54 protein-coding genes (1 of these 54 cut by a window edge) are annotated in these 56215 nt (G+C 61.1%); 37 read left to right on the top strand and 17 right to left on the bottom strand.

The genetic code is table 11. From position 1 onward, the window contains the following. The 7 genes from J3L12_RS11910 to J3L12_RS11880 form a co-directional block, all read left to right on the top strand. Window positions 1-562: the 3' end of an argininosuccinate synthase gene (locus J3L12_RS11910; RefSeq protein WP_208015283.1), read on the top strand. The gene continues 632 nt to the left of window position 1, outside the view; only the last 562 of its 1194 coding nucleotides appear in the window; the start codon falls outside the window, past its left edge; it ends in the stop codon at window positions 560-562. Window positions 563-758: 196 nt separating this feature from the next. Next, on the top strand, window positions 759-1265 hold the full coding sequence (locus J3L12_RS11905; protein WP_208015282.1) for a GNAT family N-acetyltransferase: 507 nt from the start codon (window positions 759-761) through the stop codon (window positions 1263-1265). Window positions 1266-1440: 175 nt separating this feature from the next. Then, the gene (gene argH / locus J3L12_RS11900) at window positions 1441-2835 is read left to right on the top strand and encodes an argininosuccinate lyase (RefSeq protein ID WP_208015281.1); all 1395 of its coding nucleotides are present in this window, start codon (window positions 1441-1443) and stop codon (window positions 2833-2835) included. Window positions 2836-2891: 56 nt separating this feature from the next. Further along, entirely contained in the window at window positions 2892-3434 is a 543-nt protein-coding gene (locus J3L12_RS11895) for an N-acetyltransferase (RefSeq protein ID WP_208015280.1), read from the top strand. 193 nt (window positions 3435-3627) lie between these two features. Beyond that, the gene (gene carA, locus J3L12_RS11890) at window positions 3628-4794 is read left to right on the top strand and encodes a glutamine-hydrolyzing carbamoyl-phosphate synthase small subunit (protein ID WP_208015279.1); all 1167 of its coding nucleotides are present in this window, start codon (window positions 3628-3630) and stop codon (window positions 4792-4794) included. A gap of 218 nt (window positions 4795-5012) precedes the next feature. Next, window positions 5013-5261, top strand: a complete 249-nt coding sequence (locus tag J3L12_RS11885; protein ID WP_243455184.1) for a nucleotidyltransferase domain-containing protein — start codon at window positions 5013-5015, stop codon at window positions 5259-5261. A gap of 13 nt (window positions 5262-5274) precedes the next feature. Beyond that, a complete protein-coding gene (locus J3L12_RS11880; protein WP_243455183.1) occupies window positions 5275-5601 on the top strand; it encodes a DUF86 domain-containing protein in 327 nt (108 codons plus the stop codon). A 126-nt stretch (window positions 5602-5727) separates the two neighbouring features. Here J3L12_RS11880 and J3L12_RS11875 read toward each other — a convergent pair whose 3' ends face one another. Next, window positions 5728-6348 carry a hypothetical protein gene (locus J3L12_RS11875; RefSeq protein ID WP_208015276.1) on the bottom strand — a complete coding sequence of 207 codons (621 nt, stop codon included), beginning with the start codon at window positions 6346-6348 and terminating at the stop codon, window positions 5728-5730. A gap of 238 nt (window positions 6349-6586) precedes the next feature. Between J3L12_RS11875 and J3L12_RS11870 the strand changes: the two genes are divergently transcribed. Next, complete coding sequence (locus J3L12_RS11870; RefSeq protein ID WP_208015275.1) at window positions 6587-7429, top strand: alpha/beta hydrolase-fold protein; 843 nt, start codon at window positions 6587-6589, stop codon at window positions 7427-7429. Between the two features lie 283 nt (window positions 7430-7712). Next, window positions 7713-7874: a hypothetical protein gene (locus J3L12_RS16770; protein WP_243455182.1), complete on the top strand. Its 162-nt coding sequence runs from the start codon at window positions 7713-7715 to the stop codon at window positions 7872-7874. Window positions 7875-8106: 232 nt separating this feature from the next. Here J3L12_RS16770 and J3L12_RS11860 read toward each other — a convergent pair whose 3' ends face one another. From J3L12_RS11860 to J3L12_RS11850, 3 genes are all read right to left on the bottom strand, one after another. Further along, entirely contained in the window at window positions 8107-9267 is a 1161-nt protein-coding gene (locus J3L12_RS11860; protein WP_208015274.1) for a PatB family C-S lyase, read from the bottom strand. A 38-nt stretch (window positions 9268-9305) separates the two neighbouring features. After that, entirely contained in the window at window positions 9306-10427 is a 1122-nt protein-coding gene (locus J3L12_RS11855; RefSeq protein WP_208015273.1) for a GGDEF domain-containing protein, read from the bottom strand. A 204-nt stretch (window positions 10428-10631) separates the two neighbouring features. Beyond that, window positions 10632-11657: an FAD-dependent oxidoreductase gene (locus tag J3L12_RS11850; RefSeq protein WP_208015272.1), complete on the bottom strand. Its 1026-nt coding sequence runs from the start codon at window positions 11655-11657 to the stop codon at window positions 10632-10634. 57 nt (window positions 11658-11714) lie between these two features. Between J3L12_RS11850 and J3L12_RS11845 the strand changes: the two genes are divergently transcribed. The 5 genes from J3L12_RS11845 (at window position 11715) to J3L12_RS11825 (ending at window position 16408) form a co-directional block, all read left to right on the top strand. After that, window positions 11715-12377, top strand: a complete 663-nt coding sequence (locus J3L12_RS11845; protein ID WP_347708890.1) for a ribonuclease HII — start codon at window positions 11715-11717, stop codon at window positions 12375-12377. 51 nt (window positions 12378-12428) lie between these two features. Then, complete coding sequence (locus tag J3L12_RS11840; RefSeq protein WP_208015271.1) at window positions 12429-12926, top strand: DUF4384 domain-containing protein; 498 nt, start codon at window positions 12429-12431, stop codon at window positions 12924-12926. A gap of 243 nt (window positions 12927-13169) precedes the next feature. Continuing rightward, on the top strand, window positions 13170-14252 hold the full coding sequence (locus J3L12_RS11835; protein WP_208015270.1) for a TRAP transporter substrate-binding protein: 1083 nt from the start codon (window positions 13170-13172) through the stop codon (window positions 14250-14252). 173 nt (window positions 14253-14425) lie between these two features. Beyond that, complete coding sequence (locus tag J3L12_RS11830) at window positions 14426-14983, top strand: TRAP transporter small permease subunit (protein WP_208015269.1); 558 nt, start codon at window positions 14426-14428, stop codon at window positions 14981-14983. After that, window positions 14984-16408, top strand: coding sequence for a TRAP transporter large permease subunit (locus tag J3L12_RS11825; RefSeq protein WP_208015268.1), 1425 nt, complete (start codon window positions 14984-14986; stop codon window positions 16406-16408). On the opposite strand, the gene J3L12_RS11820 is transcribed toward J3L12_RS11825, so the two are convergent. Together J3L12_RS11820 and nagZ are read right to left on the bottom strand one after the other, a co-directional pair. Then, window positions 16405-17367 (bottom strand): quinone oxidoreductase, encoded by a 963-nt coding sequence (locus J3L12_RS11820; RefSeq protein WP_208015267.1) that lies wholly within the window; start codon window positions 17365-17367, stop codon window positions 16405-16407. The genes J3L12_RS11825 and J3L12_RS11820 overlap by 4 nt on opposite strands. A 237-nt stretch (window positions 17368-17604) precedes the next feature. Then, complete coding sequence (nagZ, locus tag J3L12_RS11815) at window positions 17605-19122, bottom strand: beta-N-acetylhexosaminidase (RefSeq protein WP_208015266.1); 1518 nt, start codon at window positions 19120-19122, stop codon at window positions 17605-17607. Between the two features lie 200 nt (window positions 19123-19322). On the opposite strand from nagZ, the gene J3L12_RS11810 reads away from it, so the two are divergent. From J3L12_RS11810 to J3L12_RS11790, 5 genes are all read left to right on the top strand, one after another. Then, window positions 19323-20876, top strand: a complete 1554-nt coding sequence (locus tag J3L12_RS11810; RefSeq protein WP_208015265.1) for a DUF4127 family protein — start codon at window positions 19323-19325, stop codon at window positions 20874-20876. A 55-nt stretch (window positions 20877-20931) separates the two neighbouring features. Next, window positions 20932-22029: an N-acetylglucosamine-6-phosphate deacetylase gene (gene nagA, locus J3L12_RS11805; protein ID WP_208015264.1), complete on the top strand. Its 1098-nt coding sequence runs from the start codon at window positions 20932-20934 to the stop codon at window positions 22027-22029. Next, window positions 22026-23069 (top strand): SIS domain-containing protein, encoded by a 1044-nt coding sequence (locus J3L12_RS11800; protein ID WP_208015263.1) that lies wholly within the window; start codon window positions 22026-22028, stop codon window positions 23067-23069. Before nagA ends, J3L12_RS11800 begins: the two co-directional genes overlap by 4 nt. Before the next feature lie 91 nt (window positions 23070-23160). Further along, complete coding sequence (locus tag J3L12_RS11795) at window positions 23161-24033, top strand: 3-hydroxybutyryl-CoA dehydrogenase (protein WP_208015262.1); 873 nt, start codon at window positions 23161-23163, stop codon at window positions 24031-24033. Next, entirely contained in the window at window positions 24030-24641 is a 612-nt protein-coding gene (locus J3L12_RS11790; protein ID WP_208015261.1) for a VOC family protein, read from the top strand. The genes J3L12_RS11795 and J3L12_RS11790 overlap by 4 nt, the downstream gene beginning before the upstream one ends. Before the next feature lie 113 nt (window positions 24642-24754). Here the strand turns inward: J3L12_RS11790 and J3L12_RS11785 are convergent, their stop codons facing one another. Next, window positions 24755-25687, bottom strand: coding sequence for a DUF4032 domain-containing protein (locus J3L12_RS11785; protein ID WP_208015260.1), 933 nt, complete (start codon window positions 25685-25687; stop codon window positions 24755-24757). Window positions 25688-26168: 481 nt separating this feature from the next. Between J3L12_RS11785 and J3L12_RS11780 the strand changes: the two genes are divergently transcribed. The 6 genes from J3L12_RS11780 (at window position 26169) to pruA (ending at window position 34148) form a co-directional block, all read left to right on the top strand. Then, entirely contained in the window at window positions 26169-28757 is a 2589-nt protein-coding gene (locus tag J3L12_RS11780; protein ID WP_208015259.1) for an HD domain-containing phosphohydrolase, read from the top strand. Window positions 28758-28958: 201 nt separating this feature from the next. Beyond that, on the top strand, window positions 28959-30134 hold the full coding sequence (gene metK / locus J3L12_RS11775; RefSeq protein ID WP_208015258.1) for a methionine adenosyltransferase: 1176 nt from the start codon (window positions 28959-28961) through the stop codon (window positions 30132-30134). Window positions 30135-30574: 440 nt separating this feature from the next. Continuing rightward, window positions 30575-31234 (top strand): GntR family transcriptional regulator, encoded by a 660-nt coding sequence (locus J3L12_RS11770; protein ID WP_208015257.1) that lies wholly within the window; start codon window positions 30575-30577, stop codon window positions 31232-31234. A 10-nt stretch (window positions 31235-31244) separates the two neighbouring features. Continuing rightward, window positions 31245-32168: a proline dehydrogenase gene (locus tag J3L12_RS11765; RefSeq protein WP_208015256.1), complete on the top strand. Its 924-nt coding sequence runs from the start codon at window positions 31245-31247 to the stop codon at window positions 32166-32168. Window positions 32169-32170: 2 nt separating this feature from the next. Further along, a complete protein-coding gene (locus tag J3L12_RS11760; protein ID WP_208015255.1) occupies window positions 32171-32572 on the top strand; it encodes an ACT domain-containing protein in 402 nt (133 codons plus the stop codon). 28 nt (window positions 32573-32600) lie between these two features. Further along, a complete protein-coding gene (gene pruA / locus J3L12_RS11755; RefSeq protein WP_208015254.1) occupies window positions 32601-34148 on the top strand; it encodes an L-glutamate gamma-semialdehyde dehydrogenase in 1548 nt (515 codons plus the stop codon). A 373-nt stretch (window positions 34149-34521) separates the two neighbouring features. On the opposite strand, the gene J3L12_RS11750 is transcribed toward pruA, so the two are convergent. Then, on the bottom strand, window positions 34522-34752 hold the full coding sequence (locus J3L12_RS11750) for a hypothetical protein (RefSeq protein ID WP_208015253.1): 231 nt from the start codon (window positions 34750-34752) through the stop codon (window positions 34522-34524). Window positions 34753-34967: 215 nt separating this feature from the next. After that, window positions 34968-35429, bottom strand: coding sequence for an HD domain-containing protein (locus tag J3L12_RS11745; protein ID WP_208015252.1), 462 nt, complete (start codon window positions 35427-35429; stop codon window positions 34968-34970). 96 nt (window positions 35430-35525) lie between these two features. Here J3L12_RS11745 and J3L12_RS11740 point away from each other — a divergent pair, with 96 nt between their 5' ends. Next, entirely contained in the window at window positions 35526-36176 is a 651-nt protein-coding gene (locus J3L12_RS11740) for an aquaporin (RefSeq protein ID WP_208015251.1), read from the top strand. Window positions 36177-36218: 42 nt separating this feature from the next. On the opposite strand, the gene J3L12_RS11735 is transcribed toward J3L12_RS11740, so the two are convergent. Further along, window positions 36219-36884, bottom strand: coding sequence for a uracil-DNA glycosylase (locus J3L12_RS11735; protein ID WP_208015250.1), 666 nt, complete (start codon window positions 36882-36884; stop codon window positions 36219-36221). A gap of 190 nt (window positions 36885-37074) precedes the next feature. Between J3L12_RS11735 and J3L12_RS11730 the strand changes: the two genes are divergently transcribed. The 3 genes from J3L12_RS11730 to J3L12_RS11720 all read left to right on the top strand — a co-directional run bounded on the left by J3L12_RS11730 (window position 37075) and on the right by J3L12_RS11720 (window position 40290). Beyond that, window positions 37075-38550 carry a nitronate monooxygenase gene (locus tag J3L12_RS11730; RefSeq protein ID WP_347708889.1) on the top strand — a complete coding sequence of 492 codons (1476 nt, stop codon included), beginning with the start codon at window positions 37075-37077 and terminating at the stop codon, window positions 38548-38550. A gap of 267 nt (window positions 38551-38817) precedes the next feature. Then, window positions 38818-39759, top strand: coding sequence for a VWA domain-containing protein (locus J3L12_RS11725; protein WP_208015249.1), 942 nt, complete (start codon window positions 38818-38820; stop codon window positions 39757-39759). Between the two features lie 159 nt (window positions 39760-39918). Next, window positions 39919-40290: a lysozyme inhibitor LprI family protein gene (locus tag J3L12_RS11720; RefSeq protein ID WP_208015248.1), complete on the top strand. Its 372-nt coding sequence runs from the start codon at window positions 39919-39921 to the stop codon at window positions 40288-40290. Here J3L12_RS11720 and J3L12_RS11715 read toward each other — a convergent pair. Continuing rightward, on the bottom strand, window positions 40274-40834 hold the full coding sequence (locus J3L12_RS11715) for a hypothetical protein (RefSeq protein ID WP_208015247.1): 561 nt from the start codon (window positions 40832-40834) through the stop codon (window positions 40274-40276). The two genes, J3L12_RS11720 and J3L12_RS11715, sit on opposite strands and share 17 nt — an antisense overlap. 191 nt (window positions 40835-41025) lie before the next feature. Here J3L12_RS11715 and J3L12_RS11710 point away from each other — a divergent pair, with 191 nt between their 5' ends. Then, window positions 41026-42228 (top strand): Mur ligase family protein, encoded by a 1203-nt coding sequence (locus tag J3L12_RS11710; RefSeq protein WP_208015246.1) that lies wholly within the window; start codon window positions 41026-41028, stop codon window positions 42226-42228. A 63-nt stretch (window positions 42229-42291) separates the two neighbouring features. Here the strand turns inward: J3L12_RS11710 and J3L12_RS11705 are convergent, their stop codons facing one another. The 3 genes from J3L12_RS11705 to J3L12_RS11695 form a co-directional block, all read right to left on the bottom strand. Continuing rightward, window positions 42292-43206, bottom strand: a complete 915-nt coding sequence (locus J3L12_RS11705; protein WP_208015245.1) for a hypothetical protein — start codon at window positions 43204-43206, stop codon at window positions 42292-42294. A 3-nt stretch (window positions 43207-43209) separates the two neighbouring features. Then, the gene (locus J3L12_RS11700; protein WP_208015244.1) at window positions 43210-45474 is read right to left on the bottom strand and encodes a helix-hairpin-helix domain-containing protein; all 2265 of its coding nucleotides are present in this window, start codon (window positions 45472-45474) and stop codon (window positions 43210-43212) included. 269 nt (window positions 45475-45743) lie between these two features. Beyond that, complete coding sequence (locus J3L12_RS11695; protein ID WP_208015243.1) at window positions 45744-47099, bottom strand: aspartate aminotransferase family protein; 1356 nt, start codon at window positions 47097-47099, stop codon at window positions 45744-45746. Between the two features lie 178 nt (window positions 47100-47277). On the opposite strand from J3L12_RS11695, the gene J3L12_RS11690 reads away from it, so the two are divergent. After that, the gene (locus J3L12_RS11690; RefSeq protein WP_208015242.1) at window positions 47278-48636 is read left to right on the top strand and encodes an MATE family efflux transporter; all 1359 of its coding nucleotides are present in this window, start codon (window positions 47278-47280) and stop codon (window positions 48634-48636) included. 208 nt (window positions 48637-48844) lie between these two features. After that, on the top strand, window positions 48845-49624 hold the full coding sequence (locus J3L12_RS11685) for a PaaX family transcriptional regulator C-terminal domain-containing protein (RefSeq protein WP_208015241.1): 780 nt from the start codon (window positions 48845-48847) through the stop codon (window positions 49622-49624). 352 nt (window positions 49625-49976) lie between these two features. On the opposite strand, the gene J3L12_RS11680 is transcribed toward J3L12_RS11685, so the two are convergent. The 3 genes from J3L12_RS11680 to J3L12_RS11670 form a co-directional block, all read right to left on the bottom strand. Further along, window positions 49977-50579: a CoA pyrophosphatase gene (locus J3L12_RS11680; RefSeq protein ID WP_208015240.1), complete on the bottom strand. Its 603-nt coding sequence runs from the start codon at window positions 50577-50579 to the stop codon at window positions 49977-49979. A gap of 146 nt (window positions 50580-50725) precedes the next feature. Then, entirely contained in the window at window positions 50726-51334 is a 609-nt protein-coding gene (locus J3L12_RS11675) for a MazG family protein (protein ID WP_208015239.1), read from the bottom strand. A gap of 32 nt (window positions 51335-51366) precedes the next feature. Continuing rightward, a complete protein-coding gene (locus J3L12_RS11670) occupies window positions 51367-51843 on the bottom strand; it encodes a hypothetical protein (protein ID WP_208015238.1) in 477 nt (158 codons plus the stop codon). A 143-nt stretch (window positions 51844-51986) separates the two neighbouring features. Between J3L12_RS11670 and J3L12_RS11665 the strand changes: the two genes are divergently transcribed. The 5 genes from J3L12_RS11665 to J3L12_RS11645 form a co-directional block, all read left to right on the top strand. Then, window positions 51987-52604 carry an SCO family protein gene (locus tag J3L12_RS11665; protein WP_208015237.1) on the top strand — a complete coding sequence of 206 codons (618 nt, stop codon included), beginning with the start codon at window positions 51987-51989 and terminating at the stop codon, window positions 52602-52604. Between the two features lie 445 nt (window positions 52605-53049). Then, on the top strand, window positions 53050-53457 hold the full coding sequence (gene rpsL / locus J3L12_RS11660; RefSeq protein ID WP_186814672.1) for a 30S ribosomal protein S12: 408 nt from the start codon (window positions 53050-53052) through the stop codon (window positions 53455-53457). A gap of 7 nt (window positions 53458-53464) precedes the next feature. Beyond that, window positions 53465-53935, top strand: coding sequence for a 30S ribosomal protein S7 (rpsG, locus tag J3L12_RS11655; protein WP_208015236.1), 471 nt, complete (start codon window positions 53465-53467; stop codon window positions 53933-53935). A gap of 2 nt (window positions 53936-53937) precedes the next feature. Beyond that, on the top strand, window positions 53938-56031 hold the full coding sequence (gene fusA / locus J3L12_RS11650; RefSeq protein WP_208015235.1) for an elongation factor G: 2094 nt from the start codon (window positions 53938-53940) through the stop codon (window positions 56029-56031). 58 nt (window positions 56032-56089) lie between these two features. Then, window positions 56090-56215, top strand: a 126-nt coding sequence (locus J3L12_RS11645) for a GTP-binding protein (RefSeq protein ID WP_240631362.1), incomplete at its 3' end; no start/stop codon positions are given.

Below are 56215 nucleotides of genomic sequence, written 5' to 3'. Positions count from 1 at the left end.
TGAGCCCGAGCTGGTGGAGATTCAGGTAGAGGGCGGCGATGTGGTCGGTGTGAATGGCGAGCGCCTTTCACCGGCCAGCCTGCTGGCCCGCCTCAACGAGATTGGGGGTCGGCACGGCATCGGACGGGTAGACCTGGTGGAAAACCGCTTTGTGGGCATGAAGTCGCGGGGCGTCTACGAGACCCCCGGCGGCACCCTGATCTACCACGCCCGGCGGGCTGTGGAGAGCCTGACCCTCGACCGCGAGGTCATGCACCAGCGCGACCAGTTGGGCGTCAAGTACGCAGAGCTGGTGTACAACGGCTTCTGGTTTGCCCCGGAGCGCGAGGCCCTGCAAGCCTACATGGATCACGTAGCCAAAACCGTCACCGGTACGGTGCGCTTCAAGCTCTACAAGGGCAATATCATCCTGGCCGGGCGCCGCTCGCCCCTCTCGCTTTACGACAAGAGCCTGGTCTCCTTCGACGAGAAGGGCGGCTACAACCAGGCCGACGCCGAGGGCTTCATCAAGCTCAACTCGCTGCGGCTGCGGGTGCGGGCCAAGGCCCAGCCAAAGGACTAAGTTGCGCCCGCATAAGGTTTAGAGATGAATCCAGGCCACGCTAGAAAATCATGCTCCGGGCGCAATGCCCGAATGATTTTCGATCATGCCATTATCCAAAACATAGGCGGGAGGTACTTAGTCGAGGGTCAGATGTCGAGGCTCGAGGGACAGCCGTTATTTAGACCGGGGTCTTGTGGCCTGGGTGAGGTTTGCGATGCAGACTGAATCAACCCAGGTGCAGATTCGCCGGGCTACCCCTGCCGATGCGGAGGCCATTGCCCGGATGGTGCGCCAGGCCTGGGCCGACCGGGTGGCCCCGGACTCCTCGGGCCACCAGGAGACGGTGGAGCGCGTGCAGGCTGACCTCGAGCGCGGCTACGCCTGGGTTGCGCTGGACAGAGGCGAGGTGGTGGGCACGGTGCGCCTGGTGCGCCACCCCGACCCCAGGGAGCGCGGGGTCTGGGAGGTCAGGAAACTGGGGGTGCTGCCCGAGTACCGCAAGCAGGGGGTGGCCCACCGGCTGATGGAAGCAGTAGCCCGCCAGGCCTTCGAGGTGCGGGCCCGGGAGCTGCGCCTGGCCGTGCGGCACGACCAGCCCAAGCTGCTCAAGTGGTACACCCAGTTCGGCTTTAGCTACGAACCCAGCCTGCGCTACAGCACGCCCAACCCCAATACCCCACCGCCCTTCGTGATGGTGCGGAAGCTCGAGGTGCTCTCATGAGTTGCTGTAGCATCCTGTCCCAAGGTCGCAGGTCGCAGGTCTCAGGTCGCAGGCTAAACTTACAGAAGAGCCTGGTGTCGGGTTGCTGGTGCCTCGAGAGTCGCGCTACTGGCTTGATTTACCCTACAAGCTATCGACCATTGACAATCGACTATCGACATATGGGGAGGACTTTTTGAGCCAGGAAACGCAAAAAACCTGGGGAGGCCGCTTCAGCGAGGCCCCCAGCCGGATTGCCCAGGAGTTCAATGCTTCCTGGACGTTTGACCAGCGCCTTGCTCTGGTAGACATCGAAGGCTCACTGGCCCATGCGGCCATGCTGGCCCGGCAGGGCATTATCGCTGCCGAGGACGAAGCCCGGCTTCGTCAGGGATTGCTCTCGGTGCGGCAGGAAATTCTGGAAGGCACCTTTCAGTGGCGTGAAGAACTGGAAGACGTGCACATGAACGTGGAGGCGCGCCTTACGGAGCTGGTAGGCCCGGTGGGGGGCAAGCTGCACACCGCCCGCAGCCGCAACGACCAGGTAGCCACCGACCTGCGCTTGTGGGTGCGGGGCGAGCTCACTGGTTTACTGGACGATCTCAAAGCCCTGCGCCGGGTGCTGGTGCAGGAGGCCGGGAAGTACATAGAGCCCCCGCTCATCCTGCCCGGCTATACCCACCTGCAGCGGGCCATGCCGGTGCTCCTCTCGCACTGGTTTCTGGCCTACTACGAGATGCTCACCCGCGACGCCGGGCGCCTTCAGGACGCCCTGAACCGCCTCAACGAATCGCCCCTGGGTGCGGCGGCCCTGGCCGGGACAGGCTTTCCCATAGACCGGCACTTCACGGCCTCGGCGCTGGGCTTTGTGCGGCCCATGCGGAACTCCCTGGATGCGGTGGGCTCACGCGACTTTGTGCTCGAGGTACTCTCTGCGCTGGCCATCGGGCAGATTACCCTTTCGCGCCTGGCCGAGGAAATCATCCTCTACACCACTTTCGAGTTTGGCTTTGCGGTGCTGCCGGACGCTTTCTCTACCGGAAGCTCCATCATGCCCCAGAAGAAAAACGCCGACCATGCCGAGCTGATCCGGGGCAAGGCGGGCCGGGTGCTGGGCAGCTTCGTCACCCTGGCCACCCTGACCAAGGGCCTGCCGCTGGCCTACAACAAAGACCTCCAGGAGGACAAAGAACCCCTTTTCGATGCGATGGACACCTACCGGGCCTCGGTCAAACTCCTGGCGGCCATGCTGCCGGGCCTCAAGTGGAACGCCGAGGTCATGGCCAGGGCCGCCGAGTCGGGCTTCTCGCTGGCTACCGAGCTGGCTGACTACCTGGCCGAGCGGGGGGTGCCCTTCCGTGAGGCCCATCATGTGGTAGGGCGCATTGTGCGCCACTGTGTAGAGCAGCACAAAGAACTGCGTGACCTGAGCCTGGCGGAGCTGCAGGGCTTCCACCCTTTATTTGACGAGGACGCATTACCGCTGACCCGCCTGGAGACCGCCATCCACCGACGACGAAGCTACGGCGGTACCGCGCCTGAAGCGGTGCGGGAGGCGCTCAAGGCAGCGCAGCTCGAGGTCGAGACATGAAGACGGCTCAAAAAAGGCCCTTTCCCGTTGCCGGGAGGGCAGGCTGAGGGGGGTATGTGAGTAACCTGATCGAGATTGGCACCACGGTTTTGCCCAGGGTGCGCTGGGACGCCAACGTAGAGCTTCGCAAAGCCCGAATGAAGGATGTGGAGCAGATCTACACCCTGATCAAGTACTGGGCCGAGCGCGGCCTGATGCTGGTACGCAGTCATAACCACCTCTACGAAAACCTGCGTGATTTTTTCGTGCTGGAAGATGAGTACGGCCACATCGTGGGGAGTGGTGCCCTGCACATCCTCTGGCACGACATTGCCGAGGTGCGGGGTCTGGCTATCCACCCCGAGCGGCAGGGGCAGGGGTTGGGCCGCTGGATAGCCCTGGCCGCCGAACGCGAGGCCAAGGACCTGGGCATCCCGCAAATCTTCGCCTGGACGCTCCAGGTCAAGTTTTTCACCAGCCTGGGCTACCACGTGACCACCCGCGAGGCCCTGCCCCCCAAGGTCTACGCCGAGTGCAGTGCCTGCCCCTTCTACGACAACTGCCGCGAGATCGGCGTGACCAAGGTGCTGGATGTGGAAAACGCCTACAAGGTCGGCTAGCGCCCAAAATCCCCACTACTCCCCGGCTGTGCTGAGCGGGGGCCTGGGTTGGGCCAACGGCGCTGGTGCGACGGTGGGCATAAATGCCCTGGGCAAGCCATCGGGATCTTCACCAGCCCGGATTCAAACCCCTGGCTCTGTATAGAAATACGAAAAACATGTATATTGTCACTTTGGGAAGTGAGGCTTGGGCATGAAAGAACGCGCAGTGCTGGTACTCGAGGATGGCACCACCTACCACGGCTACGCCTTTGGGCACCGCGGCAAGAATGTGGGCGAGGTGGTTTTCAACACCGCCCAGACCGGCTATCAGGAAATCCTGACCGACCCCAGCTACAACGGGCAAATCGTGGTGATGACCTACCCCCACCAGGGCAACTACGGGGTGAACGTGTTCGACATGGAAAGCAACCGGCCCTGGGTGCGGGGTTTTGTGGCGCGGGAGTTCAGCAAGTACACCGCCGGCCCTCGCGCCCAGCAGAGCCTGGAAGAGTTCATGCGCGAGACCGGTGTAATCGGCCTGGAAGGCATAGATACCCGCGCCCTGGTGCGCAAAATCCGCGAGGGCGGGGTGATGAAGGGGGTAATTGCCCACGCCACCCACTTCGGCTCCCCTAGCTACCGTTTTTCCCCCGAAGATATTGCCGCCCTGCGCGAGGAAGCCCGCAGATGGACCGACATTGACGGGCGCGACATGACCCCCGAGGTCTCCACCCCGCTCCCATACCAGTTCCCTACCTTTAAGGGTAAACGGCGGGTGGTGGTGATGGACTTTGGCATCAAGCATGCCCAGATGCGCTACATGGCCGAGTTGGGCTTCGAACTGATTGTGGTGCCCGGCAAAACCAGTCCCGCCCAGATTATGGCCCTGGAGCCCCACGGGCTTTTCGTTTCCAACGGCCCCGGTGACCCCAGCATGCCCCGCTACGCCCACGAGACCCTCTGGAAGCTGATGGGCCTGTTGCCCACCTTCGGCATCTGCCTGGGGCACCAATTGCTGGGCCTGGCCGCAGGTGGACGCACCTTCAAGCTCAAGTTCGGCCACCGGGGAGCCAACCACCCGGTCAAGAATCTGCTCACCGGCAAGATCGAAATTACCAGCCAGAACCACGGCTACGCCGTAGACCCCGACTCCCTCAAGGAATTCAAGCCCACCCACATCAACCTGAACGACGGAACGCTGGAGGGTATGACCCACCTGCGCTACCCGGTCTTTAGCGTGCAGTACCACCCCGAAGCCTGCCCCGGCCCACACGACTCCATTTACCTCTTTCACCGCTTCCTGGAGGAAGTGGATGCCTTTAATGGCCTGACCGGAACGCCAGTGGAGAAGCAGCGCGTGGGGGGGCTGGGGATTTAGGGCGGTTTGTAGAGAGAATCCCGCACTGCTCTGTGGCAATAAGAGCGGCCTTCACACATTTTGAGCCCTCCGGTTTCAAGCAAGCTTTGTCCACAACAGAACAGTGGCCGCCGGGATGGGCGGCCACGTCTATGAAGAGCGCGATTAGCCCATGTGGGACTTGTTGCTACAATAGCTTCGTGACACTCGCAGAGGTGAAGGCCATCTTGAGCCAACACATGGTTGAGCTTCGTGCTTTTGGCGTGAAGCAACTCTACGTTTTTGGTTCGGTGGCAAGGGAGGATGCTCACCCGGACAGCGATGTGGATTTTGTGGTTGAGCTAGAGCGCTATACCCTGCGCGACTATGTAGGACTCAAGCTGGCGCTCGAGGAGTGGCTGGGGGCAGCAGTCGACCTAACAACCTTCCAGAGCCTCAAGCCCGAGGTGCGCCAGAGCCTCGAGGGAGCTCTGAGACGTGTCGCGTAGGCTTAGACTCTTTTTGCAGGATATTCTCGAGGCTTCAGCACGTATTCGCCGCTATACAAAGGGGCTGGGGTTTGAAGAGTTTGACCAAAACGAACTCGTGCTGGATGCTTGTATTCGTAACTTTTTGGTAATCGGTGAAGCGATCAAACAAATCCCTGACGAAATTCGCAACCAACAGCCCCAGATTCCCTGGAGGCTCATCGCAGGAATGCGAGATATTCTGATTCATGCATACTTCTCGACTGATAGCCGAATACTTTGGGATGCAATCACAAACGAACCTGAGCCGTTGGAGCAAGCGGTCAGAAGGGTACTCGAGGATGTAAATGCCTGGGGGTAGCAAAGTAGCAGCACATTTTGACTGCTTATCACGCCCTTTACAGGCCTGGCCACCCTTCCAAACGACCGCCCTACTGTTATAAAAGCTTTCTAAAAGCCGCATGGCTCTGAATGTGCGATAAGCGCTCTATCGCCCAAACTCAATCAGCTCGCTGCTCTGCCCGCCAAAAGTGCCCTCGCTGACCTGCTTTACCACACCCACCCCCTCGGCAAACCAGTAGGTGGCCCTGCCGCCAAAACCAATGCCAAACTCGCCCCGGAAACTGGCCTCGACCCGCAAGGCCTCGAAGCGGCCTGCAGGTACGCTGATGGTTTCTTTGGCCACGATGCGGTTCTCGACCTCGAGAAAACCCGTCAGGTCGAAAACGGCAATGCGGCCCTTTAGTTCGTAGCGGTAGACCCAGCGCCCGCCTACCCGCCAGGTTTCGTTGCTGGGAATGATTACGCCGGTGAGCCGGGTCAGTCGCACGCTACCGCCTGGAATGGGCATTTCGCCTTCCGGTAGGGTACGCAAGCCCTGAGGGGTACACGTCCACTGGGTGGTCTCGGTGCGAGCGGCAAAGCGTCGCTGCTCCAGGAGCGCACCCACCCCCGCTTGTGTAAAGGTTTGGGTGTAGACCTGGTTATCGTTCAGATTGCGGTAGCGCCAGCGCAGGTCGGGGTCGGTGGGATAGAAAGCGCTGGAACAAACGTTGCCAAAGGCCAGGCTACCCAGCCATACGATGGCCCAGAAACCCCAGGCTTTCATGCATCCAGTGTGGGCGAGGGGCTTTGGCGGAATGTGGGGCTATCCAACAAAAACACGGTTCGCTAAAGAAAACGTTATGAACGGTTAAGAAGGGGTTGCTGCGGAGATACCCAAGGGGCCAGAAGATGTCTGCTAACCATGGTTTTTGCCATAACGCTCGAGGAACCTTGCTCGAGGCCTGCTGCTACCAGCCTCGCTTTAGACTCGACTTTTGACGGCAAGCCCGTACAATACGCCAATGGGCGTTTTAGCTCAGTCCCAAGTATGGCAACCCCACCCTACCGGCCCCGGCCACACCGTAGTGGGGGAGGTTCTGGTATTCAAAGACCTGCGCAGCCCCCAGCTCGGCAACAAGCGCGATCTTCTTGTTTACCTGCCCCCCTCCTATCGCACAAGTAACCAGCACTACCCCGTGCTCTACATGCACGACGGCCAGAACCTCTTCGACGAAGCTACCAGCTACGTGGGCGAGTGGCAGGTAGACGAGAGCATGGAGAAGCTGGCCGGGGAGGGAATAGAGGCCATTGTGGTGGGCATCCCCAACATGGGGGTGGAGCGCCTCAACGAATACAGCCCCTTCCGCGACCCCAAGCATGGGGGCGGCAAGGGCGAGAAATACCTCAAGTTCCTCACCGAGACCATCAAACCCTTCATAGACGACGAGTTTCGTACCCTACCAGACCGCGACCACACCGGCGTGATGGGCTCTTCGATGGGTGGGTTCATCAGCTTGTGTGCGTACTACTATCACCCCGAGGTCTTTGGCATTGCGGGCGTGGTGAGCCCGGCGTTCTGGTTTGCCGACGGCGCTATTTACAGCTTTGTGGAAAAAGCCCGCCAGGTGCCAGGCCGGCTCTACATGGATGTGGGCTTCCGTGAGCTCACCCTGTCCCATGTGAGCAGCCGCCGCTATCTGGAAGGGGTGCGCCGTATGCACCGCATACTCCTGCAAAAAGGCTGGCAGCCCGGCCACGACTACCTGTATGTGGAAGACAAGGAGGGTGTCCACAACGAAGGCCACTGGGCGCGGCGTTTTCCCGACATGATGCGGTTTCTGTTTGGAGGGGTCGCTCGAGACTGACTACCCCGCTGTAGCGAGGTTCATACGCCTCCAGGTATCTGGGAGGGATTGACCTCGAGCCCCTCGCTACAGCGTAGGGAGGGTCTCGAGCAATGCCCTGAACCCAGGTACTGCGTAAAACCGCAGTTTTGTAACCTCACCCTGCCCTCTCCTGCACGATAGGGGAAGGGCGGCGTGAGCCAAAGTGTGGCTGCTTCTGTGAAGGAGCGTAGCATAGATGGGCCTTGGGGCAGCCGTTTAACTGAATTCAACAAACCTGCTAAGCACATAAAATGGAGCAAACATGCGCGTTCTGGTGACCTCGCTCAAAGGCGGGGTGGGCAGGATCACCACGGCCATTCACCTGGCTGCATTTCTGCAACTGCGGGGCCCTAACTTACTGGTGGATGCCGAGCCTGCCGGGGGCGCTGGCTTGGGCGTGGCAGGGGTCGGGGTTGCCCTTTGAGGTGGCGAGTTCCGAGGAGGCCCGGCCCAGGCGGTTCGAGCACATGGGTGATAGATACCGCCGAACATCCCAGGGGCAAAACCCTGCGAGAATACGCCGATAAGGCCGATGTAGTTGTGCCGACCTCCCCTGGAGTGCTCTCGCTGGTGAGTTTGGAGCAGTTCGTGAAGGAGCTCGAGGCCCAAACCTACCCCTTTTGCATGAGCAGCCCAACGGATTCGCTGTGTTGGACTCAATCCACTGTTTGCACCACCCGCGCGATCCGCAAGAGCGCCTCCTGCACCAGGCTCCGGCTGGTGGCAAAGTTCAGGCGCAGCCAGCCCTGGTACTGCGGCCCAAAAATCTTGCCGTCGTTGAGGCCGACCTTGGCCCGCTCGAGCATTACCTTGTGAACCTCCTGGGCAAAGGGGGCGCGTGAGAAATCGAACCAGGCCAGGTAGGTGCCCTCCGGGGGCAGGTAGCCGACCTGGGGCAGGTGCTGGGCCATGAACCCTGTGATGAAGTCGCGATTGCCCTGCAAATAAGCCCGTACTTCCTGGAGCCAGTCCTGGGCGTGCTCGAGGGCGGCCCGCCAGGCGGCCATGGAGAGCACGTTGGGGTGGCCGCCAATACCCTTCAGCACCTGGGCCATCGCAGCCAGAATCTGCTTGTTGTGGCTGATGGCTACCCCACCGCCCAGCCCCGCCGTGTTGTAGGTTTTGCAGGGTCCGGTGAGGGTGACGGTGCGCTGGGCAATTTCTGGGCTCAGCGAAGCAATGGGAATGTGCTCCCCTTCATAAATCAGGTCGGCCCATAGTTCATCGGACATCACCCACAGGCGGTGGCGCAGGGCAAACTCGGCCAGTTGTTCCAGTTCGTCGCGCCGGAAGACCCGCCCGGTGGGGTTCTGGGGGTTGCACAGCATCAGGAGCCGGGTGCGGGGGGTTACCAGGCTTTCCAGTTGCTCAAAGTCAATCTCCCAGCCAGACTCGGTGCGCAGGAGGGGGTTGTGCCGGGCAATCCGGTGGTGCTCGTTCAGGGCAAAGAGGAAGGGATGATAGACCGGCACCTGGGTAATCACCTCGTCGCCGGGGCTGCTCAGGGCCAGTACGCTGGCATAAATGGCCGGCACAACCGAGGTGGTAAGCAGCAGGTTCTCGGGGGCCAGGCCGGTCAGGCCGTGTCGGCTCTGCTGCTGGATAAGCAGTTGTAGGAGAGCTTTGTCGCCCGTCATTGGGGGATAGCCCACCCGCTCCTGCAGCCGCTCCACAATGGCCTGCGTAATGGCCGGGCTGATGGGAAAGTCCATATCGGCCACCCACATGGGCAGCACATCCTCGGGGTAAAAGTGCCATTTGCCGCTGTAGCCGTAGGGGTCGCGCAGGGTGTGGGGCGATAGGTGGTCGAGTTGCATGGCTATAGCTTATCCCGGCCTGGCAGCGTCCCCCATACTTACGGCGAATCCGGGGTAGTGTGGGCGGGGATGATGACATCTTCTAGCTGCTCTTCCAGCACAACCTGGTTGCGCCCGGCGGCCTTGGCCCGGTACATGGCCTCGTCGGCCCGGCTCAGGAGGGCGGCCACGGTGTCACCCTCCCGGTAGCAGGCCACCCCCAGGCTCAGGGTCACGTGTACGCCCGACATGGGGGTTGCGCGGATGGCCTCGAGCAGGCGCTGGGCCAAGTGATGGGCTTGCTGAAGGTCGGTCTCGGGTGCCAGAATCAGGAACTCCTCACCCCCCCAGCGGGCCAGGCTATCGCTCTCGCGCAGGTGCTGGAGCAGCCTTGCTGCCGCTTCGCGCAGCACCTGGTCGCCTACCGAGTGGCCGTAGGTGTCGTTAACCCGCTTGAAATGGTCAAGGTCGGCCAGCAAAACCGCAAAAGAACGGTTGTAGCGACGGGCCCGATCCAGTTCGTTATCCAGTTTGATCTGCATGGCCCGTCGGTTGGTCAGGCTGGTGAGGGCGTCGGTATGGGCCATCTGGTGCATCTGGGCGTAGTGACGGCGCAGATAGGCAAACAGGTACAGCAGGCTCAGGTAGGCGATGTTGGAGAGGGTGAACTGGAGGGCGGTGTTGGTGGAAGACACGCTCAGGGAAGGGCTGGAAAGCAGGCCGATGCCGCCCGCCAGCAGCCCCAAAGCCAGATAGGTGAGCGAGAAGCGCAGCGCCTGCCTTCTACCCAGCAGGTTAAAGGCCATCAGGTATACCATCGGAAACCACAGCGCGGCGGGGGTTATGCCATCGCGCTGGTGTAGCTTGTAAGCGGCCTCGTAGTAAAGGCTGAAAATTTCATACACCGCGATCAGGCCCAGCGCAATCTGCCAGACCAGCCGAATACCGTGGGGGTTGCGCCACAAGTAGAGCTCCAGAACCAAAAACCCCAGTGCCATGGGCGGTAGCAGTAGCCGGTCGGGAAGCGATAGCTGTCCTGCCACCACCGACAAACCCCAGGCCGCCAGGGCAGCAACAGCTCCCAGGGGGAGCAGCCAGAGGGTAAGGCGAATGCGCAAACCCTCGAGGGGATCGGCAACCTCTATGGTGGCGTAGGGATCGGGTTTGCGACGGGGCGGCATAGCCAAGATTTAGAACAATCTATCATCACCAAGCGCACTTTTGAGTTTATTGGGCGCCAGAGCTACCCCCGGCAGAAATACCGCTATAGCATCGTAGAAATGGCAGGAAATAGCGTATCCGGGGCTACAGATTACCACCATAGAGTCTACATTTCGAAACCGAGGGGCTGGTCTGGCCATCGGCTATAGACCATAGACCATAGGCTAGGGTTTGAGGTATTCAATCAGGTATTCGGCAGCAGCCCAGCCGCTCTCGAGGGCCCCTTCAATTCGCGGGCCGCCACACCAGTCTCCGCAAAAAACCAGGTTGTCCTGGGCCAGAAAGGGCCAGGGATGGGTCTGGGTGGGCAGGGCATAGCGCCAGCGATGGGCCATGGCGGTGCGGCACTGTCCTACCCAGTCGCCAAAGAGTTCCCGGGCCGCCTCGATGATCTGGCTCAGCGCCTCGGTAGGGGAGAGCTCCAGGTGTTTCTGGCTCCACTCTGCCGAGGCATGAAGCACCAGTACCGGGGGGTCTGGTACGGCCCGCTTGGTGTGGTCGAGGGCCGCCCAGGCCAGCACCGGGTGCTCGATTTCTAGCCCCACCCAGTCCAGGTAGGGCAGACGCTCGAGCACCAGAATAGCCGCCCAGCAGGGGGCATAGCGCACGGCCTGCAAGGCTATTCGTACTTCCGGTTTGAGCCATTTGTCGGCCAGCTCGAGGGCTTGCGGGGCCGGCATGTTGAGTACCAGTGTGCGGCCTGAGCGAACCTGCCCATCCTCGAGCCATACCTTCCAACCGGCTTCGTTACTTTTATGCAGACCCGTCACCAGGGATTTGGTTTCCAGGGGCAATGGTGTGTCTTGCGACTCCAGCCCTTGCAAAAAAACCTTGCCCAGGGTGCTCATGCCGTCCGGGCAGACATAACGGGGGTGCCCGGCAGTGCGCGACTTGATACCGTTATGTCTTAAGATGGGAAAACCCTGGGCCCACTCGCGCACGATGCCATGCTTGACCAGATCAGGAATCAGGATGCGCAGCGGGTCGTTTTTGGCGGTGAAATACTGCGCGCCGTGGTCTACCCGCACAATTCTGCCGTCTAGCTCTAGCCAGCGGGTCGCGGCTCGCCCCGAAACCCCTCGGGACTTGTCCAGCATATGCACGCTCAGTCCGGCTCGAGCCAGATCCCGCCCGGCGGCTAACCCGGCCAGACCCGCGCCCACAATCAATACATCGGGTGAGTGCTCCATCTCAAATCCAAGAATCGGGCTTGGGGCGCTTTTCGTCAATCTGGTAAGCTCTAGCCGGTGAAGCCAGCACTGGAAGCAGACTGGTGGGCAATGGGGCTGCGGGTGGCCGGCATTGATGAAGCCGGGCGGGGGGCGCTGGCCGGGCCGGTGGTGGCCGCAGCGGTGATTTTGCCTCCGCTGAGGGGCCGGGCGGCCTACCCCTTCCACGATTCCAAAACCCTCAGCGCTCCGGTGCGCGAGGCGTTGGAACCCCAGATTCAGGCAGTGGCCCTGGCCTGGGGGGTGGGCTGGGCCGGGGCAGCAGAAATAGACCGACTGGGCATTCTCAAAGCCACCCACCTGGCTGCCTCGCGGGCCCTGGAGCAGCTTTCTGTAACGCCCGAGGCGCTCCTGACCGACTATCTGCGCTTGGAGGCGGAGTGGCGGAGATACCTTTCCAAAACCCTCCCCGAAACGCCCCGCCCCCAAACCTCCTTTCGCTGCCCGCCCAAAGCCGACCAGAATAGCCCCACCGTAGCGGCAGCCAGCATCCTGGCGAAAGTGGCGCGGGACCGGTACATGCAAGCCCTCGAGCGCCGCTACCCAGGCTATGGCTTCGCCCAGCACAAGGGTTACGGGACGGCACAGCACCTCGATGCCCTTGAGTGCCTGGGGCCCTGTGAGGAGCACCGCCGTACCTTTGCCCCGGTGGCCCAGGCGGGGTTGTTTAGACTCTCTTGAGATTGGGATATTTGTAATGCTCGGTGCGCTAAAATTTGCTGGGTGAACCGTATGCGAAAAATACTTCCCCTTGCTTTACTAGCGGTATTGCTCTCGAGTTGCTTTCCCGCAGGTCGCTCCGGCGTTACGGTGGGTCTACGCTTTGGGTTTGATCTGAGCCCCATCATCACCCGCTTCGAGCCAGACCGGGGGCGAGGGTCCAGTTACCTTGTGGGAGAGAGCGTGCGCTTTGTGGTCAGCCTGACCCGTGCAGGCTACGTGACCCTGGTGGGCATTGACCCCGACGGGGTGGCCTACGAGTTTGACCGGGTTTTCCTCAACCCCGGCACCCATCTACTCTCCGGCCCCCCAGGGTTCCGTTACGAACTGCGCCCGCCTTTGGGCATCCAGCGGGTTCGGGCCATCTATACCGATACCCCCCACCCCTCCGGTTTTGTCTTCCGGGGTACCTACACCTCGGAAGGCTGGGATCAACAGACCTCCATCTACATTCAGCGCAGCGGCTCGAGGGTGCGTGACGTGGCCGAAACGTTTTTCTACATTCGATAACAAACCAACCGAGTTTAGCGATTTACACCCTCGAGTGTGATATCTACACCATTTGTGCCAATCTCGTCGAAAAATTCCTTTGGATGCTGATTTTCGGCGCCATGGGGAAGGTTGCCGCTAAGCACGCTTTGCTTCACTCACAAATGTGTTTTCCATTAATGTTGCCGCTTTATAGAGCCTGACATATAATCACGTCGCACCCTTAGTGCAATAAACAACTGTAGTTATTTCAGGAGGAAGCAAATGAAGCGACGTGACTTCTTGAAGAAGGCGGGGATTGGCGCTGTAGCCGCCAGCACCGTTTTCGGCCCGGTTTACGCCCAGACTACCCAGCGCATTCGCTGGCGCATGGCCACCAGCTGGCCCCGTGCACTGGATACCCTGTTCGGCGCAGCCGAGACCGTGGCCAAGCGGGTGGGGGAGCTGACCGAGGGGCGGTTCGAGATTCAGGTCTTCCCGGCAGGTGAGCTGGCTCCAGGTTTGCAGGTGCTGGATGTGGTTCAGGCCGGTAATGTGGAAATGGGCCACACCGCCAACTACTATTACATTGGTAAGAGTCCTTCCCTGGCCTTCGATACGGGTGTACCGTTCGGTCTGAACCCCCGCCAGCAAAATGCCTGGCTCTACTTTGGGGGAGGCCTTCAGGCTATGCAGCGGGTCATTGCCGATTTCAACGCCATTACCTTCCCGGCAGGCAACACGGGTGTGCAGATGGGTGGTTGGTTCCGCAAGGAAATTCGCGGCCCTGAGGATCTGAAGGGTCTGCGCTTCCGGATTCCGGGCCTGGGTGGACAGGTTATGACCCGCCTGGGGGCTACCGTGCAGACCCTTCCCGGCGGCGAGATTTTCCTGGCCCTCGACCGCGGCGCCATTGACGGGGCGGAATGGGTGGGCCCCTACGACGACGAAAAGCTGGGCCTGAACAAGGCTGCCCGCTTCTACTACTACCCCGGCTGGTGGGAGCCGGGATCCACGGTTTCGACCATTGTGAACCTCGAGCGCTGGCGCAGTCTACCCAAAGCCTACCAGGAGGCCATTATCAGCGCGAGCCGTGAAGCCAACGAACAGACCATGGCTGAATATGATGCCAAGAACGCTCCTGCGCTGGCCCGTTTACAACGTGCAGGCACCCAGCTTCGGCCCTATCCTACCAGCGTGCTTCAGGCGGCCAACAAGGAGGCCACCGCTCTGTTTGAGGAAATTGCCGCCAAAGACGCTACCTACCGGGGAATTTACGAGGGCTGGAAAAAGTTCCGCGACGAGTCCCGCCGCTGGTTTGCCACCAACGAGTTCCGCTACGACGACTTTGTGCGTACCCTGCGCTAGCCCATAGCTGGCTGAGCATACCTCTTTGGGCTCCCGCTGACAGGCGGGAGCCTTTTGTTTTGGGGCTGGGTCATTGACGCTGGGGGGTGGGGTGGTTAGGATAATCCGAGTCATTTTTTGGGAGTGAAAACCATGCCTTTGAACCGTTCGGTTTACCTCGAGGGGGTGCTTAAGTGCAGTTTCTGCTGGCAATATCCAAGCTAATAGACACCATCAACGAATGGGTAGGACGTGTGGTGCTGTGGCTGGTGGTACCCATGGTGGCGGTGGGCGCCTACAACGCCATTGGGCGGAGCCTCGATAAAGCAGTGGGTACACGCCTGGCCTCCAACACTTATTTTGAGCTGCAATGGTACATTTTCTCCCTCATCTTTTTGTTGATGGTAGGGTACGTGCTTAAGCACGATGGGCACATTCGGGTAGATGTGGTTTATGCCCGTTTGAGTGAGCGGGGGCAGGCCTGGGTCAACATGCTGGGCTCAATCCTTTTTCTGGTGCCTTTCGCCTTGATTCTGTTTTACGTCTCCTTGCCCCTGGTGACTTTTTCTGTGCAAGTGCGAGAGGTTTCTTCCGACGCGGGGGGTCTGCCGCGTTGGCCCCTGAAGCTCATGCTGTTGCCTGCTTTTATCTTGCTTGCACTGCAGGGGGTGTCGGAATTCATCAAGAACCTGGCTTTTCTGCGGGGGGCACTGCCCCGCCTCCCCCACGAGGCCAAAGGGGAGGTTGCCTAGATGGTTTTGCAAGGTGGCGGCGTTGAGCTTTTGGGCGGGGCTATGTTCCTGGGGGCCCTGGTTCTCATCTTTACCGGCTACCCCGTGGCTTTTGCTCTGGGGGGCGTGGCCCTCATCTTTGGGGCGGTTGGCATTGCCATTGGGGAATTTGACCTGCGCTTTGTGGGCAGCCTGCCCCAGCGCATCTTCGGCATCATGTCCAACTACACCCTGCTGGCCATCCCCTACTTCATCTTTCTAGGGCTGATACTGGAAAAATCCAAACTGGCCGAGCAGCTCCTGGACACGGTGGGGCAGCTTTTCGGCCCGGTGCGGGGGGGTGTAGCCATTGCGGTGGTGCTGGTGGGCACCCTTTTGGCCGCCACCACCGGGGTGGTAGCCGCCACGGTGGTGGCCATGGGCCTGATTTCCCTGCCGGTGATGCTCAAGTATGGCTACAGCAAGCCCTTAGCAACCGGGGTAATTGCAGCCTCCGGGACGCTGGGTCAGATTATCCCGCCCAGCATTGTGCTGGTGGTACTGGGCGACCAACTGGGCGTGAGCGTGGGGGATCTGTTTTTGGGGGCCTTAATCCCCGGTCTGATGCTCTCCGGCGCTTTGGTGTTGCTGGTGGCCCTGGTGGCCCTGGTTAGACCTAAGATGGCTCCCGCGCTACCACTGGAAGCTAGGCCCTACAAGGGGTGGGAGCTGGGGCGAAGGGCCATTGTGGCGCTGGTGCCGCCGGTCTTGCTGATTTTGTTTGTGTTGGGGAGCATCTTTTTTGGCATTGCGACCCCTACCGAGGCTGGCGCGGTGGGTTCGGTAGCAGCGCTGATTATGGCGGCCTTCTACCGCCGTCTGAACTGGAAGGTTTTCCGCGATGCGGTGGTGGAAACCGCCCGTTTCACCAGCATGGTAATTTTCATTCTGATCGGGGCTACCGCCTTCAGCCTGATTTTCCGGGGCCTCGAGGGCGACAAGCTGGTCAAGGACATCCTGGTGGCATTACCGGGAGGGGAACTGGGCTTCATCATCTTTGTGATGGTGCTGGTTTTTGTGCTCGGTTTCTTTATAGATTTTTTCGAGATTGCCTTCATTATTGTGCCGCTGGTGCTTCCGGCGGCGGAGGCTATCTGGCGAGCCCAGGCCGAGGCCATGCAGATGGCCGGTAACTATGACCTTTCTACGGAAGCTTTTGTACAGGGGAAGCTCTTATGGTTTGGCATCATCCTGGCCATGAACCTCCAGACCAGCTTCCTCACGCCGCCCTTTGGCTTTGCGCTGTTTTACCTGCGTGGGGTGGCTCCGCCAGAAGTCAAGACCACCGACATGTACCGTGGGGTGATTCCCTTCATTACGGTACAGATTCTGGTGCTAATCATTACCATTGCCTTCCCGGCCCTGAGTAGCTGGCTGCCCTCCCTGCGAGGGACACCGGGTGGCTAGGGAATTAGCAGAACTTTGCCGGTGGTTTCGCGACCCTGAAGGGCGATGTGAGCCTGGGCAGCCTGGGCTAAGGGAAACTCGGCGCCGATACGAATGTTGAGTTTGCCCTCGAGGGCCCACCGCATCACGTCACCGGCCCGCCACAAAAGCTCTTCGCGGGTTTGGGTGTAGTGCCAGAGGGAAGGCCGGGTGAGGAACAGGCCGCCCTTCTGGTTGAGAATTTGCGGGTTGAAGGGTGGAACCGGCCCACTGCTCTGGCCGTACAGGGCCAACATGCCCCGAATCCGCAGGCTGTTCAGGCTACCATCCCAGGTAGACTGTCCTACCCCATCGTAAACCACATCCACGCCCTTCCCGCCGGTGATTTCGCGGGCCTTCTGGTCGAAGCCCTCGTAGGGCAGGGCATAGTCGGCACCGGCTTCTTTCGCCAAAGCGCGTTTTTCTTCAGTGGAGGCGGTGGTGATCACCGTGGCTCCGATCATCTTGGCCATCTGGATCAGGAGCAACCCCACCCCGCCCGCACCTGCGTGGATTAGGCAGGTTTCGCCCGCTTTGAGGGGATAGGTGCTGTGGGTCAGGTAGTGGGCGGTCATGCCCTGGAGCATCCCGGCCACGGCAATTTTGGGGTTCAGGCCCGTGGGCACCTTGACCAGCTTATCTGCAGGCACCACGGCATACTCGGCATAACTGCCCTGAACATTTGAATAGACCACCACCTCGCCGGGCCGGATGCCTTCCACACCCGGCCCCACCGCTTCCACCACCCCGGCTCCTTCTTCCCCTACGGTGAAAGGTGTCGGGACGGCATACAGGCCCGAGCGCTTGTAGGTGTCAATAAAGTTGACCCCAATGGCCAGGAGCCGCACCAGGGCCTGGCCTTCGCCAGGGGTAGGGGTGGGAATGTCCTCTAACTGCATGGCCTCGGGGCCGCCAGGCTGGTGAACACGAACGGCTTTCATGGGTATAGCTTATAGCGGACCGCCGATAGCCGAAAGCGGAGGGCCGAATGCTCAAATAAAGCCAATCGCCAGTGCCCGGGTGGTTCTGGAGCAGCTTTGATACATCAGGGCACTGAGCTTTGGGCTTTGTACCCCTGGCAGACAGGTGTACTGAAGATGACCCGTTCAACCGGCTTAAACCTGGCCCAGCTTCGACAACCTATGGCCCTTGACCCTGAACCCTCGACTTGGGGCAACCTAGCGCAGTTTGAACGGCAGCCGACCCCTGGCCTGTGCCCCGCCCAGCACCTTGACCAGGGCCTTTAGGGTAGGAGCCCGGAAGCCGTAGGTCACGAAGGCCGGTTTACGCAGGCTCAGGATGTGGTAAGGGTTCCATAAGGCGATGTGGACGGCCCGTCTGCCCAGGCTGAAGGCATGCTTGAGGAGCCCAATTTCCTGAGGGCTCAGGCTGCCCCGACCAACCGAGACCACCAGCAGATAGTCGGCTTTGCTGGCAGCCTTTTCCAAGCCACTTATGAACTCATCGGCTTTTTTGGGGTCGTACACAAACTGACCGACCTTACTAAAGCGCGTTTTGAGCAGACGGGACAGATCCTTGACCGCGATGGTTTCCCCATAGGGGCCTGCTTCAAAGGCGCTGCCTGCCGAGACGACTAAAATTCGGTCTGAACGCTTGGGACGCAGGGGCTGACGATAAGGGGTAATGCTTTGTAGGGCCACCCGTTCCATCAGGGCCTGGTCGCGTTTTTGTTGAGCTGGAGCATAAGGTTGCACCAGGCCTGGAAACCTTTGGGCAGCCTCCAGCAAGCGGAGTTGGCTTAGCTTGGCCTGCGCTTCGCTAAGCGAGCCGTCTTCCAGGGCTTGCTGGATGGCGGTGGCCTGGGCGATCTGCACCCCGGACTGGCCCAGCGACAGAATCATATCGGCTCCGGCCTGAAGGCTTTTGACCGCCGCCTCGCCCACCGTGTAGTGCTGGGTGATGGCTTTCATGTCCAGCGCGTCGGTGACGATGATGCCCTGGAAGCCCAGTTTTTGGCGGAGGAAGCGGGTCAGGATTTTTTCCGAGAGCGTGGCGGGATACTGCTTGTCCAGGGCGGGGAAGCGAATGTGAGCGCTCATGATGGCGCTGATATGGGCTTCTACAGCCTTGCGAAAGGGATAGAGTTCGGTGCGCTCGAGCTCTTCCAGGCTCTTGTTGACCACCGGCAGATCCAGATGGGAGTCCAGCGCGGTGTCTCCGTGTCCGGGAAAATGTTTGACCGTGGCCATCACCCCGGCGCTCTCGAGGCCCCTAACCCAGGCCAGCGCCAGCCGGGCGACCTTTTTGGGGTCGGAGCCGAAGCTGCGGTCGCCAATTACCGGGTTCTTGGGGTTGGTGTTCACGTCCACCGAGGGGGCAAAGTTCCAGTTGATGCCCAGCGAGATGAGCGTGCGGCCCACCGCAGCCCCCACGGCTTCGGCGGTCTTGGCATCCCCGATGGCGCCCAGGGCCATCGGGGCAGGTGCCTGGACAAGCTCCAGCACCCGCTGCACGGCCCCGCCCTCCTGGTCAATGGCGATCCAGGCCTCGGGCCCCAGCACTTGGCGAATGTCGGCCACCAGTTTGCGCACCTGCCTGGGGGTCTGGATGTTTTTGCGAAACAAGCACACCCCCCCAAAGCGGTAGCGCTCGAGGTGGGCGCAGGTAGCGGCACCTAAGGTGGGGCCGGGCAGGTCAACCATCATCAGACTGGTGGCAAGATACAGGCTTTCCATAAGCATTCACAGTAGGGTTGTAATGTCCAGAAGCTTTTGCCAAAAGATACCAGATTCGTTTAGTGCGTCACCGTACAGCGACAGGCTAGCAGGGTCGAGGGGAGATACCTTTTCGCCTAACTGTTCAGAATCCGGGATTAGGCAACTGCCCTTTTGCAGGTTCGTTCGAGTAGATTGGGTTGTAGAGTGGCGTCCGACCTATGAAGCGTGTTTTGTTGCTGCCTGCCGATACCAGACCCGTGACCCTCGAGCTGCCCCACCAACTGGCGCGGGTGGCCGGGCTGGAAATGCGCTCACCCCCCCTGGAAATCCTGAACAAGATGAACCAGCCGGGGAACACCGCGGCCCTGGCGGAGTGGCTGCGGCGGGAGGCCCCCGCCGCCGATGCCGCCATCGTGAACCTGGAGGCCCTCACCCTGGGCGGCATGATTCCGGCCCGGCGGGTTTCGGATCCCCTGGAAGAGGTGTTGCCGAGGCTTCAGGTGCTGCGCGAGATCAAGCAACGAAGCCCTTACCTGCGCATTCTGGCCCACGGGGTGATTGTGCGGGTAGCCCACCACAACGACCCACTGGAGGAAAAACCCTACTACCGCGAGTGGGGCCCCCTCTTACGCAAGTACTCGGAGTGGACGGATCGCCTCGAGCGAAAAAAGGCCGCCGGACAGGAACCGGGCGATGCCCTGATGGAGCTGGATCGGGCCCGGCTGCACCTGCCCAAGGAGGTTTTGCAGGACTGGCTGGCCACCCGTGAGCGCAACCACGCCCTGCACCTCTCGGCCATAGACCTGCTCAACGAGGGGGTGCTGGAGTACCTGGCCCTGACCCTGGACGATACCACCCCCTACGGTCTGGCGGCCCGGGAGCGCCGTCGGCTCGAGGCCCGCCTGGACGAACTGGGCCTGTGGGGCGAGGCCGATATCTACCCTGGGGCCGACGAGGCCGCCTGCACTCTGCTGGCTAGGGCCCTGCTCAACCATGCTGGGCGCAAGACCAAGGTGCTGGTGCGCTACCCCTCGGTGCGGGCCCCCCAGGCCGAGATGCTTTATGAAGACCGCCCCCTGGGCGAACTGGTCAAGGCCCACCTGCGGGCCGCCGGGTGCGTGGCCGTGCAGAGCACCGAGGAGGCCGATCTGATTCTAGCCGTAAACGCCCCTGCTACCCGACAAGCCCAGCGCCAGCCCGACTACGAGACGGTGGACACCGCAGAGCGCTACCTGCCCGAGCTGATAGACCGGCTGGTAGGGGATCAGGCCGCCGGCCGGATGGTCACGGTGGCCGACGTGGCCTATGCCAACGGCGCCGAAAACCGCTTTGTGCAGCTACTGCTTCAGTCGGTTAATCTGCCGGGGCTGGGGGGCTTTGCGGGCTGGAACACGGCCGGCAATAGCCTGGGCAGTGCCATTGCAGCGGGGGTGTGCGCCCTCTTTGGCGACGACCCGGTCTCGCTGGCCGAGGCCAATTTTGCTCGCCTGGTTGACGACTGGCTGTATCAGAGCCGGGTGCGCCCGGAGGTGGAGGCGCTCCTGAGCGAAGAGCTGGGTAAATCGCCCAACCCCTTCGACCTGGGCGACCTCCAGTGGGGGGCCGAGCGCGCCATTGACACTCGCCTCACCCCGCTGGTCCACGGCCTCTGGCAGCAGTTTTTCGCCCCCAGCCTGCCGGGGGTCAGGCTTGACTGGGGGCGGCCCCGGCTGGCCTGGCCGCGCTTATTTACCGGGGTGTTTCCTCTGCGCCTGGTGCGGGAGGAGGCCTGATGCAGACCCTCGAGCGCCTTCTACCAGGTCATCAGCCTGAAACTGGAGCCCTGAGATGACACAACTGAACGGTATCCTGGTAACCCCCCACCTGACCTGTATGGGCCGGCTCGAGTTCGATGCGCGCATTCAAGCCATCACCCCGCTGGCCTCCCTCGAAGGCGCGCCCAGGCGCTATATTCTGCCGGGGTTTGTGGATCTGCACGTGCATGGGGGTGGTGGTGCAGACTGCATGGAAGGCGAAGCGGCGGTGCGGCAGATGGCCCGCTTTCACGCCCGGCACGGCACCACGGCCCTGCTGGCCACCACCGTCACGGCCCCACTGCCCGACCTCGAGACCGCCCTGCGCGGCATTGCCGCAGTGGTGGCGAACCCCGGCCCCGGCGAGGCACGGGTGCTGGGGGTGCACCTGGAAGGCCCCTTCATCAGCCCACAAAAACTGGGCGCCCAGCCGCCCTACACGTTGCTGCCAAGCCTGGAAACCATGCGCCACCTGCTCACCCTGGCCCCCATCCGGGTGGTCACCCTGGCCCCCGAACTGCCGGGGGCGCTCGAGCTGATCGCTTTCCTCCAAACACAGGGGGTGCGGGTGCAGCAGGGCCATACGGAAGCCACCTATGCCCAGTCGCTGGCGGGCTTCGAGGCCGGAGCACAGGGCTTTACCCACTTCTACAACGCCATGACCCCCCTGCTCCACCGCGAGCCGGGGGTGGTGGGGCTGGGCCTCGAGCGGGCCGAATGGGCCGAGGTCATTCCCGATAGGCTGCACGTCCACCCGGCGGCGGTTCGGGTTGCCTGGAAGACCATTCCCCACACCTACGCGGTGACCGATGCAGTCGCGGCAGCCGGGATGCCCGAGGGGGAGTATCGTCTGGGGCGGCACCGGGTCTACAAAAAGGGCGAGGGGGTCTTCCTGGCCGATGGTACCCTGGCCGGGAGCGCCCTCACGATGAACCAGGCCGCCCGGAACCTGAGCCGCTGGGGCTATGCCTTGCACGACATTCTTCAGATGACCTCGGGGCACGCTGCGTTGTACATCGGCCTGGAGAGCGGCCTGGAAGTGGGGTTGCCCGCCGATCTGGTGGTGCTGGGAGAGGATTTCACGCTCGAGGAAGTCTATATTGGAGGCCAAAAGGTGAGGGTGCCCGCATGAAAGCAGCCGAGACCAAAATGTTCAAAGAAGCCCACCAGGCCCCTCAGGTGGTGGAGCAAGCCCTGCGCGAAAACAAGAGCGAGATGGAGCTGCTGGGTACTTTTTTGCGTCGCCACACCCCCCCTTTTGTGCTCACGGTGGCCCGCGGTAGCTCCGATCATGCCGCACTGTATGGCAAGTACCTGATCGAGAGCCTTCTGGGGCTGGTCTGCTCCTCGGCCATTCCCTCGATACACACCGTTTATGGGCAGCACCTGGCCCTGCACCGGGCCCTGGTCATCGCAATTTCGCAGTCGGGTCAGAGCCCCGATCTGATCGAGGTGACCCGCCAGGCCCGCCGCGACGGGGCCCTCACCCTGGCCCTGGTCAACCAGGATCGCTCGCCCCTGGCCCAGACCGCCGAGGTGGTGCTGCCCTTGTGGGCCGGGGCCGAAGAGGCTGTGGCGGCTACCAAAAGCTACCTGGCCACCCTGGCCTCGCTGGCCCAGCTGGTGGCGGCCTGGGCCGAAGACAAGCCTCTTAAGGAGGCCCTGGCCATGCTGCCCGAGGCTCTATACAAGGCGGTTCATGCCAACTGGCAGGCGGGCTTGGAGGCCCTGGTGGGGGCGGATAACGGCCTGGTGGTGGGGCGTGGCTACGGGTTTGCGGTGGCCCACGAACTGGCTCTCAAGCTCAAAGAGACCAGCGCCTTTCATGCCGAGGCCATGTCCGGGGCAGAGCTGCTCCACGGCCCGGTGGCCCTGGTGGAGCCCGACTTTCCCCTGCTGGTGCTGGCGCCAAAGGACAAGCCGCTGCCCGGTCTGGTGAGCTTGCTGGAAAACCTGCGGGGCAAAGGGGGGCATCTGCTGGTGGCCTCCTCCGAGGCCGAGGCCCTGGAGCTGGCCCACACCCCTTTGCCGCTGCCCGCCAAGCTCCACCCGGTGCTAGACGCCATCCTGCTGGCCCAGGCCTTCTACCCTTTTGCCGCCGAGCTCTCGGTAGCCAGGGGCTTCGACCCTGATGCCCCGCGCAACCTGTTCAAGGTGACGCGGACTCGGTGACGCGGGCGGAGGGTTAGGGGAACGGCTTTACAGATGGCCCGAGGCCCCTTCAAGCATCCACAGCGGCCTCAAAGCGCGATAGGATGAAGCCATGGAAATTCGCAAGATTGGCGTGATTGGTGCAGGGCAGATGGGGGCCGGCATTGCCCAGGTGGCGGCTCAGGCGGGCTACGACGTGGTGCTGCGCGACCTCGAGGCCGCCTTCCTCGAGCGCGGCCTGAACACCATCCGGCGTTCGCTGGGCAAGCTGCTGGAAAAGGGTAAGCTCGATCAGAGCGCCCACGACGCCGCCCTGGGGCGGCTGACCACCACCGTTCACCTGGCCGACCTGAGCGACTGCGATCTGATTGTTGAGGCCATTGTGGAAGACGAGCCCACCAAGCTGGGCCTGTTCCGTGAACTCGACCAGACAGCGAAGCCCGGGGCCATCCTGGCCTCCAACACCTCCTCGATTCCCATCACCCGGCTGGCCTCAGCCACCCGCCGGCCCGAGCGCTTCATCGGGATGCACTTCATGAACCCGGTTCCCCTGATGGAACTGGTCGAGGTGATCCGGGGGCATCTGACCGACGATGCCACCACCCAGGCCGTGCTCGAGGCGGCCCGTCGGATGGGCAAGACCCCGGTCGAGGTCAACGACTACCCCGGTTTTGTCTCTAACCGGATTCTTTTGCCCATGCTCAACGAGGCGGTGCAGTGCGTGATGGAAGGCGTCGCCACCCCCGAGGCCATAGACCAGGTTATGAAGCTGGGCATGAACCACCCCATGGGCCCCCTCACCCTGGCCGACTTTATTGGCCTGGATACCTGTCTCTCCATCATGGAGGTGTTGCACCGGGGTCTGGGCGACGATAAATACCGCCCCTCACCCCTGCTACGCAAGATGGTGCAGGCCGGGCTTTTGGGGCGCAAGAGCGGACGGGGTTTCTACCGCTACGACGAAAAGGGCAACAAAATCGGATGACCCATCTGGATCACCTGGTAGTAGCGGCCAGAACCCTGGCAGAGGGGCTGCGCTACGTACAGGACAGGCTGGGGCTGGAGCTACCGCCCGCCGGGGGCAAGCATCCCTTGATGGGCACGCACAACCGTTTGCTGAACCTGGGCAAGGGGGCCTATCTGGAAATCATCGCGGTTGACCCCGAAGCCCCGCCGCCGGCCCAGCCGCGCTGGTTCAACCTCGACGACTTTAGCGGAGCCCCCCGCCTGCACACCTGGGTGGCCCGCACCGAGTCCCTGGAGCGCTACCAGGGCCTCGAGCTTGGCCCGGCGCGGGAGGCCTGCAGGGGAGACCTGCACTGGCGCATCACCCTTCCCGAGGACGGGCGCTTGCACTGGGGTGGGGTGGTGCCCTACCTGATTCAGTGGGGCCCAGGGCACCCTACCGATACCCTGCCGGATGGGGGTTGTCGCCTGCTGGAACTGGCGCTGCTTCACCCGGAGCCGGACGCAGTACGCGCTGTGCTGAAGGCGCTGGATCTCGACTGGGGCAAGGTTCGTCTGGAGTTCGCCCCAAACCCCGAACTGATGGCCTTTATAGAGACCCCTGGTGGCCTCAAACTTCTTCGATAGCGTGCCCCAAGCGTCTTTGTCTGTTATAACGAGAAACCGTCCAAATCTGCCAGTGCGTCGCTGCGTACCCAGTACGGTCAACACCGCCATACCGGCTATTCGTATAAGACGCGCTAACCGCTTTCGTTGACCGCAGAGGGCTTGTGGAAGGGAGCGAGACGGGCCAGCCATGCGGTCAACCACTCCACCAACCGACTCAAAGGGCCTTTTTGGGCCTGCCGACGGGCCGAAAGGGTGGCTTCTTCGGGCCCCACGTCATGGCCGATGGCCTGTGATAAAAAGTAGCGGTGATCGGAAATCCACAGGTAGAGGTCGGCCTCGGTGCGGCCCGGGAAGTTCTTCATCACCCCGTTTTCGCGGATTTCCAGGATGGTGGGCAGGTAGAGGTTGTCGTACCAGTCGGTGACGGCTTCTTCCCAGCTAATCGAGCGCTTCTGGTTGAGGCCCATGAAGTACTGATGGGTGCGGATGTGGTCGAGCAGAACGTCGTAGCGCCCGGCCTTGCTGAACAGGATGGGCTCGTGGCCTGGGCGCAACTCGGGCAGCCGGGTTTGCTCCAAAAACTGGGCGTACTCGCCCTTCAAAATCACGTCCTTGAGGGTATCGTCGGGGTCTAAATCTACCGGCACATCCAGCTCGATTACGTAGGCATCAATAAAGTGCTGACCCTGGGCTTTGGCCAGCGCGGTGCGGTGGTTGCCATCCTTGACGAAATAAATATCGCCAACCTTATAAACGTCAATGGGGGGAAACTCGGTGCCCTCGAGCTGTGCCTGGCGCAGCTTGATCCAGCGATCTAAGGTAAAAGGTTCTTTGGGCATGAACTCTGCGTCGAAGTCACCATAGCGATCCACTGAGCCGATAATTTTGTCTACCTCGATGGTTTGTAGCCCCTTGTAAGACTCCCCTCTGGGTCGTAACTCCAAAACCGCACTGTAGGGCAGTAGATTGTTATCCTGGCCGCGCAAACGGCGCAGGATGTCGTGGATCAACACACGTCGCGACAGAGCTTCTGCCTCTAGTTGGGCTTGGCGCTCTAATTCCATAAGATTCCCCTTTGTATCTAAACATTACGACCCACTCGAGGTTGCTGGTTGCCTTCCTGAGCGCAGCTTTGCAAAACAAGGCGGTCAGTTGTGGTGGCGGGGACAGGGCCGGTTTTTCGCTCGACCCTGCTTCATTATAGCTCATTCGTTTAGGCGCTATGTGATTAGCAGTCTTGCAGCTTGCAGTCTTGCAGTCTTGCAGCCCATTGGTGTGTTGACTTCCCTCATCTGATCGACCCCCGAACACAAGCTGGGGGCCTCGTTGCCCAGGGGGGCTGGTTTGCGATTCCCCTCTGCCAGAAAGCTCGAAATCCTCTGACCGCCTTGAGCGCCGAACCGTGGGATGCGGCCAGAAAATGCCTTTCTGAGCGCATTTTTAATATAAAATTAAACCCAGTACTCTAACCAATTCGGCAGATGGGATTGTAGGTTGTGATGCATGACCTTGTGCTGCAGTCATATAGCCCTAGGCTATGCTGAGATGAGCGCTTCATATCAGGGCATGCTGGCCCTCTTACGAGAACTGGTGAGCAGCCCCGATCTGGACTCGCTCCTGACGGCGGCGCTTGAGGGGGCCCTGCGCTTGATTCCTGGGGCTCAGGCCGGTTCTGCCTTGCTGCGGCAAGGTAACGTTTATCGTTTTGTGGCCATGCGAGGCCACAACATCCCTTTGCCCCGATACGCCCTGAGCCTCGAGGACGAGCTGCGTTGGTATGGGGCCAGCCTGGAAGATGCGCTTTTGGCCCGGCCTAACATCGTGGAGGTTCGGCCCGAGCTGAGCGGGCTGACATCCCAGGATCGGCAGACCCTGCACCGGATTTACTGGTCGCTGGTTGTTCCGGTACCGCTCAAAGGCAAGGTAGAGGCCTGGCTCTGCCTCGACCGTCTCGAGGCGGCGCCGTTCTCTTCAGAGGCCCTACCCCTGGCGCAGGAGTTGGGCTCCAGCCTGGGGGTGGTATTGCAGACCCTGAAGGAGCGGCAAAACACCCAGGCTCGTCTCGAGCGTGAAGAGCGGTTGGCCCGTGTGCTGGGGGTGCTATCCACCTTCCGCGAGGCCGAGCTATTGTGGCAGTCACTGCCGCATCTGATTTTGGAAATTTTGGGCGAAGAGCGGGCGGTGGCCTTGCGTCGGATGGGCGATGAACTCAAGGTTTTTGCAGCTGTGAACTGGGAAGACGCGCTGGGCCTTGCCGTGCCGCGCGGAAAAGGGGTTTCCTGGTCGGCTCTGGAAAATCGCCAGGTGCAAATGGTGCGCATGGACGACCCTCGCTTGTACCTCAACGTTACCACAGACTCCATGGAGTATGCGGCCTTTGTGCCCGTTCAGGATGCGCACGGAGAGGGCTTTGGGGTGGTGGTGGCTTATTCAAAGCAACCGTTTGAACCCGAAGACGCCGCGGTTCTGGAATCCTTTGGCCGGGGGGTGGGGCAGGTTCTGGCACGCCTGGAAGCCCAAACTGCCCAGGAACGGGAGCTGGTTCGCTTGCAAATGCTGGCCCACATCAGCCAGGGCTTGACGGCAGCACAAACCACCGAAGAGCTTTTGCAGCGGATTGTGCAGGAGGCTCTGGAGCAGACCAGGGCTTCAACCAGTCTGGTTACGCTTTATCGCCCCAAAGATGACCTGCTCGAGGTAGTGGCAGCAGCAGGCCATGCGGCAGAGCGGGCCGTTGGCTCGCGGCATGTGCGGGGGCAGGGCCTGGCCTGGCAGGTACTGGAACAGCGCAGTACTTTATACCTTCCCGATGTCTCGACCGAAACGCAGGCGGTTTTCACCTCTGGGAACCGGGTTAAGGCTGCTTACCTGGGAGTACCGCTGGGCGACCCTGAAGGACGGATCGCGGGGGTGCTCTCGGTGGATACGGCAGGGGCGGGTGGCGTATTGAGGCCGCAGGATCGCTATGCCCTGGAGGCCCTGGCCAAGGTAGCCGGTGTTATGCTCTCGCGCTTGCAGGCCCTCGAGCAAGCCAACCGCGAAACCGAACGGTACCGCCGTTTGGTGCAGATGTCGGCGGAACTCGAGACCCTCGATGACCCCCCCCTCATGGCCCGGCGGGCCCTGCAAACCCTATTGGATCTAACCAACTTGAGCGCCGGGGGTTTTTACCGATTGGAATTGCAGGATCCAAACGAAGGTACAGGGGTGATGCGGTTGGTGCTGGGTCATGAGCAGCCGGGCGAGGCTCGGCTCCAGCACTTCACGACCCTTCCCGTGGAGCTTGGCAGGGGCTTCATGGGCCTTGCGCTGTCTTTGGGAACGGCCCAGTACATTGACGATTACCAGACCTGGGATGGAGCCTGGCCCAGCCTGAAAGCCCACAACCTGCGGACTCTCCTGACCGCCCCCCTCTACTTGCGGGGAATGCCCTATGGCGCCCTTACCCTGGCTAGCTTTGATTACAAAGCCTGTATTACGGAGGAGCACATCTCCTTGCTCGAGGCGGTGGCCCGGCGCCTCGAGCGTGCTTTGGAGCGCGTTGCCCACCTCGAGGAGATCACCCGAACCCGCGAGGATGCTCTGCGTGCTTTAGGATTAGGCCTGGAGTTACGCGACCTCGAGACCAAAGGTCATACCGACCGGGTAGTGGCCCTGAGCGAAGCCCTGGGGCAGCGCCTGGGTTTTCCCGATATTGAAGGGCTGCGCATGGGGGCCTACCTGCACGACCTGGGGAAGCTGGCCATTCCGGACTCAATTTTGCTCAAACCCGGAACCCTCACCGATGCCGAGTGGCGCATCATGCAAAGCCACTGCGATATTGGGTTTGGCATGCTGGAAAACCTGGGTTTTTTGTCCCAGACGGCCCGCAACATCGTGCGCTACCATCACGAGCGGATAGATGGCTCGGGCTATCCCTTTGGTTTGACCGGGGACGAGATTCCCCTCGAGGCCCGCCTTTTTGCCGTAGTGGACGTGTACGATGCCCTGCTTCAGTCACGCCCCTACAAGGCCGCCTGGAGCCAGCAAGACGCCTTGCGCGAGCTGCGCAAACAAGCAGGCGATACCCTCGATGCTCGCATCGTGCAGGAATTCATCGCTCTGATTAGCGAGCAGGTGCGAACCCGGAAGTAGTCCGGGCGGTCTGCCGAAGCAATCCAGAAGGGCAGCTAGAGTTCAGGGTTGCGCTCCCTATAATCGCTGGTAATAACGGCGTTTCGCATGCTCATCTACACCGAGGTACTCGAGTTCAGGCTTCCGTGGAACGAACTGCTCATGGGAGTGCTATACTTTGTCGGTTGACGCGGCTTTACTGCGTGCTACAGGAGGACAAAGTTGCAACGACTGGTAACTTCGGAATCGGTGACGGAAGGGCACCCCGACAAGCTAGCCGACCGCATTTCCGATGCGGTGCTGGATGCTATTCTGGCTGAGGATGCCGAGGCCAGGGTGGCCTGCGAAACCCTGGTGACCACGGGTCTGGTGATGGTGGCGGGCGAGATTACCACCGAGAGCTATGTGGACATTCCCCGCCTGGTGCGACAGACCGTGCTCGAGGTGGGCTATACCCGGGCCAAGTACGGCTTCGATGGTGACACCTGTGCGGTGCTTACCGCCATAGACGAGCAGTCACCCGACATTGCCGGCGGGGTCAACGAGTCCTGGGAGTGGCGGGTGTTGGGCTCACGAGACCCGTTCGATCAGGTGGGCGCTGGCGACCAAGGTCTAATGTTCGGCTATGCCACCGACGAGACCCCCGAGCTGATGCCGCTGCCCATCTCGCTCGCCCACCGGCTCACCCGCCGCCTGGCCGAAGCCCGCAAGACCGGCGAGATCCCTTACCTGCGCCCGGACGGTAAGGCCCAGGTGACCGTGGTCTATGAGGGTCAGACGCCGCTCTACGTGGGGACGGCGCTGGTCTCCACTCAGCACTCCGAAGAGGTCGAGGCCGACCAGATTCAGCACGACATTCGCACCCTGGTCATCGAGAAGGCCATTCCGGAGCAGTACCTGAGCAAGGAAACCCTCTACCTGGTAAACCCCTCGGGCAAGTTTGTGATTGGCGGACCGCACGGCGACACCGGCCTCACCGGGCGCAAGATTATCGTAGACACCTACGGGGGTGCTGTGCCCCACGGCGGGGGGGCCTTCAGCGGCAAAGACCCCACCAAGGTAGACCGCTCGGCGGCCTACTATGCCCGCTACATCGCCAAGAACATCGTGGCCGCCGGGCTGGCCAAACGGGCGCTCATCGAGCTGGCCTACGCCATCGGCAAAGCCCGCCCGGTGGGAATGCGGGTGGAGACCTTTGGCACGGGTATTGTGCCCGATGAAAAGCTGACCGAGGCCGCCCAGAAAGTCTTCGATGCCCGACCCAGGGCCATTATCGAGAACCTCAACCTGCGCCGCCCCATCTACACCCCCACCTCGGCCTACGGCCACTTTGGCCGCGAAGGCTTCCCCTGGGAAAACACCGATAAGGTTGAAGCACTGCGCCAGATCTTTTCCTGACTGAAGCCCCGGTCAGGTCAAAAAGTCGGTTGACGCCCTCAATTTCGGCTCACACCCCCACCCAACCTCCCCCATCAAGGGGGAGGAGTGCTTTAGCCGACTTCAAATGCTGGCTTTATTGGACTTTTGCTGATCTTGGGGATCCAAAAACCTACCTCACCGTGAAGAAACTGGCTTGAATAGTAGCGATTGAACCGATTCCAACCATTCGGGCTGCGCTCTGCAAACAACGCAGATGACCTGGTATGGAGGCTCACGCTTGCTGCACCTGGGATCTCCTTCACCTCGAGCAGCGCAGTGGGTGTGACAAGCTCTGCTTTGGGGCCTGAGACATGCGACCGGGCGCTGGCCTCTTTGTGCAATCTACGATTTTGTAAAGGTTTCCGTTCACCGCATAGATTGACCCTGAATCCCCCGGAGGTGTATACTGTATACACTTTATGGCCCACTTCCAACGACCCCACTCGGTGCGGGAGGCGGCCTACGCGCACCTGCGGGGGGCCATTCTGGCTGGTTCCTTGCTGCCAGGGACGCGCATCTCTGAGCCGGGGCTGGCCCAGGAACTCGGCGTTAGCCGTACCCCTGTGCGGGAAGCCTTGCAGCGTCTGTCGCAGGAGGGCCTGGTGGAGCTACTGCCGAACAGGGGGGCGCGGGTGCGTGTTCTGTCGGCCAACGAGGTGCGCGAGGTCTACGATGTGCGGGCCTTGCTCGAGGGCGAGGCGGCGGCTTTGGCGGCCCGCAATGCTACCCCAGCAGAACTGGATAACCTGGAGCGGCTTCTGAAGGCCCTGGATGCGCTGCCCAAAGACGACTACAACCAGCAGATGCAGGTAGACTTCGACTTTCACACGGCGCTGGTCGAGGCGGCCCACAACAAAACCCTGGCCCGGATTTATGCCGACCTGCGCTCGAGCCTGACGCTCATTCGCTCCTTCCAGCGCACCCTTTCCCAACACCCCAAAACCCGCCGGCAGCATCAGGCCATTCTGTTGGCCATCAAGGCCCACAACCCCCAACAAGCCGCCGAGGCAGCGCGGGCGCACGTGTACTACTTCCGCGACCTGGTGATGCAAAGCCTTCGGGAGCAGGTCTGGCAGTAGAGGAGTGTGTATGGATTTCAATCAAAGCTATCGTTCGTTTGTGCTGGCGATTGCCCAGAACAAAAGCGTCAAAAACCTGGTGCTGACCCGTGGGCGCAATTTTGCCCGCCGCTTTATTGCGGGCGATACCCTGGAGGAAGCCCTGCAGGCGGTGGAGGCCCTCGAGCGCGACCAGATACATGCCATCCTGGATTTGTTGGGGGAGATGGTCACTTCCGAAGCCGAAGCGCGAAAATTCCAGAGCGAGATTCTTCGGCTGGTAGCCGCCTTTGGCGCGTTGCCCTACCCCAGGTATGTGGCCCTCAAGCTCACCCAACTGGGGCTCGATCTCTCCGAAGACCTGGCTTTCTCCCTGATGCACGAGATTCTGACCGAGGCAGAGAAGGCGGACTGCTTCGTGCGGATTGACATGGAGGATAGCCCCCGGGTAGAGGCCACGCTGCGGCTCTACAAGCGTTTGCGCGAGGCTGGCTTCAACAACACCGGGGTGGTGCTGCAAAGCTACCTCAAACGCACCGAGCAAGACCTGCAAGACCTGATACCCCTCCAGACCCCGGTACGCATCGTGAAGGGCGCTTACAAGGAACCCCCCGAGGTGGCTTTCCAGGACAAGCGCATGGTGGACGCCCAGTTTGTGGTGTTGTGTAAGAAAGCCCTGGAAAACGGCCTCTATACCGCCATCGCCAGCCACGACCCCTACATCCTCGAGGAGATGAAGCGCTGGACAGCCGAGAAAGGCATCGGGCGTGACCGCTTCGAGTTCCAGCTGCTCTACGGGGTGCGCCGCGATGAGCAGAAAAAACTGGCCGCCGAGGGCTATACTGTGCGGGCCTACGTACCCTACGGCACCGACTGGTACCCCTACTTTTCGCGCCGCATCGCCGAACGGCCCGAGAACCTCCTGTTTGTGGCCCGGAGCCTGATTCAGGGATAGATATGGCAGCCAAACTGGATTTGCACCTGCTGGAAGGCCTGTATGCGGTCTGCTGGCTCGAGGCTACCGCCTCCATCCCGGCCTGGGCCCTGGGCGAGGGCTTTGTGAGCATCAGCCGCAGCGACGAGGAGCTGAGCGTGGTCTGCCTCCAGAACCGCGTGCCCCCCGAAGTCAAAGCCGAACGCGACTGGCGCTGCCTTTCTCTGGCGGGCCCCTTCAATTTCGCCCTCACCGGCATTCTGGCTTCGGTACTGAACCCGCTGGCCCAGGCCGGAGTCGGCATCTTTGCAGTCTCGACCTTCAATACCGACTACGTGCTGCTCAAAGGCCACCAGCTAAAGCGGGCTGTGGCGGCCCTCGAGCAGGCCGGACACGTGGTGCATGGTGGAAAGCAAAAGTCTTGAGTGAAAGGCATCCACGAAAGGAGTTAGTATGACCCCCGAACCCTACCGCCCCGAACCCATCGAAACCTTCCAGAGCCTCGAGGCTTTTGAGGCCATGCGCAAAGCCCTGACCGAGGTACGTGCCCAGTTTGGCCGCCACTACCCCCTCATCATCGGCGGCGAGAAAGTGCACACCCAGGCCACCATCACCTCCACCAACCCCTCCAACCCTGCGGAGGTGGTCGGCGTCAGCGCCAAGGCCGGTATTGCCGAGGCCGATGCCGCGCTGGACGCAGCCTGGCGCGCCTTCCAGAGTTGGAAAGACTGGCCCCAGGAGCACCGCAGCCGGGTTTTGCTCAAGGCAGCCCAGATAATGAAGCGCCGCCAGCGCGAGCTCGAGGCCTGGCTGGTCTACGAGATTGGCAAAAACTGGGTGGAGGCCGCCGCCGATGTAGCTGAAGCCATCGACTTTATTCGCTACTACGCCATCTCGGCCCTCAAGTACAAGGACGGCGCCCCGGTGGTGCCCTATCCGGGTGAGGACAACGAGGCCTTCTACATCCCGCTGGGGGTGGGGGTGGTGATTGCCCCCTGGAACTTCCCCCTGGCCATCCTGACCGGCATGACCGTGGCCCCCATTGCGGTGGGCAACTGCGTGGTTTCCAAACCCGCCGAAGACACCGTGGTGATCGCGGCCAAGCTCTTCGAGATTCTGGAAGAGGCCGGTCTGCCCGCAGGGGTAGCGAACTATCTGCCGGGGTCGGGCAGCGAAGTGGGGGCCTATCTGGTGCAGCACCCCCGCACCCGCTTCATCAACTTTACGGGCTCCCTCGAGGTCGGCCTCCGCATCAACGAAAGCGCGGCCCGGCTCTCGCCGGGGCAGGTCTGGCTCAAGCGGGTTTTTTTGGAGCTGGGCGGTAAAGACGGCCTGATTGTGGACGAGACCGCCGACCTGGACGCAGCAGCCCAGGCCACCGTGCAGAGCGCTTATGGTTTCCAGGGGCAGAAGTGCTCGGCGGCCTCGAGGTTGATTGTGGTGGATGCCGTACACGACCTCCTGATGGAGCAGATTCTGCACCGCACCGAGGGCCTGATTGTGGGCCCCGCCGAGGAGAACCCCGATATGGGGCCGGTAGCCAGCGCCCAGCAGGAAAAAACCGTGCTGTCCTATATCGAGATAGGGCAGCAAGAGGGCCGGCTGGCCCTGGGGGGGCGCAAGCTCGAGGGCAGTGGATTTTTCATCGCGCCCACCGTGTTCGAGCGGGTTTCCCCCGATGCCCGCATTGCCCAGGAAGAAATCTTTGGCCCGGTGCTCTCGGTGATTCGCGTGCCCGACTTCGACACCGCGCTCGAGGTGGCCAACGGCACCCGATATGGCCTGACGGGCGGGGTGTTCTCGCGCAAGCGCGAGCGCCTGGAGCGGGCCCGCCGCGAGTTCCATGTAGGTAACCTGTACTTCAACCGCAAAATTACTGGAGCCCTGGTAGGCGTGCAGCCCTTTGGCGGCTTCAACCTTTCGGGCACCGATACCAAGGCCGGGGGGCCGGATTACCTGCTCAACTTCCTGCAGATGAAGAGCGTGACTGAGCGCTTCTGAGTTGTATTCGAACGCGCACCACACAGACCAAACGACCTACCTACTCCTCACAGAGCCTTCGGCTTTCGGCCCTGGGTGTCGGGGAGTGTGGGATCTATCAAAGTTGACGGCGCTGGTAAGTATCGTCGTAAAAGTGCCCATACAACCTTAGGCGAACCTCGGCCCGAACGCTCGTCAACCAGTCTCTCAAATCGCGGTCGTCCTTGCGAGGAGGCCAGAGGCCGACGAAGCAATCCAGAGCAGGCTTACCGAACGATTGGCCAGGTAGGGTGAACTGGATTGCTTCGCATCCAGCGGATGCTCGCAATGACCAAAAGACTTCCGGGATTCCTGCGAGAGTGTATAAACATCTGTACGACTCTGTAAGTTGGCATTATTGGCTTGGTTCCCAACCCAATGCCCGCAGCCCTGGTCTGGCGAGCAGCCGGTTTTGCAGGTTGTGGATGTCCCGCACGGTTTCCACTTGCTCGCTGGGGTGAAGGGTGGGGAGCTCGAGCAGGGCCCCGGCGACCTTGCCCAGGGCGAGCCAGATTTCCACTTCCTGTACGGTCATGCCGTAGGCCAGCAGGCGCCGGCGCTCTTCAGCGATGGTTCTCGAGGGCATGGGAATCACCTTGAGGGCCAGGGTAGAAAAGGGAGCGTTATATTTGTGTTACACCCTTTTCGCTTGAACACTTTGCATGCTGCAGGAAAGGGGAGGTAGGAACAGAGGGTTGGAAACCCACTACCCACCTCCTACCACCCACTGCCACCTTGGGGTGTACACGAAAGTTGGTTACAGGCCTAAAGTTGGTATTTCCTGATGCGCCCAAGGCATTATCAAAACTCTTCATCCACCTCGTAGAGCCGCTTGGCCCAGAGGCTTTGGGGCTGGTGGTGCTCCCGCACAATCTGGGCGACCTGAGGGTCGAGGATGCGCATGGCCGCATACTCGGGGTGGTGGCGGCGAATCTGCCAGGCCCCACGCAGCCCCTTGTCCAGGGGTTCGATGGGAACCTCGAGGCTAATGAGGCCAGTCAGGATGCGCTCCAAAGGCCGGTAGGGCCGCAGGGCCTTGCCACTGTCGTGCAGCAGGGCGGCCCGCACCGCATAGCTGGGGGCCTCGGGGTAGCGTTCCAGCAGCCGCTTGGCCACCCGTACGGCGTGTTCCCGATCACGCACATCCATGGCCTTGTACAGGTGGGCCTCCTCGATGCTGAGCTCGGCCAGGGCCCAGGCATCGTCCGGGGTGGCCCGAGCGGGCGTAAAGGCTTTATACAATCGCTTCAGACGCAACCACATGTATTTATCCTACGTACTTGTGCAGGCTTGCTTTGTCAAATCCGGCCAATTGTGGGAACCCTGCTGGCTAAGGTAACGTTATGGCGGGAGGAAAGCATGAACATACGCGCTCTAGTTGCAGAGTTTCTGGGGGTTTTTGCCCTGTGTTTTGTGGGGATTGGGGCCATTGCGGCCACCCAGGGCGGCGATTTGTTGGCGGTGGCCCTGGCCCACGGACTGGCCATTGGCCTTTCGGTGGTGGCCCTGGGGGTCATCTCAGGGGGCCATTTCAACCCTGCCGTTACCTTTGGCATGCTCATCACCGGGCGCATTACCCCGGTGGGTGCGGTTGGTTACTGGGTGGCCCAACTGCTGGGGGGGCTGGTGGCGGCCTTCTTTATTGGCGCCCTTTATGGCGGCAACGCCGTGGCCGAAGGAACCCCGGTTCCCGGCGCCAACCACACCGCCATCCAGGCCCTCATGATGGAGGTTTTCCTGACCTTCTTTTTGGTCTCGGTGATTTTTGGCTCGGCGGTTTTCAATAACTATAGCTATGCTGGGCTGGCCATCGGTTTGGCCATCACCATGGACATCCTGGCCGGAGGCGCTATTTCGGGGGCGGCCATGAACCCTGCCCGGGTGCTTGGCCCCGCCATCATAGGCGGTGAGTGGAATGCCCACTGGGTTTACTGGGCCGGCCCGCTGGTGGGGGCTGGGCTGGCGGCCTTGCTTTACGACTTCTTGTACAGCAAGAAGGCTGATAGCTGATGGCTTGTAGCCGATAGCCCGTGGCTTAAATTTGGCTTTCTGCTATGGGCTATTGGCAAGCCTTTTCGCTCGCTCGAGGATTGCGTCAAACATGGGCGCAGTGAGTTTGCCGGTGTTGGTGTTCTGGCGGCTAACGTGGTAGGAGCTCAACAGAACCCGCTCACCCAAGCGGTACTCGCTGCCGTGTGCGAAGGGATGGGCCGACCGGCGCAGGCCGTGATAGTCCAGGAGGGCTTGGTGGGCAATCTGACCCAGAGCCAGGTAGACCTTCAGGTTCTTTAGCAAGGCCAGTTCTTGCTGGGTCCAGGAGGCGCAGGCATCTAGCTCGAGGGGGCTTGGTTTGTTGCCTGGGGGGGCGCAGCGTACGGCAGCCGTGATGTAGACGTTGTGCAGTAGCAGGCCATCGTTTATTTGGGTGGAGCTGGGCTGGTTGGCGAGCCCGGCGCGGTAGAGAGCCGGGTACAAAAAGTTGCCCGAGGCATCGCCGGTAAAGGGCCGTCCGGTGCGGTTGGAGCCGTGGGCGCCAGGGGCCAGCCCAAAAACCAGAATACGAGCGCTGGGGTCGCCAAAACCCGGTACGGGCCGGGCCCAGTATTCGAAATCCCGGTATGCGGCGCGTTTTTCCCGCCCAACCTGCTCGCGCCAGGCCACCAGCCGGGGGCAGGCGCAGCAGGCCGTGATTTGGGTATGGAGGGCCTCGAGGCTCATGCAATTCCCATTACATCATCAGACCGAGTCTTCTTGCTACCATGCCAACCCTTGCACAGCCATCACACTTTTCTATACCGGGTACAGACCTGCTGAGGTGGGAACCTTTGCCTTTCGTTCTCACCTGAACAGGCCGTACAATCAATCGTCTCGTCTTTATCTGGCCGAGCTTTTTTGGAGGTTTGTACCCGTGCAAAGTGTAGCTACTGTAGCCCTACCGCGCATCATTCAAGGTGGGATGGGCGTGTCTGTTTCCAACTGGCGTCTGGCCAGAACCGTTTCGCTGCTGGGCCAACTGGGGGTGGTGTCAGGCACCGCCATGGACACCGTAATGGTGCGGCGGCTGCAAGACGGCGACCCCGGTGGACTGGTGCGCCGGGCGCTGGCCGCATTCCCTTTTCAGCAATGGGTTAAGCCTGTACTGGACAAATACTTCCAGCCTGAAGGTCGGGGGGGACAGCCCTATAAACGAATTCCCATGCCCGCTCGCCTGGGCGATACCGCCTCGCAAATTCTGCACGTGCTGGGGGGCTATGTAGAGGTATTTTTAGCCAAGGAGGGCCACCCTGGTCTTGTTGGGATCAATCTCCTTACCAAGCTGCAAATCCCTACCCTCGGGACGCTGTATGGGGCCATGCTGGCCGGGGTGGATTATGTACTGATGGGCGCGGGCATCCCCCGCGAGATTCCGGAGGCCCTGGACAAACTAGCCGCAGGGGAGACCGCCTCGCTCAAAATTGACGTGACAGGTTGGACAGCCCCCGAGGCTCCCCGCCTGCAGTTCAACCCACTGGAAATCGCCGGTCAGGCCCAGACCCTCAAACGCCCCGGCTTTTTGCCGATTATCGCTTCCAACTCCCTGGCCACCCTGCTGGCCCGCAAGGTGACGGGAACCATTCAAGGTTTTGTGATTGAAGGGCCCACGGCGGGCGGGCACAATGCCCCCCCTCGAGGAGCGCCGGTATTTGATGAGCGTGGCCAGCCGGTGTACGGCGAGCGGGATGTGGTAGACCTCGAGCAGATCAAAGCCCTGGGCCTGCCCTTCTGGCTGGCAGGCGGCACCGGTTCGCCCGAAGCCCTGCAAAGAGCAATAAACCAGGGTGCAGCAGGCATCCAGGTGGGTACACTCTTTGCCTACAGTCAGGAGTCGGGCTTCGAGCCGAGCCTGAAGGCGCGGGTACTGGAGCAGGCCGCCAGAGGTGAGGTCAGGGTCTTTACCGACCCCAAAGCCTCGCCCACCGGATTTCCGTTCAAGGTAGCCGAGGTAGAGGGCACGCTCTCGCAACCGGAGGTTTATCGGCGCCGGACGCGGGTCTGCGACCTGGGGTATTTGCGCGAGGCCTACCAGACCCCCGAAGGAAAAATCGGCTTCCGCTGTGCTTCCGAGCCCATCGAGCAGTACCTGGCCAAAGGGGGCGAGCTGGCCAACACCGAGGGGCGCAAGTGCCTGTGCAATGCGCTCCTGGCGGCGGTAGGGCAGGGCCAGGTACAGAAAAATGGCGACCTCGAGCTGCCTTTGGTGACGAGCGGAGATGACCTCGAGCGAATCGGTAGCTTCGTCAAGCAGTTTGGCACCCAGTACAGCGCTCGCGACGTGGTGGCCTATTTGTTAGGGGAATCGGTTTTGTCCGAGCCAATAACGCAGCAGTTGGTTGCGGGTGGATAATGCCGAGGATCTGAGGGTTTACCTGAGGTTATCTCGGCTTCTGGCAATCTGGAAATTATAGACCCGGATTTACTGGCACAGGAGCTATCCCCACCGAAGTAGCACCCGTCCCAATCACTTCAGGGGCAGAGCAGCGGTTTCTGCCCCTGAGTTTGTGTATGTTTATTGAAGAGGAACCGTAAATGGGCCTACCATCTGGTGCGAGATTAGCAGGCAAACTCGAAGGGTAGTTTATTTCCCGAAGCAAGGCCTTGTAAGGGGTGAACCGTGAGCTTTCAGTTTCCGTTTCTGCTCCTGGCGCTGCTGCTCGTACCGCTGCTGGCCTGGGTTTACTGGCGCAGGGTACAGAGTGGAACGGCCAGTGCCCATGTGCTCTATCCCAACCTGGCGCAGTTTGCCCGCATCGCTGAGCCGCGCTGGAAGCGCCACCTGAGCGCAGGGTTGTACGGCCTGGCGCTGGTGCTGGCCCTGCTGGCGCTGGCCCGCCCTCAGGCGGTGCTGCTTGCTCCCGACAACATGACCACGGTAATGGTCACCATAGACATCAGCCGCTCGATGCGGGCGCAGGATATTGAACCGGATCGCTTTACCGCGGCCAAAAAAGAGGCCCGGAATTTTGTGCGCTCCCTGCCCGATGGCGCCAAGGTAGGCCTGGTGAGCTTTGCAGGTTATGCAACCCTGGAAGTAGAACCCACTACCGACCACCAGCGCATCATTGACCAGATTGAGCTGCTTCAGATGGCCCGTGGAACGGCCATTGGCGATGGCCTCTTAGAAAGCCTCAAAGCCTTCCCCAAAGACGCCAACGGCAAACTACTAGGCCCCGCCACGGTGGTCTTGCTTTCGGATGGCCGCAACAACCGGGGGATTGACCCCCTCGAGGTGACCCCTTTCGCTAAAGACATGGGTGTGGTGGTGCATACCATCGGGCTGGGCCGGCGCAGCAACCCGGGCGACCCCGACCAGCAGTGGGGCGGCTTCTGGATGCAGTTCGACGAAGAGACCCTGCGGGCCATTGCCGAGTCCACCGGCGGTCGGTACTATGCCGCAGAGTCCGCCGAAGCCCTCCGGCAGGCCTACCGCAACCTGGGCCGGGTGGTAGGCTGGAAGCCCCAGCGCACCGAAGTGAGCAGCCTGTTTGGACTGGCGGCGGGGTTGGTGCTGGCCTCGAGTCTGCTTATTTCTAACCTGCGACGCCAGGTGATCTGAAAGCTTGTATTACGCTCAAAAGGGTTTTGTGGAGGAGCCTTTTCGAGTGAATGGCTCTTAAAAGCGGTCACCTGGCTATCTTTGATCTCACCCCATTGCAAATGCTGATTTGACCTAGCGATTCGGTGCTGTCAGGTTTAGATTGGGGTGGGAGGGATTATGAAAAAACTGGCAGTGGTGGGTCTACTGGTGGGGGCAAGCTGGGGATGGGCCGCAGGTTGTGACAACCCCAGTACAGACTTCGACTATGTCTACTGTGCAACCCAGCTTTTCGTGCAGGCCGACAAAGAAATCAACGATGTGTACCGCGAGCTGGTGAGCAAGCTGAACGCGGAAGGGCGCTCGGTGTTGCGCACCTCGCAACTGGCCTGGATCAAGAGCCGTAACCAGCAGTGCTCACGGGTAGATGGCAGCTCGCGGGTCGTTGACCTCGATTGTGCGACCCGCATGACCCAGGAGCGCACCAGCTTTCTCAAGGCCCGCATCCGCGAGTGCAACAGCACGGGCTGTGTGATCAGCCGCTTGCGCTGAGGGCTAAGTTCAACCAACCCGAACCCAGCTCGAGCTTCTCAACCCGAACCATAGGGCTGGCCTCGAGCCCCAGCACCCCCAGGCTCTGCCCGAGGGGTGCTTCTTGCAGGGCCTTTTGCAGAAGCGGCTCGAGGCGTAGCCTTAGCTCCATATTTCCGCCCAACTCCAAAAGCCCCGGCAGGCGTTGGTTGGCCTGGGCTGACACAATTTCCAGCACCTTACCCGGTACCAGGTTAAGCACCGGAGCGCCCCGAAACCCCGAAAAAACAAGCTGCTCGACCCGCAGCCTCAGCACCTGCTGCGTGGGCTGATAACCCTGGGCCTGGAGCACCAGCTTCACTGCCGGGCCGCTGGCAAACCCGACTGCTAGCTGGCAGCGGTTTTCCCTCAGCTCGAGCTGCCGAACCTCCCCACCCTGCAAACGGCCCAGGGAAAAGCGCAGCAGTTTGAGGGGCAGGTCTACCCCGGCCAGCTGGTGCTGCACCCAGCCATGCAGCAGGGCCTGTTCAAGCTTTAGTTCCAGGTGGGCTTGCAACAGCGGCATGACCCCATTATCGGCCTTATACCAACTTTAGGTGTGTGGCTAATTTTTAGCGACACACGAGATGGGGGTGGGTGGTGGGGGGTTTTCAACGCCTACACCCTACTCCCTACCTCCCACCTCCTGGTGTAGGGTAGGTGTTCAAATAAAAACGGTATCAGAGAGTATGGGGGAAACAGGATAGACTGAGGTCTGTGACCTATCCCGAGGCGGTGGAATGGTTGTTTGCCCAGAGTCGCGCCGGGGCGCCCAGGGGTCTGTCGCGGATTCGAGAACTTTTGCAACGGCTGGGCCACCCCGAGGCCGTGTTTCCTGCCGTTCATGTGATTGGAACCAACGGCAAAGGCAGTGTGGTGGCCTACCTCGAGGCGGCCTTCAAGGTGGCGGGCGAGCCCTTCGGGGCCACCACCAGCCCCCACCTGATAGACTTCCGCGAGCGTATCCGCACCCACCAGGGCCCGATTCCCGAGGCCGAGGTGGTGCGATTTGTGGAGTGGGCTCGGGGCCAGCATTTCCAGGAACCGGTGGCTTTCTTCGACCTCACCACAGCGCTGGCGTTTCGGCACTTCGCGTCGGTGGGTGTTCGCATGGCAGCCGTGGAGGCCGGGGTGGGCGGGGTGCTGGATGCCACCCATGCGCTGTCTGATGTGCGGGTGACTGTGCTCACCAATATCGGGGAAGACCACCTAGAAACTCTGGGAGGCTCACTGGAAGGGGTGGCCAGGGACAAAGCGGGGGCCATTCGGGCAGGGGTTCCGGTGGTGACCGGGGCCGAGGGGCTTGGGCTGGAGGTGATCCGCAGCATAGCCGCCGAACGAGCGGCTCCGTTATATGTGCTCTCGGAAGGCGGCCCTATTTTCGATTTGCCTGTCCAACCTTCCTTACGGGGCCGCTTTCAACGGCAAAACGCCCGTCTTGCGGCGGCGGTTTTGCGCTTGCTGGGTTACGCCGAAGCGGTGGTATCCACAGGTTTATCCACAGCCGTGCATCCCGGCCGGATGCAGCAACTGACCTACCGGGGCGCTCCGGTGGTGCTCGACGGGGCCCACAATCCCCCAGCGGCCCGGGCCCTGGTAGAGGAGTTTGAGGGGTTTCACCTGGTGTTTGGCGCTTTCCCCCGCAAGGACTACCACACCATCCTGCGAACCCTTTTGCCCAAGGCCATAAGTGTGCGCTATACCTACGCCGCCAGGGGTGCCCTGCGGGCCGAGGCTTTGTTGCAAGAATACCCGGCCCCCTACTTCGAGCATCCCCTGGAGGCCCTCGAGCACGCAGTTGAGGCGGCTCGAGCGGACGGAAAACCGGTCCTGGTAACGGGCTCTTTGTACCTGGTGGGGGAGATGCTCCGCCTGCTGGAAATAGAGCCTTCGGCCAGACCTCCGATTGAAGCAGTTTGATAGACGCTGTTTTAGGCCAACAAAAACCTCCCCGGATACGGGGAGGCTCGGATAGCAAAGGCGCTACCGGACAGTCAGGTTGATGGTTTGTAACGGCGGATCGCTGGGCAAGGCGCCAATGGGGCGGACTTCGTAGGTGATGGGGCCGGGGCCGGGGTCAGAGCGGTAGCTCCAACCGCAGGTCGCATCGAGGGGCACATCCCGGCTGCCCACGGTGCGTTCACCGCGTTTGACCGTAACGGTGTAGCCTTGCCCGGCCCCCTCGCCGCCGAAACGGAAGGGGCGGGCCACGGTCTGCCCATCGCGCAAGGAAAGGGTGAAGTCTTTGGCGCAAGCGACGGCGGTTCCGGCAGCCGCCGCCACCGTGACCTGAATGCGGGCCGAAGCGCTGGCGCCACGCACCTCGTAGGTACGTTCCCCTGCCATGGGGGGCGGCACGGCCAGCGTCCAGGTGCCATCGGGGTTCACCACCACCCGGCCCAGGCTGGTGTTGTCTTCGAAGACCTCGAGCGCTTCCCCAGGCGTACCCACCCCCCGCAACTGGAATGTGCCAGCGGGCACCTGGGCGCCGCTGGTTGGTTCGCTGATTTGCAGATTACCCGTCGGCAGGGGCACGGTGAAGGTTAAATCCGACCTCGGCCCGAGGCTGGTTCCGCTGGCATCCACCGGCTGCAAAGTGAGGGTGTAATTGCCGGGTGCGCCAAAGTTGAAACCCGGCAAAGCCCAGCGTCCGTCGCTTCCGATGCGTACCGGCGCCCCCACCTTGTTGCCGTTCAGCAGCAGTTGAATGAAACCCCCTGGGGTGCCGGTGCCGCTCAAATCCACCGTGGGCCCCTGCAGCGTACCCGGAGCGGGCGTGGTGAGGGTGGGTGCAATGGCTACGCTACCCTGGCGGCCCATGCAGAAAAACAACAGGATGAGCAGAAGAACGGTGCCCAGCAGTTTGATCCAATCGTAGGTGATCCAGGCTCTGACCATGGGCTATTCCTCCCTTCCGGCGGTGAGGCGGGCAATGTATTCCTGGAACCCTGCTTCATCGCCTCGTACCAGGTAGGCCGCCTGGCGGCTCCAGGTGGGAAGGCTGGGGGCGAAGCTGATGCCGGCGGCCTCGATGGCGGCGTGCAACTGGCCCTCGGTGGCCGCTTCCAGGGCTTCGAAGGTGGTGATGCCGGCGGCTACCAGCGCATCGCGTATCTTGGGGCCAATGCCCTCGATACGGGTCAGGTCGTCAGCCTTGCGGCGGCTACCTCCGGCGGTGGCGCGGCTAAGCTTGTAGACCCCGCGCACAAAGCGGCGGGCCTCCACAATCCACTCGTCGAACTCCAGTTCCTTGCCAATGATTTCACGCAGCCGGGCCTCGGGGGTGCTGGCCAGGTCTTCAAAGGTTTTGATGCCTGCGTCCCAAAGCTTTTGCTGGTAGGTGTTGCCGATGCCCTCGATCACCCCCAGGGGGTCGTGGCCTTCGGGCACTACTTCGGCCCGGAAGGTGCGGCTCTGGGTGACGCGGTAGCCGATCACTTCCTTGGGTTGCTTGGGTTTGGCTTTGCGCGGTTTGGTGGGTCGGGCTGGGGCAGCAACGGCCCCAGTAGCTTCGGCTTCCGGTGCGCCAGTCTGCATGGCCGCTAGGTTGGCGGCCAGGGCGTCGTAGTTGGCGGTGCGCTCCTGGGCTTTGGCCAGCCTGGCCTCGTAATCGGCGATGCGGGCTTGCAGGGCGCTGTAGTTGGCTCCCATCTGGCGGCGGTCTTCCTCGGCATTTTGCAAGGCTTTTTCGTACTCGGCTATGCGAGACTGGAGGCTGGCATGTTCACGCCGAAGCTGCTCGAGTTCAGCCAGATTCTGCCGGGCCTTTTCGCTCTCCTTGCGTAAGCCCTCGACCTCTCCGGCAAACCAGTTGCGTTCCTCCTCGGCCTTGGCCAGCCGGGCGCGCAGGTCGGAGAGTTCACGGCGTACCGCTTCCAGATCCTGGTAGGCGCCCTGGGCCTGGTTCAGGTCGGCCCGCAGCTTTTCGACTTCGGCCTGGAGCTTGTTGCGCTCCGCGATTACGTTGTTACTATCGGTGCTGAGCTGGTCGAGGCGCTTTTGCAGCCCCTCCACTTCGGCCCGCAGGTGGTCGCGTTCACCCGCTACCGCTTCGATGCGCTTGCGCAGGGCCTCCAGCTCGATTGCGTACTGGTTGCGCTCGTTCTGCATGGCCACGATGCGGGCCTCGAGGTCGGCGGGTTGTAGGTTGCCAAACCGGGCCCGAATGGCCTCCAGGGCGTTCAGGCGGATTTGCAGGCTCTGAAGTTCGCCTTCCAGCCGGCCTTTTTCGCCATCGAGGGCCTGGATGCGGGCTTCGTAGAGGGCCTGGAGTTTTTGGTGGTCGGCCTCGAGGGTGGCGTAGCGGGCTTGAAGGCCGCTAAACTCGTTCTTGTAGCGCTCGATTTCGGTTTCCAGGGCGGCAACTTTGCCCTGGTCGGCCTCGAGGCTGCCGACGCGAGCCCGCAAGTTCTGCAACTCGCCCTCCAGTCGCTTACGCTCGGCCAGCGCTGCTTCATAGTCACGTTTTAGCTGGCTCAACTCACTCCAGCTGCGCTCGGCTTCTTCCTGAACCGAGGTGAAGTGGGCCTCGAGTTCTTCAGGCTGCTTGCCCCCGAAGCGCTGGCGTAAGCCCTCCCAAACCGCCATCAGCCCGCCCATACCCGCCAGCTTGCCGCTCAGGTTAGCGGTTTCAGATTTCTGTGCGTCGCGATCCTGGCGCAGGGCCTCTACCTGACGGCTCAGCACCGCCATCTCGCCCTGGTAGCTCAGAATTTGAGCCGAAAGTCGATTTCGCTCGCCCTCGAGCTGCTCAAACCGGGCCTGTAGCCCACTGTAGTCAGCCTGAAGCCTGTCCCGCTCGCCCTGAAGGCTGGCAAGCTGGGCCTTGAGAGCCTCGAGATCCTTGAGTTGTCCTTCCAACCCCTGAATCTTGAGGGTAGCGGCATCCAGCTCCTTGCTTACCGTGCCAAAGCTAGCCTTGAGTGCCTCAAAGTGCTTAAGCTGCTCCCGCAGCCCGGAGAGTTCCTGTTCAGCCTGCGCCAGTTTGGACTGGGTGGCTTTGTAGCTGGTCAGGTCGGCCTGGAGCCGCCCCAGTTCGGCCTGGGCCTCGGTGAGCTGGTTTTGCAGCCGCAGGATATTGCCCCGGAATAGCCAGCTCAAAAGCCAGCCCAGGAGCCATGCAACCAGAGCCCCTAAAAGAACGCTGCACCAAACAATCCATCCCATGAACCCTCCTTTTGGCTTTTGGGCAATTCCAAACCGACTTTCTGCAGTCAGCTTTCAGTCTAGCAAAGCCAGTTGTAAAAAATGCAAAACCCAAGGCCGAGAGAGCGGAGATGTCAGATGCACCATAGGAGCCACACGTCTGGTTAGCTGAAAGCCCCAAGCTGAAGGCCAACAGCATCGCTTCAGGCTATGGCCTGCAACCTGAGACTTTGCAGTGATTTTCTGCTGTTGCTGGTGCCGTGTCCCAGGTATTCTGCGCTCGATGAGCGCTACGAACCCAGCACCTCGTTCAGCGTTTCGGCCAGAGCGTTCACCATTTCGTCTATCTCGGCTTCGGTGATGACCAGGGGCGGCGCTACCGCAAAGCCGGTGTCGTTGCAGCGCACAATCACGCCTTTTTCCCGGCTGACTTTCATCAGCTTTGCACCAATGCCCAGGGCGGGCTCAAAGGTCTTTTTGCTGGTTTTGTCCTCTACCACCTCTACCAGCGCCATCAGGCCCTTGCCGCGCACGTTGCCTACGTGGGGGTGACTTTCGAGTTCTTGCAGCCCTTTTAGCAGTTGCTCGCCGCGGAGGGCGGCGTTGCGCCAGAGCTGCTCGCGCTCGATGATGTCAATGTTAGCCAGCGCCACCGCACAGGCCACCGGGTGCCCTGAGTAGGTGAAGCCGTGCATGAACATCCGGTCGGGCGCCGAAATGCGCTCGAATATCTCAGGGCTGATGCCCACCCCACCCAGCGGAATGTAGCCCGAGGTAATCCCTTTGGCAAAGCTGGTGATGTCGGCCTGGAAGCCGTAGGTGGTCTGGGCGAACATCTCGCCGGTGCGGCCAAAGCCGGTAATGACCTCGTCGGCAATGAGCAAAATATCGTGCTTTTTGAGGATAGAGGAAACGGCCTGCCAGTAGCCTTCGGGGGGTGGCACCACGCCGCCGGCCCCCTGCACCGGCTCCCCGATGAAAGCAGCGATGGTTTCAGGGCCTTCCCGGGCAATCAAGTCCTCGAGCTCCCGCGCCAGCATGGCCACAAACCCGGCCTCCGAAAGCCCAGGGTTGTTGCGGTAGGCCAGCGGGGCACTCAGGTATAAAAATCCCGGTGGCAACGGCCCGAAGTCGGCATGGTAGGCCGGAACACCGGTAGCGGCCAGTGCGCCCATGGCGATGCCGTGGTAGGCCATGCGGCGTGAGATGATCTTGGTTTTTTCCGGCTTGCCCGACAGCGCCCAGTAGTAGCGGGCAATCTTGATAGCGGTCTCGTTGGACTCAGCCCCCCCGGAGGTGAACTGAAAGTGCGAATGGTGCGGCAAAAGCTGGTGCATCCTGGCAGCCAGCTCGATCACCGGAGGGGTAGCCAGCCCAAAGAAGGTGGGCTGGAAGGCCAGCCGGGCCATCTGCTCACGGGCCACCTCGGCCAGCTCGGTGCGCCCGTAGCCCACGTTCACGTTCCAGAGGCCGGCAAACCCGTCAATGTACCACTTGCCTTCGCTATCGCGTACTTTTGAACCCTTCCCCTCGACCAATACCACCGGGCCGCTCTGCTTGTGGCGGTGCAGGTTGGTCACAGGGTGCAGGTGGTGGGCAAGGTCTTGCTCAATAAGTAACTCGGTGTTCCAGGACAGGGTGTTCATAGATGCCCCTGATTCTACCCCCTGGCGGAAAGCGGTTGAGGGGTTAGGGCGTGCTCGAGCAAGCCGTTTTTGTGCTTCTACCCTTTTTCACCTGTGACCCGAGGCCTGCGACATGTGACTGTTTTGCCTGCGTCATGGCGATCACCACCGGGTTACAATCCCCAATGCTGCGCGTAGTATGCTCTCGTTTGTGACTGCCGATGTGCGGCGAGAGATATTCAAAATTGCGCTACCGGTGAGCCTCGAGTCCACCGTTCAACTGGCTCTGGGCTTTGTCAACCAGGTGATCGTGGGCACCCTGGGTACCGCGACCATTGCGGCGGTGGGACTGGCCAACAACGTGCTGTTTATCGGCATTCTGTGCCTGAACACCCTGGGGGCGGGTTGCGCCATTCTGGCCAGCCGGGCCAGGGGGCGGGGCGATGAGGCCGCAGTAAAGCGCATCGTGAGCTTCTTCATCGGGTTCTCGCTGGTGCTGGCGCTCCTGCTGGCCTTGCCGCTGGGGCTGGGGGCTACCCCTTTCTTGAAACTGGTGGGCGCCGACCAGGAAATCACTTCTATCGGTGGGCCCTATCTTTCACTGGTGGCGCTTTCCTTACCCCTGATTACCTTGAGCGTGGTCAGCAGCGCGGCTTTTCGTAGCATCGGCAGGGCGCGGATTCCGATGCTGGTCACCATCCCGGCCATTACCCTGATACCCCTGCTGTCGTGGGTATTTGTGTTTCCGCTGGAGATGGGGGCGGTAGGGGCAGCCGTGGCGGCGCTGGTGGCGCAGGGGGTGCGGGCGGGGGTGCTGCTCTGGCTGCTACTCGGAAGCCGTTGGGGCCTGCGCTGGGCCTGGCCCGAGTTTGGACAGGTTCGGCGCCTGCTGCTCGAGGCAGTGCCTCTGGTGTTGCCGCTTTTCATTACCGAGGTGGTCTTCAGCGGAGGGGTGTTTTTGTTTGCCTTGTTGTTCGAGCGTCTGGGAACGCAAGAACTGGCGGTGTTTCAGATTGTGAGCAACCTCGAGATGGTCTTCATTACTGCCTCGGCGGGCCTGCACTATGCCGCCACCGTGCTGGTGGCCCAGGCCATTGGGCGGGCCGATTCCCCTGGAGTCTGGGGGGTCTCACGGCTGATCTGGCGCATTGGCCTGATTTCGGCAGCCATCTTCGGGCTGGTTTTTGCCCTGTTTGCTTTCCTGCTGCCCCTGCTCTACCCCAACACCACCCCCCAGGTGCAACAGTGGGCCTTCTGGGCGGTACTGCTCAATGCCTTGTTTCAGCCGGTCAAGGTCTCTAACTTCATCTTTTTTGGCACTTTGGCCAGCGGCGGCGACACCCGGTTCTTGCTGCTCTCCGATTTCGTGACGGTGTTTTTGGTGGGGCTGCCTCTGGCCTGGCTGCTGGCTTTTCCGCTGGGTTTGGGGTTGTGGGGTATTTTCCTGGGGCGGCTCCTGGGCGAGGAGACTGTGCGGGTAGCCATGTTCCTGTGGCGTTACCGGGGTGGGCACTGGTTCCGGCTGGATGCAAAGGCCCGAGCCCTGGCTACCGATTAGCAACTTGGCTTGAGTTTCCAGGCATTTTCCAGTTTGAAAAAAGACTTTCAGCTACCCGCCGTCAACTAAAAGACTATCTGCCAAGCAAGCTCTAAACGGTTATTGCCCTAGTTTATGCCGAGCGCCAGATGGGATGCGGTAGCGGATTTCCCTGAAATCCGAACGTTTTTTAGTCTGGAATGTAAAAATCCGTATTATACTAGGAGCAATGCGGGCGCGCTCGTATCTTTTCACGCTCTATATGGAGTACCTGTACCCCGAAAACCGGGCCTGGGTAGGGGACTTGATTCGCTGGATGGAACTGCTGGAATTCAGCGAACCCGCTGTGCGGGCCGCTGTTTCACGCAGTGTCAAGCGCGGTTGGATTATCCCGGAGAAGGATGGGCGGCGGGCTTACTACCGGCTTTCGCCCAGGGTGGCCTGGCAGGTCGAGAACGTGCGGGAGCGGCTCTACACCTACGGTGCTCCCTGGGATGGGAAGTGGCGCATTCTGGTCTATGCTGTGCCGGAGGCCAAACGCACCGTGCGGGATCGCTTCCGCAACGAGTTAATTCTGCTGGGCTTTGGGACGCCTGCACCGGGCGTTTGGGTCAGTCCCAATGGCTCACTGGAAGCAGCGCGTGACCTGGTGGGCTTTTATGGGTTACAAAGCTATGTGGAGCTTTTTCAGGCCGAGCGCTTTTCCAGTACGCCACCCCTCGAGCTCATCGAAAAATCCTTCAATCTCAAGGCTGCCCAGGCTCGCTACCGCGCCTTTCTGGCCCAAAAACTGAACCGGCCCAAAAACGCCGAGGAAGCCTTTGTGCGCCTGACCCACATGATTCACCAGGCCCGCAAGAACCTCTTCCTCGACCCCGGCCTGCCGCCCGAGCTCACCCCACCGGGCTTCCTGGGGCAGCGGGCCAAAGAGCAGTTTTTAGAACTCTACGAACTTCTTTCCAAACAAGCCAGACCCCTCTTCCTAACGGATTCGGCTGCTGCCGACTGATGTCGCTTTGAGGGGTAGCGCAGGCCGAGATTTCACACACCTGTAGCAGTTGTATAGGGTGTTGATGCAGTTCAGAGGGAAGGCTGAGTACAGCGTCGTAGAAATGTCTGTACACCTCCGGGTTTCCGAGAGGGATTGACATAGAGCCCCCTCCCTACGACGTAGGGAGGGGGGGGGAGGGTATTGGGTGAGGCCCCCAACCGCCCGAGTACGCTAAGTCGCTGCTCAGCAACCCCACCTAACCTCCCCTACACGGTAGGGGAGGGACGAAAAGGCTACGGCTTTTGCTAGAGCGTACTGCATAGTTCGTGCCGCAATGGACACTTTGTACGGGTATTTATACGGCTGTGTGCTAAAGCCTTACAGAGCGGATACGCTCGAGGAAATCGTGCACAATATTGCCGGTCACGCCCCAGATGTCATAGCCGCGCCAAGGATAATGCCAGACCTTGCGCCGTAGCTTTCCGTCCAATTCGGAAAACTCACCACCTAAGCCCCTGGGGAAACGGTTACTGGGAGGTGGCGTGCGTTCTTCAGCATAGGCCGGGGCAGCCAGCAATTCTTCAATCGGCACCCACAGCAACTCCTCCACTTCCTGGGGGTTGGGGGCCAGGTGGGGTTCCTGGATAATCCGGCCCAGCAAGGGAAACACCCGGTAGCCAAAGGGAGAGAGGGTTGGGTTGAGGTGTCCCAGAATTTCCACCTGACTGGGCTCGAGGCCCACTTCTTCCCAGGCCTCACGCAAGGCGGCCTGTTCGGCGCTTTCGCCATCATCAAACCGCCCTCCGGGAAAGCTAATCTGGGCCGCATGGTGCGGTAGATGGGCGCTGCGCACGGTGAATAGGAGCTGCCCTTCCCATACCGGCAGCAGTACGGCGGCATCCACAAACCCCTCGGGGCGCAGCATTTCCTGCGGCGGGCGGGAGACTGCGGCTTTGAGAATCTCAGACTTCATAGACGGCGGGGGTTGTGGGACGAAACGTTTTTGCTTTTTGGGAGGGTTCGTGACCGTTTGCATTGACCGACTGGGCCAAGGCTCAGGTACGCACATAACAGTATTTTCGCTCTAGGCCTGGCAAAATGCTGTGACTTGCAACCTCATCACGGGTTTTTTGCAGCCTGTAGACATATCTGCTCACAGTACTCGCGCAGCAGGATCTCGGGGTTGAGCTTCTCCTGTCGGCACCAGGCTACCAGCTTCCACAGGGCTTCGGCTATCTGGCCTTGCTGAATGCTTTCAACCAGATCGGCCTTGCTGCTAAAAGAAGTGCCCAGTTTTTTCTGGATTTCGGCAGCTCGGGCCAGGGCTCCCAGGCTGCGCGGCACCTGGTCGCAGATGGGCTGTGCTGGCTTTCCCTCAGCAGCCTTGATGGCGTTCCAGTTGGCCGTCACGGCTTCGGGGGTATCGGCCTTCACATCGCCAAACACGTGTGGGTGGCGGCGGATGAGCTTATCCACAATGTGCTGCTCCACTTCGGGATAACTAAAACTGCCCGCCTGCTCGGCAATAACCGAATGAAAGGCCACCTGCAAGAGTACATCTCCCAGTTCTTCAGCCATTTCTTGGGGATTGCCCCGACCTATGGCATCCACGGCTTCGGCGGCCTCCTCGAGCAGATAGGGTCGAAGGCTCTGGTGGGTTTGTGCTTTGTCCCAGGGGCAGCCATCGGGTGCGCGGAGGCGTCGCATGACCTCCAATAGACGTTCCATGCCCTATAGCCTAGCGGGTTTTGAAAAGCCAATTATGCCTTTTTCAGCAAACGCCATAGCAGAAAGCCTGCTACCCACGAGCATCCGACCAGAATCAGGCTTAGCGGATCCAACGGCGCGGTATCGCCCATAGCCAGGCCCTGGGGGCTGGGATAGGGGAGGCCGATGGTGCGGGTTAAGATGAACAGGAGCGTGATCAGCCCCACCAGCCCAACCCCAAAGCGGTAGGTTCCGCGTTCCATGCTGGCGGGCATCTCGAGCAGGCGGGTCAGCAACAAGAACCCCCCGTACATCAGTTGAAAACCCAGCAACATCATGAACATCACGGCATACCAGAAACCGGCCCCCTGAAGCCCCAGCGGGGCCTTGTTGCCAAACAGCTCACCGCACAGCCCTCCCCCTAAAAAACTGCCGCCTGTGCCCAGCAGTTGCAAAAAAAAGGGCGCCATCAGCAGGGCAGCGGCCCAGCGAGCCTCGGGAGCGGAAAACGCGGTTGATTCGGTCTTCATCGTAATCTACCTCATGCTGAAAGACCCTGGGCGTATTGTAAAGTGGCGGAGCCTGGATTTTAACCCAGGGACATTTGCCTGAAGCGGGTTGTTTACGTTGGTGCTTGTTTTTGGGGTGATATACCCCGGTTGTGGAGTAGAAGATGCCACGTCGTGCTTTATGGATTACCTTGCTGGCCGGTTTGCCGCTTTTGTTGGCGGTGATTGCGTTTGTTCTTTCACGCGATACCTACCAGCCCTACGGAACCCGCCTTCTGAACATCCGACCGGTAGAAGCCAACCAGTTTAGCCTCATCGCCCACGACGGTTCGACCAAGAGCCTCTCCGATTTCCAGGGCAAGGTGGTCTTGATTTTCTTCGGTTTTGTGAACTGCCCCGATGTATGCCCTACCACCATGCTCGAGCTTGCCAAGGTTTACAAAGCCTTGACCCCTGCCGAGCAGGCCCGTGTACAGGTCTTGCTCATCTCGGTAGACCCCGAGCGGGATACCCTGGAAAAACTGCGGGACTACGTGACCTTTTTTGCCCCTACCTTCCTGGGCCTGACCGGCACCCCAGACCAGATTGCCCAGGTGGCTAAAAAATACGGGGTTTTTTATCAGAAGTCTGAAATCAAATCGGCTACCGAGTACAACGTGGACCATACCGCTACGGTGTTTGCCCTGGATCCCAAGGGCCAGCTACGCCTGATATACGGGAACGGTAAGGCCGCCGAGACGGCGCGGGTAGTGGAGGACGTGCGCTGGTTGCTGCGGAATTGAGGGTCTCAAGCTGCACCCGCCAGATGATTTGAGGAGTCCTTGATCAGACCCCCGAGCCAGCTCCAGGTTCAGCTCCCCGAATAAGCCCGTGCGCCCTGCCTGGTTCACACCGGGTGCCGTGACCTCATTGTGAATAAAGTGAATATCTACCTCGAGTTCAGTTCTACACTGCGATTCCAGCCCCTTGATTAACTCGTAACAGCCGTATATACTTCTAGGGTTGCGTTGCCTCAGGCCAGCCCCGGCCCTGAGGTCACATCGGTTGCGCTCACGGGAAAGCCGTCGCGCACAGCGATTCTTGAGAATCCAGGGGCGAACCTCGGGCCAACGGCCTGATTCGCTTCTCGACGGGAACCCCGCACCGAGCGCAGCGCAAGTACGCAGAACTCCGTGTGGGGTTTTCGGTTTTGAGAGAAGTCTAGTCGAACGAAAGGATGTGATTACACTGCCAACCATCAACCAGCTCCTCCGTAAAGGCCGTGCTCCCGTAGTCAAGAAGAGCAAAGTGCCTGCCCTGAAGGGAAGCCCCTTCCGCAAGGGGGTCTGCACCGTGGTACGTACCGTTACGCCCAAGAAGCCCAACTCAGCGCTACGCAAGGTGGCCAAGGTGCGCCTCTCGAGTCAGTACGAAGTCACCGCTTATATCCCTGGTGAAGGCCACAACCTGCAGGAGCACTCGGTGGTGCTCATTCGTGGGGGCCGTGTGAAAGACCTGCCGGGGGTGCGCTACCACATCGTGCGGGGTATCTACGACACCCAGGGTGTCAAGGATCGCAAGAAGAGCCGCTCCAAGTACGGGGCCAAGCGGCCCAAGGCCGATGCCAAGGGCGCGGCGGCAAAGGGTAAGAAGTAGGTGAGTTATGTCGCGGAGAAGACAAGCTGAAGTGCGCAGGCTCGAGCCCGACCACCTCTATGGCGATGTGGTGGTCACTGCGCTCATCAACCGCATAATGCGGGATGGCAAGAAAAACCTGGCAGCCCGAATTTTCAAGGATGCCTGCGAAATCATCCAAGAGAAGAGCGGCCAGGAACCCCTCAAGGTCTTCAAGGCCGCCCTGGATAACGTGCGCCCTCGAGTCGAGGTGCGCAGCCGTCGGGTGGGCGGGGCCAACTATCAAGTACCCGTGGAGGTCTCGCCGCGCCGCCAGCAGACCCTTGCCATTCGTTGGATCGTGACTGCTTTTAACAACCGCAGTGAGCGCGAAGCCCACCAGCGCCTGGCTGCCGAACTTCTGGAGGCTGCCGAGGGTAAGGGCGGGGCGGTCAAGAAGAAGGAAGACGTCGAGCGTATGGCCGAAGCCAACCGAGCCTACGCCCACTACCGGTGGTGAGTATGTCCGTCAAGACTGGATTTGACCTCAAGCTGTTCCGCAACATCGGGATTGCCGCGCACATTGACGCCGGTAAGACCACTACCACCGAGCGCATCCTCTACTACACCGGACGCATCCACAAGATTGGCGAGGTGCACGAGGGTGCGGCCACCATGGACTGGATGGAGCAGGAGCGCGAGCGAGGCATCACCATCACCGCCGCTGTAACCACCGCCAACTGGAAGCACAGCAAGACCGGTGTCGAGCACCGTATTAACATCATTGACACCCCTGGTCACGTGGACTTCACCATCGAGGTCGAGCGCTCTATGCGCGTGCTGGACGGGGCGGTAGCGGTGTTCGATGCTTCGCAGGGGGTGGAGCCGCAGTCCGAGACGGTGTGGCGCCAGGCCGACAAATACCGGGTACCCCGGGTGGCCTTTGCCAACAAGATGGACAAAACCGGGGCGGATATCTGGCTGGTGATCAACACCATGAAAGAGCGCCTGGGGGCCAAGCCGGTGCTGATGCAACTGCCCATTGGCCGCGAGGATACCTTCAAGGGCATTATTGATGTGCTGCGCCAGAAGGCCTACCTCTACGGTAACGACCTCGGCACCGATATCCGCGAAGTGGAAATCCCCGAGGACATGAAGGCCCAGGCTGCCGAATACTTCGAGAAGCTGGTTGAGGCGGCTGCCGACTACGACGAGAACATCATGATGAAGTTCCTCGAGGGCGAAAAGCCCACCGAAGAGGAGCTTATCCGGGCCATCCGCAAGGGCACCATCGCCATCGAGATTTTCCCGGTCTTCCTGGGCTCGGCCCTGAAGAACAAGGGCGTGCAGCTTCTCCTGGACGGCGTGGTGGATTTCCTGCCCTCGCCCCTGGACATCCCTCCCATCAAGGGCAAGACGGAAAGCGGTGAGGAGGTTGAGCGTCCCGCCGACCCGAACGGCCCCCTGGCTGCGCTGGCCTTCAAAATTATGGCCGACCCCTATGTGGGCCGCCTGACCTTTATCCGGGTCTACTCGGGTACCCTCAAATCGGGTTCCTACGTGCAGAACACCACCAAGGGCAAGAAGGAGCGGGTAGCTCGCTTGCTCCAGATGCACGCCAACCACCGCGAGGAAGTGGAGGAGCTGCGGGCAGGGGAGCTGGGCGCGGTGGTGGGTCTCAAAGAAACCATCACTGGCGACTCGCTGGTGGGGGATGGCGACGAGCCGATTATCCTCGAGTCCATCGAGATCCCCGAGCCGGTCATTGACCTGGCCATTGAGCCCAAGACCAAAGCCGACCAGGACAAGCTGGGCGTGGCCCTTTCGCGCCTGGGTGAGGAAGACCCCACCTTCCGGGTTTCCACCGACCCCGAGACCGGTCAGACCATCATCTCCGGGATGGGTGAGCTCCACCTGGAGATTATCGTGGACCGCCTCAAGCGGGAGTTCAAGGTAGATGCCAACGTGGGCAAGCCCCAGGTAGCCTACCGCGAGACCATCACCCGCCCGGTGGATGTAGAGGGTAAGTTTGTGCGCCAGTCCGGCGGTCGTGGCCAGTACGGTCACGTCAAGATCAAGGCCGAACCCCTGGGCCGTGGCTCGGGCTTCGAGTTTGTCAACGCCATTGTGGGTGGGGTGGTTCCCCGTGAATACATCCCGGCCGTACAGAAGGGGATTGAAGAGGCCATGCAGTCGGGGCCCCTCACCGGCTTCCCCATCGTGGACCTGAAGGTCACCCTCTACGACGGCAGCTACCACGAGGTGGACTCCTCCGAAATGGCCTTCAAGATTGCCGGTTCCATGGCCATCAAGGAGGCCATCGAGAAGGGTGGTGCGGCTATCCTCGAGCCCATCATGCGGGTCGAGGTAATCACCCCCGAAGACTTCCTGGGTTCCATCATCGGCGACCTCAACAGCCGCCGGGGGCAGATCCAGGGCATGGAGGAGCGTGGCAATGCTCGTCTCGTGCGGGCCTTTGTGCCCCTCGCCGAGATGTTTGGCTACGCCAACGACATGCGCTCCATGAGCCAGGGTCGCGCACAGTTCTCGATGTTCTTCGATCACTACGAGCAGGTTCCTCAGAACATCGCACAAAAGCTGATCAAGGGGCAATAAACACCCGGGTCGAGGGAGCTATTCCCTCGGCCCACTTTGCTGAAGGAGTGATTTTAAAATGGCGAAAGGCGTATTTGAGCGCACCAAACCCCACGTCAACGTGGGAACCATCGGACACGTAGATCACGGGAAGACCACCCTCACGGCGGCCATTACCTTTGTGGCGGCGGCGGCCAACCCCAAT

Origin of the sequence: Meiothermus sp. CFH 77666, assembly GCF_017497985.1 — a bacterium.
GTDB lineage: Bacteria > Deinococcota > Deinococci > Deinococcales > Thermaceae > Meiothermus.
This window is presented reverse-complemented; position numbering and strand designations above follow the sequence as displayed.

Bases quoted from the DNA above. Each gene is read 5' to 3' on its own strand.
- J3L12_RS11905 (WP_208015282.1), top strand. From the start codon at position 759: ATGCAGACTGAATCAACCCAGGTGCAGATTCGCCGGGCTACCCCTGCC.
- carA (WP_208015279.1), top strand. From the start codon at position 3,628: ATGAAAGAACGCGCAGTGCTGGTACTCGAGGATGGCACCACCTACCAC.
- J3L12_RS11885 (WP_243455184.1), top strand. From the start codon at position 5,013: ATGGTTGAGCTTCGTGCTTTTGGCGTGAAGCAACTCTACGTTTTTGGT.
- J3L12_RS11875 (WP_208015276.1), bottom strand. From the start codon at position 6,348: ATGAAAGCCTGGGGTTTCTGGGCCATCGTATGGCTGGGTAGCCTGGCC.
- J3L12_RS11870 (WP_208015275.1), top strand. From the start codon at position 6,587: ATGGGCGTTTTAGCTCAGTCCCAAGTATGGCAACCCCACCCTACCGGC.
- J3L12_RS16770 (WP_243455182.1), top strand. From the start codon at position 7,713: ATGCGCGTTCTGGTGACCTCGCTCAAAGGCGGGGTGGGCAGGATCACC.
- J3L12_RS11860 (WP_208015274.1), bottom strand. From the start codon at position 9,267: ATGCAACTCGACCACCTATCGCCCCACACCCTGCGCGACCCCTACGGC.
- J3L12_RS11855 (WP_208015273.1), bottom strand. From the start codon at position 10,427: ATGCCGCCCCGTCGCAAACCCGATCCCTACGCCACCATAGAGGTTGCC.
- J3L12_RS11850 (WP_208015272.1), bottom strand. From the start codon at position 11,657: ATGGAGCACTCACCCGATGTATTGATTGTGGGCGCGGGTCTGGCCGGG.
- J3L12_RS11840 (WP_208015271.1), top strand. From the start codon at position 12,429: ATGCGAAAAATACTTCCCCTTGCTTTACTAGCGGTATTGCTCTCGAGT.
- J3L12_RS11835 (WP_208015270.1), top strand. From the start codon at position 13,170: ATGAAGCGACGTGACTTCTTGAAGAAGGCGGGGATTGGCGCTGTAGCC.
- J3L12_RS11825 (WP_208015268.1), top strand. From the start codon at position 14,984: ATGGTTTTGCAAGGTGGCGGCGTTGAGCTTTTGGGCGGGGCTATGTTC.
- J3L12_RS11820 (WP_208015267.1), bottom strand. From the start codon at position 17,367: ATGAAAGCCGTTCGTGTTCACCAGCCTGGCGGCCCCGAGGCCATGCAG.
- nagZ (WP_208015266.1), bottom strand. From the start codon at position 19,122: ATGGAAAGCCTGTATCTTGCCACCAGTCTGATGATGGTTGACCTGCCC.
- J3L12_RS11810 (WP_208015265.1), top strand. From the start codon at position 19,323: ATGAAGCGTGTTTTGTTGCTGCCTGCCGATACCAGACCCGTGACCCTC.
- nagA (WP_208015264.1), top strand. From the start codon at position 20,932: ATGACACAACTGAACGGTATCCTGGTAACCCCCCACCTGACCTGTATG.
- J3L12_RS11800 (WP_208015263.1), top strand. From the start codon at position 22,026: ATGAAAGCAGCCGAGACCAAAATGTTCAAAGAAGCCCACCAGGCCCCT.
- J3L12_RS11795 (WP_208015262.1), top strand. From the start codon at position 23,161: ATGGAAATTCGCAAGATTGGCGTGATTGGTGCAGGGCAGATGGGGGCC.
- J3L12_RS11790 (WP_208015261.1), top strand. From the start codon at position 24,030: ATGACCCATCTGGATCACCTGGTAGTAGCGGCCAGAACCCTGGCAGAG.
- J3L12_RS11785 (WP_208015260.1), bottom strand. From the start codon at position 25,687: ATGGAATTAGAGCGCCAAGCCCAACTAGAGGCAGAAGCTCTGTCGCGA.
- J3L12_RS11780 (WP_208015259.1), top strand. From the start codon at position 26,169: ATGAGCGCTTCATATCAGGGCATGCTGGCCCTCTTACGAGAACTGGTG.
- J3L12_RS11770 (WP_208015257.1), top strand. From the start codon at position 30,575: ATGGCCCACTTCCAACGACCCCACTCGGTGCGGGAGGCGGCCTACGCG.
- J3L12_RS11765 (WP_208015256.1), top strand. From the start codon at position 31,245: ATGGATTTCAATCAAAGCTATCGTTCGTTTGTGCTGGCGATTGCCCAG.
- J3L12_RS11760 (WP_208015255.1), top strand. From the start codon at position 32,171: ATGGCAGCCAAACTGGATTTGCACCTGCTGGAAGGCCTGTATGCGGTC.
- pruA (WP_208015254.1), top strand. From the start codon at position 32,601: ATGACCCCCGAACCCTACCGCCCCGAACCCATCGAAACCTTCCAGAGC.
- J3L12_RS11750 (WP_208015253.1), bottom strand. From the start codon at position 34,752: ATGCCCTCGAGAACCATCGCTGAAGAGCGCCGGCGCCTGCTGGCCTAC.
- J3L12_RS11745 (WP_208015252.1), bottom strand. From the start codon at position 35,429: ATGTGGTTGCGTCTGAAGCGATTGTATAAAGCCTTTACGCCCGCTCGG.
- J3L12_RS11740 (WP_208015251.1), top strand. From the start codon at position 35,526: ATGAACATACGCGCTCTAGTTGCAGAGTTTCTGGGGGTTTTTGCCCTG.
- J3L12_RS11735 (WP_208015250.1), bottom strand. From the start codon at position 36,884: ATGAGCCTCGAGGCCCTCCATACCCAAATCACGGCCTGCTGCGCCTGC.
- J3L12_RS11720 (WP_208015248.1), top strand. From the start codon at position 39,919: ATGAAAAAACTGGCAGTGGTGGGTCTACTGGTGGGGGCAAGCTGGGGA.
- J3L12_RS11715 (WP_208015247.1), bottom strand. From the start codon at position 40,834: ATGCCGCTGTTGCAAGCCCACCTGGAACTAAAGCTTGAACAGGCCCTG.
- J3L12_RS11705 (WP_208015245.1), bottom strand. From the start codon at position 43,206: ATGGTCAGAGCCTGGATCACCTACGATTGGATCAAACTGCTGGGCACC.
- J3L12_RS11700 (WP_208015244.1), bottom strand. From the start codon at position 45,474: ATGGGATGGATTGTTTGGTGCAGCGTTCTTTTAGGGGCTCTGGTTGCA.
- J3L12_RS11695 (WP_208015243.1), bottom strand. From the start codon at position 47,099: ATGAACACCCTGTCCTGGAACACCGAGTTACTTATTGAGCAAGACCTT.
- J3L12_RS11690 (WP_208015242.1), top strand. From the start codon at position 47,278: ATGCTCTCGTTTGTGACTGCCGATGTGCGGCGAGAGATATTCAAAATT.
- J3L12_RS11685 (WP_208015241.1), top strand. From the start codon at position 48,845: ATGCGGGCGCGCTCGTATCTTTTCACGCTCTATATGGAGTACCTGTAC.
- J3L12_RS11680 (WP_208015240.1), bottom strand. From the start codon at position 50,579: ATGAAGTCTGAGATTCTCAAAGCCGCAGTCTCCCGCCCGCCGCAGGAA.
- J3L12_RS11675 (WP_208015239.1), bottom strand. From the start codon at position 51,334: ATGGAACGTCTATTGGAGGTCATGCGACGCCTCCGCGCACCCGATGGC.
- J3L12_RS11670 (WP_208015238.1), bottom strand. From the start codon at position 51,843: ATGAAGACCGAATCAACCGCGTTTTCCGCTCCCGAGGCTCGCTGGGCC.
- J3L12_RS11665 (WP_208015237.1), top strand. From the start codon at position 51,987: ATGCCACGTCGTGCTTTATGGATTACCTTGCTGGCCGGTTTGCCGCTT.
- rpsG (WP_208015236.1), top strand. From the start codon at position 53,465: ATGTCGCGGAGAAGACAAGCTGAAGTGCGCAGGCTCGAGCCCGACCAC.
- fusA (WP_208015235.1), top strand. From the start codon at position 53,938: ATGTCCGTCAAGACTGGATTTGACCTCAAGCTGTTCCGCAACATCGGG.